38 protein-coding genes and 1 tRNA gene (2 of these 39 only partly in view) are annotated in these 57,671 nt (G+C 47.4%); 13 read left to right on the forward strand and 26 right to left on the reverse strand.

Annotation, left to right across the window (positions count from 1 at the left end; all coding sequences use genetic code 11):
• A protein-coding gene (locus tag IC229_RS13365) for a TonB-dependent receptor (RefSeq protein ID WP_223833986.1) crosses the window boundary here: on the forward strand, positions 1-1,855 show its 3' portion. Its footprint begins 1,283 nt before the window's first position; 1,855 of the gene's 3,138 nt are visible here — the last part of the coding sequence; the start codon falls outside the window, past its left edge; its stop codon occupies positions 1,853-1,855.
• A 168-nt stretch (positions 1,856-2,023) separates the two neighbouring features.
• Here the strand turns inward: IC229_RS13365 and IC229_RS13370 are convergent, their stop codons facing one another.
• From IC229_RS13370 to IC229_RS13395, 6 genes are all read right to left on the reverse strand, one after another.
• Positions 2,024-2,434, reverse strand: a complete 411-nt coding sequence (locus IC229_RS13370; protein WP_190887483.1) for a hypothetical protein — start codon at positions 2,432-2,434, stop codon at positions 2,024-2,026.
• A 73-nt stretch (positions 2,435-2,507) separates the two neighbouring features.
• On the reverse strand, positions 2,508-2,654 hold the full coding sequence (locus tag IC229_RS13375; RefSeq protein WP_190887484.1) for a hypothetical protein: 147 nt from the start codon (positions 2,652-2,654) through the stop codon (positions 2,508-2,510).
• A 131-nt stretch (positions 2,655-2,785) separates the two neighbouring features.
• Positions 2,786-5,437, reverse strand: a complete 2,652-nt coding sequence (locus IC229_RS13380) for a T9SS type A sorting domain-containing protein (RefSeq protein ID WP_190887485.1) — start codon at positions 5,435-5,437, stop codon at positions 2,786-2,788.
• Positions 5,438-5,569: 132 nt separating this feature from the next.
• On the reverse strand, positions 5,570-9,604 hold the full coding sequence (locus IC229_RS13385) for a hybrid sensor histidine kinase/response regulator transcription factor (protein WP_190887486.1): 4,035 nt from the start codon (positions 9,602-9,604) through the stop codon (positions 5,570-5,572).
• Positions 9,605-9,805: 201 nt separating this feature from the next.
• Positions 9,806-9,970, reverse strand: coding sequence for an integrase core domain-containing protein (locus IC229_RS36075; RefSeq protein ID WP_190887529.1), 165 nt, complete (start codon positions 9,968-9,970; stop codon positions 9,806-9,808).
• 34 nt (positions 9,971-10,004) lie between these two features.
• Positions 10,005-10,175: a hypothetical protein gene (locus IC229_RS13395; RefSeq protein ID WP_190887487.1), complete on the reverse strand. Its 171-nt coding sequence runs from the start codon at positions 10,173-10,175 to the stop codon at positions 10,005-10,007.
• 822 nt (positions 10,176-10,997) lie between these two features.
• On the opposite strand from IC229_RS13395, the gene IC229_RS13400 reads away from it, so the two are divergent.
• Together IC229_RS13400 and IC229_RS13405 are read left to right on the forward strand one after the other, a co-directional pair.
• Positions 10,998-14,204, forward strand: coding sequence for an SBBP repeat-containing protein (locus IC229_RS13400; RefSeq protein WP_190887488.1), 3,207 nt, complete (start codon positions 10,998-11,000; stop codon positions 14,202-14,204).
• A gap of 130 nt (positions 14,205-14,334) precedes the next feature.
• Positions 14,335-14,670, forward strand: coding sequence for a LytTR family transcriptional regulator DNA-binding domain-containing protein (locus IC229_RS13405; RefSeq protein WP_190887304.1), 336 nt, complete (start codon positions 14,335-14,337; stop codon positions 14,668-14,670).
• A 1,116-nt stretch (positions 14,671-15,786) separates the two neighbouring features.
• Here the strand turns inward: IC229_RS13405 and IC229_RS13410 are convergent.
• A complete protein-coding gene (locus IC229_RS13410; protein ID WP_190887489.1) occupies positions 15,787-21,513 on the reverse strand; it encodes a putative Ig domain-containing protein in 5,727 nt (1,908 codons plus the stop codon).
• 1,416 nt (positions 21,514-22,929) lie between these two features.
• Between IC229_RS13410 and tnpA the strand changes: the two genes are divergently transcribed.
• Positions 22,930-23,358, forward strand: a complete 429-nt coding sequence (gene tnpA, locus IC229_RS13415; RefSeq protein ID WP_190887490.1) for an IS200/IS605 family transposase — start codon at positions 22,930-22,932, stop codon at positions 23,356-23,358.
• A gap of 295 nt (positions 23,359-23,653) precedes the next feature.
• Positions 23,654-23,794, forward strand: coding sequence for a hypothetical protein (locus IC229_RS13420; protein WP_190887491.1), 141 nt, complete (start codon positions 23,654-23,656; stop codon positions 23,792-23,794).
• Between the two features lie 86 nt (positions 23,795-23,880).
• Here IC229_RS13420 and IC229_RS13425 read toward each other — a convergent pair whose 3' ends face one another.
• Both IC229_RS13425 and IC229_RS13430 read right to left on the reverse strand, forming a co-directional pair.
• Entirely contained in the window at positions 23,881-24,525 is a 645-nt protein-coding gene (locus IC229_RS13425; protein ID WP_190887492.1) for a response regulator, read from the reverse strand.
• A gap of 9 nt (positions 24,526-24,534) precedes the next feature.
• Positions 24,535-25,704: a sensor histidine kinase gene (locus tag IC229_RS13430; protein ID WP_190887493.1), complete on the reverse strand. Its 1,170-nt coding sequence runs from the start codon at positions 25,702-25,704 to the stop codon at positions 24,535-24,537.
• Between the two features lie 814 nt (positions 25,705-26,518).
• Between IC229_RS13430 and IC229_RS13435 the strand changes: the two genes are divergently transcribed.
• From IC229_RS13435 to IC229_RS13445, 4 genes are all read left to right on the forward strand, one after another.
• Positions 26,519-32,287, forward strand: a complete 5,769-nt coding sequence (locus IC229_RS13435; RefSeq protein ID WP_190887494.1) for a fibronectin type III domain-containing protein — start codon at positions 26,519-26,521, stop codon at positions 32,285-32,287.
• 87 nt (positions 32,288-32,374) lie between these two features.
• Positions 32,375-32,500 carry a hypothetical protein gene (locus tag IC229_RS35720; RefSeq protein ID WP_262893389.1) on the forward strand — a complete coding sequence of 42 codons (126 nt, stop codon included), beginning with the start codon at positions 32,375-32,377 and terminating at the stop codon, positions 32,498-32,500.
• A 9-nt stretch (positions 32,501-32,509) separates the two neighbouring features.
• On the forward strand, positions 32,510-34,537 hold the full coding sequence (locus tag IC229_RS13440; protein ID WP_190887495.1) for a hypothetical protein: 2,028 nt from the start codon (positions 32,510-32,512) through the stop codon (positions 34,535-34,537).
• 157 nt (positions 34,538-34,694) lie between these two features.
• Complete coding sequence (locus tag IC229_RS13445; RefSeq protein WP_223833979.1) at positions 34,695-36,896, forward strand: beta strand repeat-containing protein; 2,202 nt, start codon at positions 34,695-34,697, stop codon at positions 36,894-36,896.
• Between the two features lie 170 nt (positions 36,897-37,066).
• Here IC229_RS13445 and IC229_RS13450 read toward each other — a convergent pair.
• From IC229_RS13450 to IC229_RS13460, 3 genes are all read right to left on the reverse strand, one after another.
• Positions 37,067-37,138, reverse strand: a tRNA-Arg gene (locus IC229_RS13450).
• Positions 37,139-37,190: 52 nt separating this feature from the next.
• The gene (dnaJ, locus tag IC229_RS13455; RefSeq protein ID WP_190887496.1) at positions 37,191-38,351 is read right to left on the reverse strand and encodes a molecular chaperone DnaJ; all 1,161 of its coding nucleotides are present in this window, start codon (positions 38,349-38,351) and stop codon (positions 37,191-37,193) included.
• A 100-nt stretch (positions 38,352-38,451) separates the two neighbouring features.
• Entirely contained in the window at positions 38,452-39,063 is a 612-nt protein-coding gene (locus IC229_RS13460) for a nucleotide exchange factor GrpE (RefSeq protein WP_190887497.1), read from the reverse strand.
• 192 nt (positions 39,064-39,255) lie between these two features.
• Here IC229_RS13460 and queG point away from each other — a divergent pair, with 192 nt between their 5' ends.
• The gene (queG, locus tag IC229_RS13465) at positions 39,256-40,194 is read left to right on the forward strand and encodes a tRNA epoxyqueuosine(34) reductase QueG (protein WP_190887498.1); all 939 of its coding nucleotides are present in this window, start codon (positions 39,256-39,258) and stop codon (positions 40,192-40,194) included.
• Between the two features lie 70 nt (positions 40,195-40,264).
• Here queG and kynU read toward each other — a convergent pair whose 3' ends face one another.
• Positions 40,265-41,596: a kynureninase gene (kynU, locus tag IC229_RS13470; RefSeq protein WP_190887499.1), complete on the reverse strand. Its 1,332-nt coding sequence runs from the start codon at positions 41,594-41,596 to the stop codon at positions 40,265-40,267.
• A 29-nt stretch (positions 41,597-41,625) separates the two neighbouring features.
• Positions 41,626-42,333, reverse strand: a complete 708-nt coding sequence (locus IC229_RS13475; RefSeq protein ID WP_190887500.1) for a carboxylesterase family protein — start codon at positions 42,331-42,333, stop codon at positions 41,626-41,628.
• A gap of 106 nt (positions 42,334-42,439) precedes the next feature.
• Here IC229_RS13475 and IC229_RS13480 point away from each other — a divergent pair, with 106 nt between their 5' ends.
• Positions 42,440-42,790 carry a hypothetical protein gene (locus IC229_RS13480; protein WP_190887501.1) on the forward strand — a complete coding sequence of 117 codons (351 nt, stop codon included), beginning with the start codon at positions 42,440-42,442 and terminating at the stop codon, positions 42,788-42,790.
• Positions 42,791-42,866: 76 nt separating this feature from the next.
• Here IC229_RS13480 and IC229_RS13485 read toward each other — a convergent pair whose 3' ends face one another.
• The 8 genes from IC229_RS13485 to IC229_RS13520 all read right to left on the reverse strand — a co-directional run bounded on the left by IC229_RS13485 (position 42,867) and on the right by IC229_RS13520 (position 50,579).
• A complete protein-coding gene (locus IC229_RS13485) occupies positions 42,867-43,232 on the reverse strand; it encodes a heavy-metal-associated domain-containing protein (RefSeq protein ID WP_190887502.1) in 366 nt (121 codons plus the stop codon).
• 63 nt (positions 43,233-43,295) lie between these two features.
• Positions 43,296-44,780 (reverse strand): hypothetical protein, encoded by a 1,485-nt coding sequence (locus IC229_RS13490; protein ID WP_190887503.1) that lies wholly within the window; start codon positions 44,778-44,780, stop codon positions 43,296-43,298.
• 79 nt (positions 44,781-44,859) lie between these two features.
• Positions 44,860-45,267 (reverse strand): four-helix bundle copper-binding protein, encoded by a 408-nt coding sequence (locus IC229_RS13495; RefSeq protein ID WP_394355938.1) that lies wholly within the window; start codon positions 45,265-45,267, stop codon positions 44,860-44,862.
• A 45-nt stretch (positions 45,268-45,312) separates the two neighbouring features.
• Complete coding sequence (locus IC229_RS13500) at positions 45,313-46,431, reverse strand: glycosyltransferase family 61 protein (RefSeq protein ID WP_190887504.1); 1,119 nt, start codon at positions 46,429-46,431, stop codon at positions 45,313-45,315.
• Positions 46,432-46,500: 69 nt separating this feature from the next.
• Positions 46,501-47,079, reverse strand: a complete 579-nt coding sequence (locus tag IC229_RS13505; protein ID WP_190887505.1) for a helix-turn-helix domain-containing protein — start codon at positions 47,077-47,079, stop codon at positions 46,501-46,503.
• 9 nt (positions 47,080-47,088) lie between these two features.
• Positions 47,089-49,371 (reverse strand): TonB-dependent receptor, encoded by a 2,283-nt coding sequence (locus IC229_RS13510; RefSeq protein ID WP_190887506.1) that lies wholly within the window; start codon positions 49,369-49,371, stop codon positions 47,089-47,091.
• Between the two features lie 73 nt (positions 49,372-49,444).
• Positions 49,445-49,894: an HYC_CC_PP family protein gene (locus tag IC229_RS13515; RefSeq protein WP_190887507.1), complete on the reverse strand. Its 450-nt coding sequence runs from the start codon at positions 49,892-49,894 to the stop codon at positions 49,445-49,447.
• A 166-nt stretch (positions 49,895-50,060) separates the two neighbouring features.
• A complete protein-coding gene (locus IC229_RS13520; protein ID WP_190887508.1) occupies positions 50,061-50,579 on the reverse strand; it encodes a DUF4494 domain-containing protein in 519 nt (172 codons plus the stop codon).
• A gap of 271 nt (positions 50,580-50,850) precedes the next feature.
• Between IC229_RS13520 and IC229_RS13525 the strand changes: the two genes are divergently transcribed.
• Positions 50,851-52,230 carry an alpha/beta hydrolase family protein gene (locus IC229_RS13525; RefSeq protein ID WP_190887509.1) on the forward strand — a complete coding sequence of 460 codons (1,380 nt, stop codon included), beginning with the start codon at positions 50,851-50,853 and terminating at the stop codon, positions 52,228-52,230.
• 177 nt (positions 52,231-52,407) lie between these two features.
• Here the strand turns inward: IC229_RS13525 and IC229_RS13530 are convergent, their stop codons facing one another.
• The 4 genes from IC229_RS13530 to IC229_RS13545 form a co-directional block, all read right to left on the reverse strand.
• On the reverse strand, positions 52,408-54,447 hold the full coding sequence (locus IC229_RS13530; protein ID WP_223833989.1) for a M3 family metallopeptidase: 2,040 nt from the start codon (positions 54,445-54,447) through the stop codon (positions 52,408-52,410).
• Positions 54,448-54,710: 263 nt separating this feature from the next.
• Entirely contained in the window at positions 54,711-55,175 is a 465-nt protein-coding gene (locus IC229_RS13535) for a hypothetical protein (protein ID WP_190887511.1), read from the reverse strand.
• A gap of 210 nt (positions 55,176-55,385) precedes the next feature.
• Positions 55,386-56,657 (reverse strand): dicarboxylate/amino acid:cation symporter, encoded by a 1,272-nt coding sequence (locus tag IC229_RS13540; RefSeq protein WP_190887512.1) that lies wholly within the window; start codon positions 56,655-56,657, stop codon positions 55,386-55,388.
• Between the two features lie 85 nt (positions 56,658-56,742).
• Positions 56,743-57,264, reverse strand: coding sequence for an acyl-CoA thioesterase (locus IC229_RS13545; RefSeq protein WP_190887513.1), 522 nt, complete (start codon positions 57,262-57,264; stop codon positions 56,743-56,745).
• Between the two features lie 183 nt (positions 57,265-57,447).
• Between IC229_RS13545 and IC229_RS13550 the strand changes: the two genes are divergently transcribed.
• A protein-coding gene (locus IC229_RS13550) for a DUF2147 domain-containing protein (RefSeq protein ID WP_190887514.1) crosses the window boundary here: on the forward strand, positions 57,448-57,671 show its start. Its footprint extends 226 nt past the window's final position; 224 of the gene's 450 nt are visible here — the first part of the coding sequence; the start codon lies at positions 57,448-57,450; its stop codon lies off the right edge, out of view.

The following is a 57,671-nucleotide window of genomic DNA, read 5'->3' on the forward strand; positions in this document are numbered from 1 at the left end:
CATCGTCGAAAACGTTACGTCGACGGTTGACGGAACAACTCGCTCAACCAATATTCAGATGGGTGGCCACCGGTTTGCGCAGGAAGGTTTCGACAATAACGTACTACAACTGGTTAACAATCTGTATTATAACACCGATAAAGTTCAGTACACGTTTGGCGTTGACCTGATGTACACACGGGCGCACTCGGTCTATGGCAGCGAGGTGAACGGTCGGTTCCATTACACGGTTGATGCTGCCGCCAACATGACAGCGCTCGATAAATTCAATGCGCTGCAACCGTATCGGTATTACCGTGAGGTGCCGCTGGTCGATGATCCGAGCGTAGTGGGTAATACGTGGAACGCCGGTTTGTATGGCCAGATGAGCACCAAACTGGCGCGGGGTCTGGAAATGATCGCCGGTCTGCGGTTCGATTACGCGCACTATCCGTCTACCTCGCTGAATCAGGTGGTAGTTGATGAGTTGAAACTACGTACCGACAACAAACTAAAATCGTTCATCGTGCAGCCTCGTCTGCAATTTACCTGGGACGTAAATGAGCGGCATACCGATTACGTCCGCTTTGGTGCAGGTGTTTTCGCTTCTGACATAAATAATTACGTCATTATCAACAACCTGACGTTCGATGGTAAGCACCTCGCTACGGTCGATGTACGCGCCCCAAACATCCCGACGCCCGATTTTGCTGCGTATCGCTCGAACTACGCCAGCATTCCGTCGTTAGCTGCTTTCCAGCTTCCAACGATCAACATGACTGGAGCCGATGCGCGCGTGCCGGTTCTGTACAAAGCGAACCTGTCGTATAACCGCTACCTGACCGATAAGTTGAAAGTGGGTATTGCGGGGTATATGTCGCTGGGGCGGAATAATTACATGTACGTAGACCGCAACATGGCTACGGAACCGTATTTCCGTCTGGCGAACGAAGATAACCGGGGTGTTTACGTACCATTGGCCTCCATGCCCACCAACGGCGCGGGCGACTGGCTACAGGGACGTATCAGTCAGAAACTGGGCCGCGTACTGGAACTGAACAGCGAAGGGAAAGTGAATCAGTTTGCAGTGGTGGCCGATGCTACGTATCAATATTTTAAAGACGGCGAATTTTCGGTCAGCTACACCTGGAACGATACACGCGACAATACGTCGTTCAATGGGAACGTAGCAAACTCCGCTACGTTATCGCTACCCGTGAAAGATGACCCACGAAATCTGTCTAAAATGACATATTCGGATAACCAGTTCCGGCATAAAATCGTCTTTTATGGTACGTTGCCCACTTTCTATGGCATTACGGTTGGGGTTCGTTATTCCGGTATTGGCGGCACAAGGTATTCGTTGTTGTCCGGCGCCAACAGCAACGCCGACTTCGTGGCGGGCAACAACGACCTCGCTTTCATTTTCGACCGTAACAGCGAAAATACGCCGTCGAACGTAAAAAGTGGTTTACAGGCCATTCTGGATAACCCCAATGCCAGCCAGAGCATTAAGGATTATATCACTACGTATTCGGGCAAAATGGCGGAACGGAACGGAGGTGTCAATGGCTTCTATGGTGTTTTCGATGTTCGGGCCAGCAAGCGGTTCAGGATTCATAAAACGCATACTATTGACATCTCAGCCGACGTATTTAACTTCGCTAACCTACTGAATAAGAGTTGGGGAGCTAATCAATCGTTGGGAACGCAGGCGCTCTATGCACTCGGTATCCCTGCATCGGGTTCTACACCAGCAGTTGCCGGTTTCGACAAAGCCAACCAGCGATTTGTGTACCGGGTCAATACGGCTGGTGTTGTTACCCCTTCCGGCGACCCATACCAGCTTCAGTTAGGAGCCCGCTACAGTTTCTAGTAGGCAGTAGCTCCGTCAATCTTCTTTTCGACCTTTTCTTTTCACATAGTTAAAAATTCAGCCTGAGCTTTCGGGCTGAGTTTTTTATAAGTGTATTCAGGACGTTGAACCTATCTACGTTACACTTGACCAATGTATCGGGATGTATGAGCGTGTTCAAATTTTTGCTTATCGACTGCCTTCGATTATTGTTACTACACCGCTGCTTGAAACCGTTAACGTAATAGACGCTTTCGTGGCTGAACCAATTTTTGTGACTCGGGCGGCTTCGCTAAATATGTCCACGTTATCGACCGTACCGTACAAATAAGCCGTTCCCGCCTGACTGGCCGTTGTTGCCGTTCCCTGTTTAGTAACAAACTGCATACTGGAGGAATTGGTAGACTGACGAATGAAAGCAATGGTAGCAGACGATTGCCCGTTCGACGGAAATGTCGTTACAGTGGTACCTTGTTTTATACTCGTTACGTTGTAAAGGCCATCAATCGTTGCTGCTAAATCGGGATTGGGCTCACCACTTTTCTTGCAACCACCTACCGTAACGATGATCAGAATGAACCCGTAAAGCCATGTTTTCATAAACTATGCTATCTTCTTGTATTTAAGAAACTTACAAGAATCAAGCCAATGTACCTCCGGTCATTCCATCCAATCAGATCCAATCCTGATTACCTACGAATTCGACGGGCAAGACAAATTTGAATCGATGCGGACGTAATAAATACGTAGCAGAAAACACCTTATCGCTCCACTGGCACACATCGTTGATACGTAGTCGGTGAAGCGCCAGGGCAGTCAAGTATAAAATGTCTTCATAGTGTTCTGTTGGTTAAGCGCTTAAAAAGAAATACCCCTTATTTCGGTACTGTATACCCTGCAACTATGCCTGTCGATTGGACAGCTTAGTTGCAGGGTATCAACTAGTTGTACTTATTGCTTAATCAGCTTAACCGTCTTACTTTGCTTATTCGTAGTTACCTGTAGTAGATATAATCCGGGAGATTTGCCTAATTGGATTATCTGCCGTTCATTAATTGCGTCAGACTTTATTAGTTGACTGTCAAAAACTCTACCCTGATTATCAAGTACTTGTAAATTAAACGATTTGCCATCGACGCCACGAACTTCTATCTCAATCGATTCAGCCGTATTCGGATTCCCAAATACCCTGATCGATAAGTTTTGTTCAGATAGGGTTTCCAGACCTATTCTGGCATTTGTTGTCAAACTAGTATTGCAGTGTTCACCAAATGAAAATACATAATCAACTGTTTTACCACTTTGTGTTGCCTGAATTGTAATCGGTTTAGGATCATTTCTTAAATCAGCTTCCACAATACCAGTAGTGCTGGCGGGTGAGGAACGTAGCACGCCGGGTATTGAATACGTAATGGGAGTGCCGTCTCCGCCCGCGCTCTGAAGACTAATAAAGCCTGTCTGACAATCGTAAAGGGGCTGTAGCAGAGTTAACTTGCCATCAACTGGCAGTGCATCAATACAATGGTGTCTGAAATCAAAAACATAGCTTACCGTTGATTTTCCCTGCGTTGCCCGAATAGTAATAGGCTTAGGATCGGCCCGGAGTTCAGCCTCTACAATACCGGTAGTGCTCGTAGGTGAGGAACGTAATACACCGGGTACCGAATACGTAACCGGGGTGCCGTTTCCACCATGATATTGAAAGGTAATTTCGCCAGTTTGACAGTTGTATAAAGGCTCCACCAACGTGAGCGGAGTTGCGGGGGCCGGCTCACGCAAGCCTGAAACTCGCTGTTTATTTAGGTATAGACAGATACTGGTAACAAATTCCCAGCTATCATCAATGTGTAGTATATTTGGTTTATTGACTATAAATTCATTTCCATTTTGATCTTTATAAGGAAGTGCCCTGGTCATTACGTCTAAATTCGCTGCGACCTGACTGCTCAGTGCATTATTTGCCTGAGTTGCCATGGCTCTTATACTTCTGGCCAGCCCTAACGCTGATCCTACAGCATCCCCCCCGCCTTGTTGAGTTAACGTCCAGGATAATAGAAATAAATTCTGCGAATAGTTGCCTAGATTAGCTAATTTACCAAGCTGATCAGCAGCCATGGTAGATAAATCGTTCTTATTGGAATAACTGTCAAACTTGGATATATTATTCTGCGAGTAAAATCCCTGGTTGGCAGCCGCTGCTGATGGATTATTCACATCATACCAGGTTTGGGTCTCAAACCGAATAATTAATTTACCCGTATTACTTCCTGCGAAAATGTCCTTCAGCGTAACATTACCCGTAAAAAGATTTGGCAGTGAAACGAATTTGGAAGCATCAATACGTTGCCTGATTACTGACCTCAGACGATCAAATTGTCCGTCATCCGTGCATAAGCTGCCAAAGTTCAAAATGACTAACTCCTTGTGGTTGCTCAGAAAATTATTGATACCAGTCAGCACGTCGGGCAAATTATCGGATGTAGCGCCAACCTCTAAATTATATTTATTAATTGCTGATTTGTAGGCATCTTTATCCGAGATAAGTTTTAGAACATTACTAGTACCTAAATCTGTTGCTACGTTTGCTAAAAACGCAGTTAAGTCTTCAATGGCTTTGAGTGCCTCGTTTTTGTCATTAACTGTAAGGTTAGGAAAGCAGTATTTGCTACCATTTAAATGAGCAAACGGGAAGTCTATTGGATTCTGAGCAAAATCTTTTGCTAAAACGCGGCAGTCAAAATAACGTACACCTGCATTGAGTTGCCCAACAATATCCAGGCTCTGGGTCTGTGTGTTTGCAGAAACCCCTCCATAAGAGGTACCGATTTTATACATGCCTGCATCATGCGAACCCGGAACAACGATTTGCGATAATGTCTTATCGGAATTAATCAATCCGGAATTGTTCATCCAGTCAGCCCACGGTTCATCTTTCAATAAATGAAAAACGCCTTTTCCCCAGTCAGACTGACTACCAAATTCATTTAAAACCCTGGATTTGGACAAATTGCCAACCCCACTGGAACTCTCTAATTCGATATGTGATCTTGGTTCAAAAAAAAGATTAAGCAGCCCAACAGAAGGTGAGATAACTGCTTTGAATTTGAAAATTTTGTTGAATGAGCCATTTAAGCTACTAACATTAACCTGGAACCCGGCATCCTTACATTTAAGATTGTTGACTTCGTAATGAAAAACCGGACTTGGCTGCATGGGAGATAGCGTAAAAGTCACAGACGGTTTTTTAGCACCATTTCTTTCCGCAAAACAGTCATCGGAGGAGCCAATACTCACTGTAACGATCTCGTCCGTTTCGTTAAGCAATTGAAACTGAACCCCGATACTTAATGCGAACGGATTGTAAACTGTTTTGTGATCAGGTTCATTTGTTGCGAAAAGTGTACTATGAATTAATAGAAGACTTACTAAAGCTGTGAAAAAGCGAAAGTGTAGAATACTGAGTAACCCACCTGTGGAAAGTGCATTAGGTTGCCCTATACCGATTTGCTTTACTGGCTTGCCAAAGAGTAACCATATTGGCGAGAAACTCCAATAAAAGGCGTCAATCTTGTTAATTCCTAGCTGATAAAGGTTCGTTTTCATAATTCAGAAGTTTGTTTTGATAACAATAAGTAACCGATCACAAACTTCTGTAAACCCTTTAAGAGAGTATATAAGCTACGTATCAGATTATATAACGCTCGTATCAAACTACAGATAAACAGCTAAAATCAGCTAATTCCAGGGCTCCTGGTTGGCGTATGCGCGGGGAGTTAAGCCGTACAGTTCATGAAAACACTTAGTGAAATAGGCAGAGCTATCAAAACCCACCATATAGGCAGTCTGCGAGTTGTTATACCCCTGGCGTAATAACTGTGCTGCTTTCTTTAGCCGATAATTACGAATAACATCACTGATCGGCAAACCTGTTAAGGCTTTCAATTTACGGTGCAAACTCATGCGACTCATGCCAATCTCAGGTAGTATTTCCTCAACACCAAACGAGGTGTCATCTAATTTTTTATCGATCAGAGCATAAAGTTTATCCAGGAACGTATCGTTCAGACCGGACTCTGAAACGTCTTCAGGCTGATGAAGTTTCGTCAAATTAGCCTTCAGCCGATCACGCAACTTCCGCCGGTTCTCCAGCATATTATGCACCCGTTGCTGCAATTCCGGTACGTGAAACGGTTTGTTCATGTAATCGTCCGCGCCTAACTCCAGCCCTGTCATCCGACTTTCTATGGCAGATTTTGCCGTTAACAAGAGAACAGGAACATGACTGGTACGTTGGTCATCTTTAACCAGCTTACAAAGCGTGTAGCCATCCATTTCGGGCATCAGTACGTCGCTGATGATTAAGTCTGGAATGAGTTGAAGGGCCTGCTCATAGCCTGCTTTCCCATTCGACGCTCTGTGGACACGGTACATCGATGGCAAGCTGTCGATAATAAATTCAGCCAGTTCAGTGTTATCTTCTACCAATAATAAAGTGGGTATTTCATCATCATCGATTTCAGTTGTAGCAGTACGTTCATCGTGTAACGAACTGACGGATATTGGAGACGTAGCATCAGTTTCTTTTGCAACTGATCGATAAGGCAGGTCAATCCGAAACGTAGTGCCGCTACGTCCTGAAGATTCATCTGTTTCACTGGTAACCTGCAATTTCCCCTGCTGAAAATCGACCAGTTCTTTAACCAGTGCCAGACCAATACCTGTACCTTCCTGCTGCCGTGTACTGGAATCGTCTACCTGATAAAATCGGTCAAAAATATGAGGGAGCTTATCAGCGGGGATGCCCATACCCGTATCGCTCACCGCCAATTGAATGGAATTGTCCGTCGGGGAGTTAAGTAATACGTCTACACGACCGCCATCGGGAGTAAATTTGAGTGCATTCGATACGAGATTATACACAATTCGTTCCAGCTTACTACTATCAAACCAATATTGACCAGACGTAGTAGAGCGATACGTTAGTTCAATTGATTTCGACTCAGCCTGCCCGCAAAACGACTGCACGATCTCATCCACAAACGTACTGATATTTCCCAGCGATTCATTGGCAGACATTGCCCCCGATTCCATTTTGGTAAGATCGAGGAGTTGATTGATAAGCTGCAGCAATTGATTGGCGTTTCGATGAATTGCAGAAAGTCGCCGATTATCACCTTCATCACGAATCTGGCGCATCATCTGTTCAGCTGGCGCCATAATTAAGGTGAGTGGTGTCCGAAATTCGTGCGTAATGTTGGAGAAGAAGCGGGTTTTCATCTCATCCACTTTCCGAAGCTGGGTGGCTTCCTGCTCCTGCATTGCCATGGTTTGCCGTAACTTCAATCGGTTCGTATAGGAACGTAACAGACCATACCCAATGCCCAACAGCGTTAGTGTATACATTCCATACGCCCACCATGTTGCCCAAAATGGTGGGCGTATGATGATACGTAACATACGAATATACGGACTCCAGCTTCCTGATGTATTCGAAGCATTCAATTTGAGGGTATAACTTCCGGGACTCAGGTTGGTGTAGAATGCATCGGGACGTTCCGTCTCAATCCATTTTTTTTCAAGTCCGTCGAGCCAGTGTCGATAACGGTTTTTTCCGGGTTTGTTGAATTGCATGACCGCAAAATCTACCGCCAGAAAATTCTGATCATGCGGCAAACGCAGTTCGGTTAAACCCTGAACCGCCGAACTCTGTGATGACGTATCACGTGTATTTTGCGAAGTACGTAGCGGCTGATTATTGACTTTGATATTGGTTATGAACACTTTAGGAGCAAACTTATCGGTTTTGATTTGATCAGGATAAAAGGCCGTTATACCTTCTACCCCGCCCAAAATGATTCGATCATCCGGCAAATGAACCACATGAAACCGATTAAATTCATTAGCCAGCAGCCCATCATCGGTCGAAAAATTCAACACTTTAAATGTTCGCGTATCCAGTCGGCTAATTCCTTTGTTGGTGCTCAGCCATAGATAACCAAGCTTGTCAGACGTAGCAGAGTATACTACGTTATTGGGTAATCCATTATCGATGGTGATCCGCTTTGACTGATACGTTCGTTTATCGAACATACATAAGCCGTTCCCGAATGTACCGATCCAGAGCCGATTCGGATTCATCGAATCTCCTGATAACCAATACAATGAATTACTGCTTATGGATTTAGGATTGGTAGGCTTATGCCTGAAAGATTGAATCTGACCACTTGTCCGGTCAAGGCGAAGAAAACCTTCTAAGTCAGTAGCCAACCAAATAGCCTGATCGTCCACAACAATCTGTAAACCAATCACATTGGATGGCAATTTGAATGCAAATGTGAATTCTTTCCACTGCCGACTCACAGTATCGATATAATACGGCTGTCCATTATCCAGCGTCCAGATTATTCCTTTAGGATCAGTAGCTAATGGAAGCAAAAACCGATGATTATCAGGCGTTTTTTTGGGTAACAGCCGAACAATCTGCGTTTTCTTTCGGGTATTTAGATCGTATTGATAAAAAACCGGTTCAGTATTATTAACCCAGAGTTTCCCCTGCTTATCTACTGTATACCGGAAATTATAAGCGAACGAGTGAAAAAAGATCCGGGGCGTTTCGTTCCGCGGAATATTCAGCCAACGCATGAACACATCAGCCGGAAACGGATGCTGATAAACAGCCGTTTCGAATGGATAGGCACGGAGATCGTATTTTCGAATGCCATAACCGTTTGTTCCCAGCCAGAGTACATCAGACCGATCAATAAAGAGGCTGATTGGCCGCCATTCGCCCGTAAAACGCGCTATTGTTTGCAGATTACCTTGCGGTGTGAATCGATACAACTCACTATCGTGAGCCAAATACAGATTACCCCGACTATCCTCCACAAATGACATATTGTGGTATTCGTTCACAAATTGGGGCAATTGAAGCAGCCGAACTTTGTTTTTTTGAGGATTTAAAAAGGTAACAAAATTGAGCAGGGAGCCGATAACTAATTGACTGTCTGACAATACAAATAGTCGTTGAACTCTTTTATTTGGCTCGTTTGTATCGTGTTTTGCTGGCGGAAATGGATATGACTTGAATTGCCCTGTTCGCTCAGAGAAGCGATCTAAACCGACGCCAGTACCTGCCCAAATAGTTCCGTTATGATCTTCAACAATGTCCTGAATCGAATTGTGGTTATATAATTGCCGAGGTTCACCCTTCCAAAAGAAACGACGAATCCGATCGGTTCGGATGTCATAGCAGACCAGGCCTGAATTATTAAAAAATGATATCCATAACCGATCCTGATGGTCGACGCATAATCGGGCAATGGTACCCATTTGCTCAGGATGATGGAATTTCTTTTTAGGCCAAACATTGATAAATGTTTCACTGACAGGATCGAATCGATCAATGTCTCCCCTTACTGAAACGACCCATATAAATCCCCGATGATCTAAGAATAGGCTATTTACCGCCGAAAATATCAGGGAAGGCCTTCCATCGGCTGAGGGCTGAAAGATTTTAAAGCGCTGTCCATCGTACCGGCATAATCCATCACGAGTCCCCATCCAGATAAACCCCTGACGGTCCTGCAAAATGGCAGCTATATACCCCTGCGGCAGACCGTCTTTACTTGTTAATTGTTCGGGTTGCGATAATCGGTAGCCCTGGGCATACAAAAGCGCCCCCTGTAAGACCAGGATTACGGTTAAAAGCAGCCAATTCTTTTGTCTACGCTTTTTATGCGTTGAATAGATTGTAGGTGTACTGGCATCCATTTTTAATGAATGGTTACAGAATCAGCTAGTTACGAAAGAATGTCTTGATAAAAAGATTATCTACATTCTCAATTTTACTTTGACTTATGGATATGATCGTGTGGGCCATTTAAACTGGTGCATAAATTGTACCGAGCTTTTTCAGAGCTAGTATAAGCTTCCCTGAAATTGTAGCCTTACCCAAATTAGGACAGCAAGCATTTAGACTTTCTTAACTTCCCTTTGCCTGGCATCGGTTGCTGGTGCCAAGCCGCCCAGTGACTGATGGGGATGAAAATGGTTGTATTGGTCCATCCACTCGTCTGATAGAATCCGAACTTGTTCAAGAGATAAGGTTGTTCGCTGTGCACCACTGCCGAAATGTATCCGCTATACATTCAGGGCCGTTATCCACTCGAATCTACTTGGGTAGAGGACGCTGCAGAGCAATATCGCTCAAAACATCGACTACTTTCTGAGCTGGCAACGAAAAATCAGCATCAGCGGCTACCACTTCTCGACTACAGTCGTCAATAATGGTTAGCACTCGAATCTTTCGCTTACGGGTCAGAATATCAGCCACAAAATCCATGCCGCTACGGCGGACCGTTCCAACAGTAGTTGATCGTTTCTGGGGCCTGTAAAGGTTGCTTCACGCGGGCTGGTAAGCGTCGCCTATGCCGTAGCTGAACAGGTAGTAAAAGACGGTATTATCCCGGCCAAGATGGACGCTAAACTGCTGGAGAAAATTGAGGAGTTGACCCTGGATAGTATTCAACAACAAAAGCGCATTAACCAGTTAGAAAAGTTATTAAAACAGGTGTTGGAGAACAAATAACCAGGATCAGCTATTATGAAAGAAGCCCTACCGTAACTGGTAGGGCTTTTATGTTGTACCCTGAACGTAATAGCAACCTGATTTCTATTGGTAGGAATAACGCTTACTGAATCACTGATAACTTGTGGATTAACTGGTGCATAAATTCGTAGCTATTCTGCACTAATGCCGGAATGCATTGCTCAGTCTGCGCTTTGATTTGCTCTCTAATATCAGAACCACGCGCGATAGACAACAGCCAGACTGGATAGGTATGAGCAGCCAAACGGGTATCCAATCCCTGGTTTTTCTCCTTTTTTACTCAGCAAATCCCCTTTTGGGAGAATTCTTATAGACTTTGGGAGGAATTTTATAGCCCTTCCTGATTCGAGAACAAATCTTTGTGTTCGTAGCACTTGGTTGTCAACCACAGCCTGAGCAGCTACTGTATTGCGCGGGATGAAGACTTGTTTTTCGGCTAAAACCAAGTCTTCCAACGCATTCTTGTTTGTAAGATCTTATCATTAATGTTTTATGAAACAGCTCAACTCTCTGCGGATCCTCTCCTCCTTTCTCGCAGTTAGGCACACATTAACGGTGGCATGGTCATTCCGCCAGTTGCTCTTTTTAGTCTGGTTTTTAATGGGTGGTGGACTGTCCCCAGACACTCAGGCACAGAACTTCGAATGGGCAAAAGGTCTGGGTGGTACCAGTTATGATGAAGGTCACTCGGTGGCGGTTGATAAGCAGGGTAACGTTTATACGACTGGCTATTTTACGGGTATAGCGGATTTTGATCCCGGGCCGGGGGTATTCAACCTTACCTCAGCGGGTAGTAATGACATCTTTGTCTGTAAGCTAAGCTCCAGTGGCAACTTGATATGGGTTAAACAACTTGGCGGCAGCTCGGATGATCAAGGAAGATCGATTAAGGTCGATGGAGGAGGTAATCTCTATATTACTGGCTATTTTAACGGTACCGCCGACTTTGATCCTGGACCGGGAGTGAGCAATTTAATCTCGGCAGGCGGTAGTGACTTATTTGTCAGCAAACTTGACCTATTAGGGAATTGGGTATGGTCTAAAAGAATGGGCGGTAGCAGTAATGATTTTGGTAGTGTGGTAGCAATCGATGGGCAGGGTAATGTCATTTCTACCGGTTCTTTCAGTGGGACAGCGGATTTTGATCCTAACTCAGGAACTTTCAACCTAATTTCAGCCGGTATTACCGACATATTTGTCAGCAAACTTGATGCATCGGGTAACTTTGTCTGGGCCAAAAGAATGGGAGGGGAGAGTGACGATGTTGGCCATTCCGTGACAGTCGACGGAGCAGGAAATGTCTTCACAACTGGCTATTTTAACGGTACCGCCGATTTTGACCCCGGACCAGGGGTATTCAACTTGATATCGGTTCAGGGGACCTATGACAGCTTTGTCAGCAAGCTTGACGCATCAGGAACTTTTGTTTGGGTTCAACAACTGGGTACCGGTGGAAGCGAGACTGGCTACTCCATAATTGTCGATGGATTAGGTAACATCTATTCGACCGGTTCTTTCAGTGATACGGCGGATTTTGATCCTGGATCGGGGGTGGCTAACTTAACGACGGCGGGTCTTAGCAGTTTATATGTGAGTAAACTTGATGCATCTGGTGCCTATGTCTGGGCCAAAGCCATCAATAGTACAGTTGAAGCGTACGGTTTCTCGATCGCAGTGGACGGGTTAGGGGATGTTTATACGACTGGTAGCTTTTTGGGTACGGCGGATTTTGACCCTGGACCAGGCGTATACAACTTAAGCTCAGTTGGAGTGTATGACAGCTTTGTGAGTAAGATCGACGCATCAGGTGCCTTCGTGTGGGCGCAAGCCATAGGCAGCACTACTTCGGATGGAGGCAACTCAGTAGCCGTAGATAATTCAGGTAATGTTTATACTACCGGTTCTTTCCGTGGGCCGGCGGATTTTGATACAGGACCAGGCATAGCTAACCTAAACGTGGCAGGAATTGTCGACGCTTTTGTATATAAGTTAAGCCAACTCCAAGTAACCCTATCGCCTAATTCAGCCTGCCTGGGTGCCCCTGTAGCTTTGTCAGTAGTAACATCAGGCGGTACCGCTCCCTACTCTTACACCTGGGTAGCCCCGGTGGGAACCACGCTCTCGGCTACCCACTCATCCGTTGTTTCTGCAACGCTCACCCTCTCTGGCGTACAAACTTTTACGATCTTGGTAGCTGGATCAGATGGTCCAGTCAGTACGTCTACAGTGGACTTAACCGTCAATGCGGCTCCTGTTGTCACACTTACGGCGAATCCTTCTACCACGCTCACCTGTCCCCAGACTAGTGTGACCCTAACAGCTAGTGGCGGCTCATCCTATGTATTCAGTGGGCCTGGCGAATCCATGCTGGGTGTTGTCAGCCAGAATGCTACGTCCGGCACGGCCGTGGTCAATGTTGCAGGTACTTACTCGGTCACGGTCACTACGTCAAGTGGCTGTACCAGTAGTACCACCCTTGCCGTGCAACAGAATACGACGCCCCCATTAGTGAGTATCAATCCTAATAGTGCTACGTTAAACTGCACTACGTCCTCGGTAAGCTTGGCAGCGGTTGGGAGTGGAACGTATCAGTGGAATACAGGCGATACTACGTCGATCGTCAGTGCTACGTCGGCAGGTATATATTCGGTGACGTTGACTGCTACCAATGGTTGTTCGTCTACTGTCAGTGCCAGCGTTACGTATCAGAACTGTGCGCCTACGCTGACTAACGCCATTCCGCCCCAGTCCGCTACGTTGGCTGACGCCTTTAGCTACACCATCCCGGCCACTACGTTCACCGATGCCGAAACCCCTCATAGTCTCACGCTGTCGTTGATGGGGCTGCCTGCTGGGCTGAGTTTCGTTCCGCCCAACACCATTACGGGTACGCCTTCTACTACAGTAGGCTCACCCTTTAGTGTGACGGTAACGGCTACAGACCCCGGAGGTTTGTCGGCCAGTACCAGCTTTAGTCTGACGGTGCAGCCCCGCAGCTTTGCCATCACTGGAGTGACCATGCTGGACTGTAATCACATCAGCTACTTCGAACGGCGCATCAACTTCACGGTCAGTTTTGAAGCCACCAACGGTCAGCCTATCAGCCTCTCGGTGGTCAATGAGGCCAGGACTGTCACCATCCATGAGCCCTATCAGTTAACCGTGTACACCGACAATCCGGTGATTGTGTTCAAAGCTAGTCAGCAGGGTACACCGGGTGAAGCTACCTTTAGTTACAACTGGCTGGCTTTTTGTGCCAACGGCAATCCCAGGGTAGAAAATGCAATCCCTCCTCAGTCAGCGACGGTAGGCCAGGCGTTTAGCTATACGATTCCGGCCAACACCTTCACCGATGCCGAGACACCGAATAGTCTTACACTTTCGGTGGTGGGTCTACCAGCGGGATTAAGTTTTGTGGCTCCTAATACGATCACGGGCATAGCTTCGGCTTCGGCCAGTGCCTTCTCCAGTGTGACGGTGGTGGCCACTGATCCGTTCAGTGGGACGGTATCGACCTTTCTGCCCTTGAGTGTAGTGAATCCAGGCGGTTGCGGGAGTATGTTTACTCTAAAGGCAGGCGATTGGAATGATGCCAGTGTATGGTCTTGTGGCCGGGTGCCCTTGCTAACTGACGTAGTAACGCTGAATCATGCGGTGAGTCTACCGCCTACCTATCAGGCGCAGGCTTTGCGGGTGATCTACGGTGCCACCGGTCGACTTTTGTTTGGAGCTAGCAGTCGGTTAAGGCTGGGAGCTAATTAACCTCTGCAATACGTGTACTGTAGCATACAAATCAAACCTAGTTGTCGTGCGACTACAGTACATGGCCAACCCATACTGTCTCAGTAAGCCTTAACACCAATAGTTACGTTCCAGTAGCTCTACTTTGCTGATGAAGTCAACTCCTCACTTAAAAGCCCACCGCCCCGATAGTCAGCCCCAGGTAAGCTGGCTGCTGGCCGAAGGGAACTATACCCATGTGTATGTTCACAATGGTAGTTACTCCCTGTCGGCCATCACCCTGGGCAAAGTCTGCCAACGCTATCCGTATCTGGTGCGGTTGAGCCAGCAGTTGGCTGTTGATCCTGGTCTGATTGTAAGCTGGCACCGGCCCGGGTCCAAACAGTTGGTGGTAGAGCTGGCAGGCTGTGGTAGTCCACAGATGGTGGTGGTTCCCCGTCGTCGCATCCGTGAGGTGAGACAGCTCTTACGCCACCTTCAAGTCTAGTGTCACGCCTTCCAACCCTACTAGCAGGAAGTATACCTTTATCTAGAATTAACAGACAAGGATCGTATTGACGGATTGGAACGACTTATGAAGCAGCTTCTGGAGAAGAAATAAACTACTTTTTGACCATCCCATTACGGCCCAGCTAACCACTGGGTCTTCTTTTTGCGAGCTTGTCCATACGTCCATTTCCCTAAGTATAATTGGTGAACGGACAGCAGGGATGATAGGTATTGAGAGAGGTTATGGATTTCTCGGTCATGAAGAAAGCCAGCTAAAGGTTTCCTGGAAATGTACCAAATGGTTATCTCCGTCACAGGTAAAAATAGCCCATTATCTGAGTAAGCTGAAAGTTCTTCCGTTATAGAAACAACCCGCTTCTACTGATGCTTTGATCAGCGATGCTGAGTTGCTTCCGTCACGGAAATAGTCAGCTTCTACAGTCGGCTAAATTGTTGATGCTAGGTTTGCCATCGCCACAGATGAAACTAGTCCATTTCCTGAGTAAGCAGTATTGGGTTGCTTCCGTCACAGATATAACAATGGAACCAGGGGTTCTCCTGCACCGGTGTAACAAGCTATCAATAACCCTGGAGTAAGCTGTGTTGGCTTTCTGCTATGCTGGAGAAAATATAATTACTAAATATTGGCCCCTAAGTGGCCTAGAGTGTGTATGATATGGTGACCGATTCACCTATTTGTAGCTCATATAACTGTAGCGTACCCAGCAATCTACTTTTCCATAATCCATAAAGGCCCATACTGAATCGAACTCAATTGTTGCTACCCATTGTCCGTCCACCAGATTTACTAAGTGGTAATGGACGGTGGGCACCATTAGCTTAGCGTTTCTGATGGTTCTGGAAATACCATGATACCGAAACACCAATCAGACGTAGCGAATAACGCGAACCATACCCTGCTTATTTATTACATGCGCGTAACGGATGGAACGCTGTCAAAACAACCCCTCCCCTTCGTAAAACCAGTGACGTACGTTCTATTATTGCCTACTTTTTGAGCAAGACCACAGACTTTGCCAGCCACAAGGATCCATTAGAATTAACGACGCAAATAGTCAATTCCAAAGCTCTGTTCTAGTAAATGGCGCAGCGATTAATTTCCCCCCAACCTTAACCGACTACTGGCACCAAATATCAGTCGGCCAGTTGGCGAATAAATCACCCGCAAAGCCTGCGCCTGATAGGTAGGCGGTAGACTCACCGCATGATTCAGCGTTACTACGTCAGTTAGCAAGGGCACCCGGCCACAAGACCATACACTGGCATCATTCCAATCGCCTGCCTTTAGAGTAAACATACTCCCGCAACCGCCTGGATTCACCACGCTCAGCGGTAGAATCGTCGATACGAACCCACCAGCTGGATCGGTAGCCGTCACCGTCACACTGTAGAAAGCACTGGCCGAAGCCGACACGGTACCGGTGATGGTATTAAGAGCCACAAAACTTAATCCCGCTGGTAGACCCACCACCGACAGGGTGAGATTAGTAGGCGTTTCGGCATCGGTGAAGGTGTTGGCCGGAATCGTATAGCTAAACGCCTGGCCTACCGTCGCTGACTGAGGAGGGATTGCATTTTCTACCCTGGGATTGCCGTTGGCACAAAAAGCCAGCCAGTTGTAACTAAAGGTAGCTTCACCCGGTGTACCCTGCTGACGAGCCTTGAAGACAATCACCGGATTGTCGGTGTACACGGTTAACTGATAGGGCTCATGGATGGTGACAGTCCTGGCCTCATTGATTACCGAGAGACTAATGAGTTGGCCATTGGTGCCCTCGAAACTAACCGTGAAGTTGATGCGCCGTTCGAAGTAGCTGATGTGATTACAGTCCAGCATGGTCACCCCAGTGATGGCAAAGCTGCGGGGCTGCACCGTCAGACTAAAGCTGGTACTGGCCGACAAACCTCCGGGGTCTGTAGCCGTTACCGTCACACTAAAGGGTGAGCCTACTGTAGTAGAAGGCGTACCGGTGATGGTGTTGGGCGAAACGAAACTCAGTCCAGCGGGCAACCCTACCACTGACAGGGTGAGGCTGTTGGGGGTTTCGGCATCGGCAAAGGTGTTGGCCGGAATCGTATAGCTAAATGGATTACCCAAGACGGCCGATTGGGGCGGGATGCTGTTAGCTACTGTAGGCGCACAGTTCTGGTAGATCACAGCAGTAGTGGCCGTACTCGAGCAGCCATTGGCACCCGTTAACGTAACGGAGTATGTACCCGCTGAGGTAACACTGATGATTTGAGAGGTAGCCCCGGTGTTCCAGCGATAGCTGCCAGTACCATTGGCCGACAAGCTGACAGTGGGTGTGGTGCAGGTTAACGTAGCGCTTGTGGGGCTAATGCTGACTGAAGGCGGAGTCTGATCGACGCTCACACTGACAGTAGCGGTACTGGAACAACCATTAGAACCCGTTAACGTAACCGAGTAGGCATTAGCTGTGCTCACTGAAATAGAAGACGTAGTTGCCCCGTTGTTCCAACGTACTGAACCGTTCCCAATTGCCGTCAAACTCAGTACTGGACTGGTGCAGGTTAACGTAGCGCTTGTGGGGCTAATGCTGACCGAAGGTGGAGTCTGATCGGCAATCACGCTGGCCGTGGCGGTACTGGAGCATCCGTTAGCACCGGTCAGTGTAACCGAGTAAGCATTTGCTGTGCTCACCGAAATAGACGACGTAGTTGCCCCGTTACTCCAACGATACGTTCCATTCCCTACCGCTGATAAACTCGCCACTGGATTGGTACAGGTCAACGTAGCGGAGGATGGGCTGAGCGTTATGGAGGGCGGGGTTTGATCAGCGGTCACGTTGGCCGTGGCGGTGCTGGAACAACCATTGGCTCCCGTCAACGTAACCGAATACGTACCGGCTGCCGTCGTGCTGATCGTGGACGTAGTAGTGCCAGTACTCCAGCGATACGTTCCTGTACCCACTGCTGTCAAACTCACCGATGGTGTAGTGCAAGTCAACGTAGCACTGACGGGACTGATACTTACCAAAGGCGGAGTCTGGTCGACGCTCACGTTAGCAATGGCCGTACTCGAACAGCCGTTAGTCCCCGTTAACGAAACTGAATACGTGTTCGCCGTACTCACCGAAATAGACGACGTAGTGGCCCCTGTACTCCAACGATACGAGCCATTCCCTAACGCGGATAAACTCACCAATGGACTAGTACAGGTCAACGTAGCGCTGGATGGACTGATACTTACCAAAGGCGGAGTCTGATCAGCGCTCACGCTGACACTAGCCGTGCTCGAACAACCATTGGCTCCCGTTAACGTAACTGAATAAGCAGCTGCCGTACTCACTGAGATGGCCGAGGTAGTTTCGCCAGTACTCCAGCGATACGTGCCAGTGCCTACCGCACTCAAACTCACTGATGTCGCAGTGCAGGTTAGCGTAGCCGAGTTAGGATTGATGCTTAACGCAGGCACACCGTTATCCTGACTCACCTGAACGGAAGCAACAGTGCTACAGCCATTAGCGGCCGTTACCGTAACGGAAAAGAGGCCCGATGAACTAACAATCGCCGTGTTGCCTGACGAACCGCCCTGTTGTACAGCACTCACACTGAAAGCATAGCTGATAAAACCAGCCGTCGCCGTCAGGGTCACGTTCGTCTGGATGCAATTCAACGTACCACTAGAAGCCAGGGTGATGGAGGGTGCTGATGTGTCGGATTGTACGGTGGTGGTCTGGGTAGCCGTGCAGCCGTTGGCACTGGTGGCCGTTACCGAATACAAGCCACCCACGTTCACCACGGCTTGATTACTGGATTGACTTACCACCCCTGGTCCAGCGAAGCTATAGGTAGCACCGCCAGTAGCAGTAAGTGTAACACTGGTCTGGGCACAGCTCAACGTACCACTGGCAATGAGCGTTGCTGTCGGTACAGCCGTATCCGATTGGATCGTTGTCGTCTGAGTAGCGGTACATCCGTTGCCACTTGTGAGTGTTACCGAATACGCATTCGCCGTATTCACAGCGATCGTCTGACTGGTAGCGCCTGTACTCCACAGATAGGTACCTGTCCCATTAGCGGTTAATGTGGTACTCGGATTGGCGCAGGTCAACGTAGCGCTGGATGGAGTGATGCTCAGGGTGGGTACGTTAGTGTCTTCACTCACCTGAGCAGAAGCCGTTGCCGTACACCCGTTGCTACCTGTCAGGGTGACCGAGTAGGGACCTGCCGACGTAGCACTGATGGTTTGGGTGGTAGCCCCCGTACTCCACTGATACGTTCCACTGCCAATTGCACTTAAACTCACGGCTGGACTACTACAAGTCAACGTAGTACTCGCAGGGGTAATACTCAACTGAGGTACTGAATTGTCTTCACTCACCTGAGCCGATGTGGTGGCGGTACAGCCGTTAGTCCCCGTCAAGGTCACGGAGTACGTATCTGCCACGCTCACTGAAATAGTCGACGTAGCCGCTCCAGTACTCCAACTTATCGAACCCGCTCCTATCGCCGATAAACTAACCACCGGACTAGCGCAGGTGAGCGTCGCACTGGCAGGGAGAATGCTGAGAGTAGGCGGGTCATTATCCTGACTAACCTGGCTACTCGCCGTGCTGGAGCAGCCATTAGCCCCCGTTAACGTAACGGAGTAGGTATCTGCCGACGTAGCACTAATAGTTTGGGTGGTAGCTCCCGTGCTCCACCGATACGTCCCCGTTCCTACAGCGCTCAAACTTACACTCGGACTGGCGCAGGTCAACGTAGCACTGGTTGGAGTAATACTCAGGGTAGGGCTCGTGGTCAGGCTGCTCACCGTGGTGCTGGTCGTACTCACACAGCCACTGGCGCTGGCGACACTCACTGAATAGGTGTCCGAACTGCTCACTACGACGGTATTGGATGAACCGGGTGTGCCTATTACGCCATTGCTATTGGCAAAGGTATAGGAAGTACCGCCCGATGCCGTTAACGTCACCGAAGAGAGGGTACAACTGATAGGACCATTGTTTGTTAGCGAGGCAATAGGTATGTGTTCTACCAATACGCCGGTAGTAGCCGTAGTCGACTGGCCACTCTGGCTCACCGTAAGGGTAAAGCTTTGGGTACCTGCTTCGCTGGCCGTCACCGACTGACTCAATAAAGCGCTGCTGGCTGCACCTATAATTGGCGTGCCGCTACTACTGGCCAGCGTGAAACTGTACGTTCCTGTCACGTTCCCAATGGTGGCGGTCAACTCAACAGTGTTTCCCTGGCAGATTGATGCAGAATTGGAGGTGAAATCTGTGATTTTAGGAATAGGAACTGCCGGTTGGCTAATTGTATAGCTGCGGCTGGCAGTACAATTGTTAAAATCGGTAACACTAACCGTATAGGAACCCGCACGCAGCCCCGTGATCGTAGCCGTACCATCACCGATGGGGTTATCAGGTGTCCAGTTGTAGGTATACGGCGTTGTGCCACCGCTTACAGTTACAGAAGCAGAACCGTCGTTACCACCATAGGTGGTAACATCTGTCGATGACCCATCTAGGGTCAAGGCCGACGGTTGTGTAATCGTATAGCTACGAGTTGACGTAAAACCAGAAGGCGTCGCAGTGACGGTCAGCGAATAAACACCTGCACTTAAGTTTGATACAGTAGCCGTTCCGTCGCCGGTAGGGTTACCGGGTTCCCAACTATAGGTATAAGGTCCGGACTCTCCAGAGGGGGTTGCAGTAATACTGCCCGAACTAGTACCAAAGCAGAGAACGTCTACCTGCGAACTGTTTATAGTTAATTCATTACTATTCGTTACAGTGATGATAAAGCTTTTCTCATAGCTTAATCCACCGGAATCCGTCGCACGGACTCGGATGGAATAGCTGTTCTTCGTCTCGTAGTCAAAAATGGCCGAGGTACGTAGTGTATTGCCGGAAATATTGAATAATGCGTTGTTCTCAGAACCCATTCCGCTGACCAGCGAATAAGAATTGGTCTCGTTGGGGCCTGGATCAGTGGTAGTAAAACTGCCTATTGGCGTGTCGATGGCCGCATTTTCACTAACCGTAGTATTACCCAAAGTAATGTCAGTAGGGGCGGTATTGACATAATTGATACTGACCGAGAAGGTAACTCCTCGGATAGTAAAGGCATCGGTGGTCGCATTGAGATTGGTGTTCGTATAGCGGATGCAGTCATTGTTGAATATGGGACAGCAGCTACAATCGTTTTGCAGATTAAGTATATCCTGGTTGGCTGCGGCACAGTTGGAGCCAAAGTTCATATAAATTCTGCCCTGAGTAGGGGCTAATGTCGCACAAGCCCCATTTGGACCGTTATAAGTGACAAAACCCGTACCGCCACTAGGCACAATTATTTCAATTTGAGCATTAATCACATTGACAATGAACACTTTTTCATACGAGTAAGCCGGTGTTCCATTGTCGGTGGTACGCACCCGAATTGAATAACTGTTCTTCGATTCGTAGTCAAAAATGGCCGAAGTGCGCAGTGTGTTCCCTGAAATATTGAACAATGCGTTGTTAGTAGACCCTGTACCGCTTACCAGCGCATAAGAGAACGTTTGGTTCTGTTGGCCTATGCTCTGGTCAGTTGTGCTGAACGAGCCCACGGTGGTGTTGATGGCCTGATTTTCGACCACCGTTGTTCCGCTTAGACTAATATCGGTTGGGGGATAATTGGTTACAATTGTGGCGGTGTACGTAATCCCCCGGATGGTAAATTGATCAGTGGTCGCGGTTGTACTATTATTGACATAGCGGATGCAGTCGTTGTTGAATATGGGACAGCAGCTACAATCGCTTTGCAGATTAAGTATATCCTGGTTGGCTGCGGCACAGTTGGAGCCAAAGTTCATATAAATTCTGCCCTGAGTAGGGGCTAATGTCGCACAAGCCCCATTTGGACCGTTATAAGTGACAAAACCCGTACCGCCAGTTAAACAGGTAAAACTTACCTGAGCATGAACAGTTAAAGTGAGCCAGAAGCAGAGTCCGACTAAGCATAAACATTTAGTAAAGTTTGGCATAGGGAGGTTGGGGGATATGTTGGTTTGTAAAGCTCAAAAGGTAACTTAATATAAGTATAGCGGCTGTTGCAAAACTCCGCATTGTGGCTGTTCAGTCTGGTAAGCGAGTCAGATGCAGAGTAATTTCGCTACTCAATGGACTGTTTGACTTTCCTGAGCTGAACCCGATTCGACTTTTGCAACAGCCACTATAAGTATAAAACAAATATAGAAGCTGTTTAAACTTTAGCAATAATCCCCAAAACCATGTGAATTTTGAGGTGCGAACTTTCGATAAACTCAGTAATGGGGATCATCAGCAAAGCTATGATTGAAACATGGTTTTTACCACAGTTAACAGTCGGACAGCGGGGATTTGAAACAACAGTTCCAGGAAGAAATCAATGAGCTGAAAGCTCTCGTTAAGCAACTTCTGGAGAAGAAATAAACAGGACTTTCTAATCAACCCATCTCAGCCCAGCTAACCACTGGGTTTTATTTTTATTAGCTGATATGCTCAGATATTCTTGTCCGTCTGTCCGTTACCCTTAGTAGAACAAGTGGACGGGCACCAGGAGGTGATAGAGGTTCATAACTCCTGAATGAGTCGCAATGGGTTTCTTCTGTTACGGATATAACCAGTACTCCCTAACCCGAAATGTGCGGCACTTAGAGTTCTCCAGCACAGGTATAACCAGCACCCTTGAATAAGCTGAATTGGGATTCATCTGTGCCGGAGTACATACAATTATTCCCCATTCACACATTCTATACAAACTAACTTCCAAGTAGCTGAAGGAGGATTATCTGGTGCCTAGCTAGCAGCACGGGTAATGGGATATAGTAACCAGGTGCAGACTACTATTGTACCCGGTAATTCCAGAACCCATAGTAGACCACACTGAACTAAAGACTACCTGATATTATCCCCTATCCACTTGGTAACTGTTGTCCGTCCACCAGTATTCCTAAGGAGCGCGGACAGACGGACACTTAGGAATGCAGTATCTCTGATGGTTCTGGATCTACTTAAAATCACGGCACACCAATCAGTTGTAGCGAATAACGCGACCCACATACCCAGTAGATTGGCAATATATGCTTGTCAGATGAAACCTGGTCAAAAATACCCCCGCCATTTATAAAACCAGTGACGTACCCGCCCCCTCAATGAAACACGACTTTATTCAGGAGCTATTTAATTTACACATTTTGGGATGGGTGAAATCCCACGCCTTAAGGCGGGAACTTTAGTAGCTTTATGGGATGGATTATCGCACGGGCTCCCATAGTCGCTATGAGTTAAAAATTCACTTGGTCTGGATTACCAAGTATCGGAAACGCATCCTGAAAGGAGACGTATCCATTCGGCTGCGGGAACTGATTCGGGAGATCTGCAAGGCCAACGAGGTGGTGATCGTAAAGGGTCACATTTCCTCAGACCACGTGCATTTGTTGCTGAGCTATCCGCCCACGATCTCGGTGAGCAAGCTAGTTCAGTATCTAAAAGGGAAAAGATCCCGCAAGCTATTGAGCGAATATGATTCGCTAAGTAAGGCGTTTTGGGGTCAGCATTTATGGGCACGAGGCTACTTTGCGGCCAGTGTTGGGACAGTGACTGATGAAGTCGTAAAGGAGTATATCGACAAGCAGGATGTATCCCCATCAGATGATGACTTTAAGATTAGCGACTGACTTTAGAGGGCTTTAGCCCTACCCTAAATCTATCGGCTTGAGCCGATAGTTGTTTAATTCAAGTGGCTTGGAAAAGTCGAAGTCATATCGTTCTCCTGATAGTCAATGAGCCACATCAGAAAGCGCAGGTCATGTTGCGTGATAATGAGAGGTATAAAGCCATCAAAGTGAAACGTACCCACTTCTACGTTAAGCCAGCCAGTGACGCCTTTACATTAGTATGCTTGCAGGCGGTTGGGCATTTGATCAAAGCCTAGTTCAAGCAGAAGATCGTGTGTGATCATACTTCAACGTTTTGTGGCATAAGATCGTAGTTATTCTGAACAAATGCCTGATTGCACTGCTCGATTTGTTCTTTGATGTGTGTATGGGACTTTCCATCGGTGCTGAAGAGTTGTTGAAGGGCTTTGAACAACTGGTCAAATGCTACGCTTAATAACCTCTGTGTAAACTGGTGAGCTTTATGCGTTAAGAACTTCCCAATTCTCTCTGCAAAATAAAGTAGTATCCTGAGAAAGAGAATTATAGCCCGTTACGGCTCGCAAACTCAATGAGTTCAGCTACGTTGCCAATGCCGAGCTTGTAATAGATGTTTCTACGATGAGTTTTCACCGTAAACAGACTTAGGTTTAACTTGTCGGCGATTTCTTCACTGGTCAGACCCTCTCGAACGAGACGGATCATTTCTAGCTCACGGAAAGTCAGATTCGCACGCAGGGCAAAATCATCCTTAAAGGGACTGATAGAGGGAGAAAGTTGTTTCACCAACCGAGGATCATAGTACTTTCGACCGGCAATTACTGCACGTATTCCCTCCAGCAGTTCAGCTGTCGTAGAATCTTTGAGCATATATCCATGAAATCCTGCCTTAAGCGCTTCCTCAAATAATTTAGGCTGATTGTACATAGTTAGAATAACAACCTTTAGGTTAGGCTGACTGCTCATAAGTTGCATGCCGATTTCAAGACCACTACGTCCCTGAATATTCAGATCAAGCAGAACCAGTTCAGGAGTATGTTTTTGTACCGCAAAAAGAATGTCTTTCTCTTCGAAAACCTGACCACATACGACTAAATCAGGCTGAGTGCTTAACAACACCCTGATGCCATCATTGAAGAGTTGATGGTCATCAATGAGAAGAATCTTTGCCAGAATAATCTCAATCATGTTCACTTATCAATATGGAATATCCAGAATAACCAGCGTGCCCCCTTTGTTCCACTCCCAGCGTAAGCTTGCCCCCATGTACTCTGCTCGTAATCTACTGCTCTTCATCCCAATTCCGATGCCGGTTTGCTCTTTTTTTTCTGAATCGTTTTGTGTTCCGTCGTCTTCGACAGTAATGCTTAGATAGGAGTCGAAATAAATGAGCTGTACGGATGCCTGACTCGCGTGTGCGTGTTTATTGATATTTTCAATCAATTCCGAGACGATCCGATACGCATTCAATTCTGAATCTAAGGATAAATTCCGTACGTTTCCAGCCACCCCGAAACTGAAGCGTGTTGGCTGTAGAGGTTGGTTTTGGACAAGTTCCTCCAGTGCATTTTTCATGCCGATACGGGCAAACTCAGGGGGCATCAGGTTATGCGCAATTCGTCGAAGATCGGTATTACTTTTTCGCATCAACGCTTGCAGGCTATTGAAATCCTGTGCGAGGTCTGCTTCTATGAAATGATTTTGGAGATCGTTGAAGCGTCGCTGAGTGGTAGCCAGTGTTCCTCCAAGATCATCGTGTAGGTCAGCTGCTATCCGATGGCGTTCGGCTTCCTGAGTTTGAATGATTCGCGCATTTGCCTCTTTGCGTTCTTGAGCTAATTGAAGATTGGCTTCGGCTCGCCGTTTTTTAAATTGTAACGAAAAGAGAAATAGAGCTAACGCGCTAATAATCAGCAATAAGGTGCTAGTGATAAACAGAGTCCAGTTCCGCTGAGTTTGCCCTTCCTGGCGCCGAATTTTAGTTTCAATGCGTCTTTGGTGCATTTTAATTAAAGAATCTATAAACGGTTCTTGAAACAGATCAATCTTTTTGCTTTTATAAAAGTCTTTCTCATAGTCTGCAATTGTTTTATATAGAGCTTGCCGATAAAACTGGCTTTTTTCACGTAAAGAATCAATTAGCGTGTTGGCCCTAAATTGGTTCCGTTCAAGTTTCTGAATTCTAGTGTTGAGTTCATGAGACAAATAATGGAGACTATCCTGATGGTCTTTCGACACTTTGTAATGGTTTCCCCATTTATCTAATGCCTTAAATCTTACTGTATCGTTCCGTGATGTCCTGGGTTGAGTGCTTAGCTGTTGAAAGCGTTGTTTTGCAGGGTGCGATAAGCTATCGGTATTATTCACAGCTGTCTGGCGATTGGTTGTAGGATTTAACAAATCTTGAGCACGTAAAGCTGGCAGTGAACTAGTTAATAGGCTAACTAGCAAGATATGTTTGCAGTATTTCCTGAAATATGGGTATACCATACCATTATTAATTGGGCGTGAATAAGTTGAACTTTTGATCATCGTAAACGCATTTCGGATACTTCGCTTATCTCTGCAAATGAATTGCTTTCCACGAAGCTAAAAAATACCTCTTTAGTAGTATGGCGCATGGAAAATGGGCCCCATACTTTTGTCAGGCTGTTGAGTCACTTCAGATACACCAACTTACAATGTCTTTTATTCACACCGTTTTTATCCGATTTATAGTTGTTCCGTTAGCGGTTTTACTACGTTTTTGTACCAAATCGGGAAGCGATCTAAGTTCCAGCCCTCCACAACAACTTGTGTTTATTTACTCTTCTACCCCATATATCTCTTCAGCATTACCTGACTAACGCAGAGGAATTCCAGGTATAGGATAGCTGAGGATAAAGCAAATGCTACCGTTAAATCACTTCACGGATTATCCATTCGAAAACTCATTTCAGGTTATTGAAACATCTACTTACATATGATATATTTGTGAGATTAGCCTCTTTGAATCAAGTAGTTAAACTTCATTTATCAACCAATCTAATACAGCAATATGAGGCTACTGTTTACGTACTTACTCCTACTGCCTTTTGTAGGGTGGGCGCGGAAAATCCTTAGTTGAGGCTGATAATATGGCCAAAGCGGCTGAGAAAGCCGATACCTGTTTTGTTTGCGCTATATCAACCACACCGTACTTATGAAACATTTCTTCGTTCTGTTGCTGATTCTACTCCCTTTTGTAACCCTTGCCCAAACCTCCACTACGCTCACCTGTGGCACCCCCTCCCCAGATCCTGTAGCATATACCAAACTTTTAGCGAAACAAGACGAAGCCTTTCAGAAAATGAAAGCAGCCCGGGTGACTGCTGGCATTACCTATATCGCCATTTGCCCACATATTATTCGGCGAAGCGACGGGACGGGTGGCGTTACCTTGGCCCGGATTACGGACATGGTCGAACGTACCAACCGACTATACGCCCCGATGGGTGTGCAGTTCTACCTGGTTGGCAACAGTCCCCCATTCTATTCACAACCTGAATTTATAAATGATGATGACTTATATACCGCCTATACAACAGCTAAATTTAACCGCTTTGATGGCCATGATGTGAACTACGCCATCAATATGTATTTTGTCAATCAGGTTTCACTTGCGGAAGGCGAGCAACCATATGCGGGACGCTATCCGTGGCTTGATAAGATTGAACTAGATGATATCCGCTCAACACGCATTATCATTGTTGGCACTCAACCACAGGATCACTTAGCTACTAATACTGTCCCTCATGAGTTAGGTCATTTTTTTAGTTTGCTGCATACCTTTTACCGTGAATTTGGCCCGGAAAAGGTTACCCGCGGCAGTGGCGCCAACTGTGCTACGACTGGTGACCGTCTTTGTAGTACCGAAGCGGATCCATACGGACTTGAAGGCGCCAGTATTGGGCTTAATGGACAAAACTGTGACATTTATACAGGGACCCTCCGGGATGCTGACGGGGCGTTATACACTCCGCCCATCCGAAACCTAATGTCCTACTATTTGGCGCGCTCCTGTGGCCACCAACTCACGGGTGAACAGTACAACCGGATGCAGGCCAACCTGGCTTTCCGTCAGCAAAACCATCGCACCTATTCCCTTTTTAAGAATCATCCTCAAACGTATATCCAGCATGTTCCGCAAGCGGTATTCACCGCCAACAGTGGAGTGCAACTCACCTGGTCGCCCATATTTTCTTCCCCGATGGGTTACATCATTGAACGATCCATATCGCCCACAACAGGGTTTACCTCTATTGGCAGTGTAGGACCTAGTGATACAACCTTTGTGGATAAGAGCGTATCATTCAAAACTACCTATTATTACCGGGTTTATCTCTCGAATTCCAGTAACCCTTACGAAGCTCACATTATTAGCATCACTACTCCCGCCTGTCGGCCTACGTTCACAAATGGCTGCTCAAATGCGGGCATTGGACCAATATTGATTAACAATACCGATTTGAGTCAGGGCTATGACTGCTCGGCAGGTTATAGCCAAACATCGGCATTATCGGTTTCGGTTGTCGCAGGTGAGGTAACCAATATTTTTGGTGAATATTTAGGTTCCAACCCTTCACAAGGAGTCAGCATGTGGGCTGACTTGAATCGTAATGGCGAATTTGAAGCCAACGAACGAATCTATCAGAGCAGCTATGCAGGTAATTCAAGTTTCTTTAACGGCACGTTCATTATTCCAGCCACGGTTGGCTGGGGCACATTCATTGAACCAAACGTTACCTTGGGCGCTGGTCCGATGCGCATTCGGATTATTAACAGTGTCAATCAGGTTCCAGCCAATCCGTGTGGTACGTACAGCGCTGGCGAAACCGAAGATTACCTTATAACCGTGTTGCCTCCTGCCCCAACGAGTCCGCGGTCAGTCAATGTTTTACACAACCAGGCGTACCTGAGCTGGGACTGGCCAAATCCGGAGTCGGCATTGGGTTACGAAATCTCCTACCGCAAAGTGGGCAGTTCTGCCTGGAATATCGCTTTCAGAAGTCCGCTCACGGACCTGGAGCGACTGACTAAATATGAATGGCGCGTTCGTTCCATGCACAGTACCGCTTATAGCCCCGTTGCCAGTTTTTCAACCGTTTGTCCGGTACCGGCTCTAACCCGGACCTATCTGGTTGGAGCCACAGCGGCTACCATCAACTGGTTAGAAACAGACCCTAATAGTACCTATGAAGTACAATGGCAGGGGCAGGGCACTTCGGTCTGGAACACAACGACCGTTTCGGGCAATAGCCAAGGAAATATCTATCTCAGTCTGGGAAACCTGACCCCATTAACTACCTACAACTGGCGCGTTCGGCGAATCTGTACCCCAACGAACGCATCGGCTTTTTCTGACCCTATTAGCTTTACGACCCAGTGTGAAGTCCCCATCGACCCTTTTACCGGCAATGTTTCTGCATCAACGGCCTCGGTGCAATGGCGTCCTTTTCCTGATACCCCCGGTTATGAAGTTCGCTGGCGTATCAATGGCAGCTCGGGCGTCTGGACATCCTCGGGAGGGCTCACCTCATTTGGCTATACAATCACGGCCCTGAGTCCCAACACGACCTACGAATGGCAGGTCCGCACGCTTTGTGGAGCAGGCAGCACCTCCGACTGGTCTTCCTCGACCCTCTTTTTTATCAGTTGCCAGGCTCCCACCGCCCTTAGCAGTGGGAATCTCAGTCCCACGTCGATCGCCCTAAGCTGGAGCGGAGCCACAGGTGGCGACACCCGCTACGAACTCCGGTACCGGGTCAATGGCAGCACAGGGGCCTATACAACCATCAGTAACCTAACCAGTACCACTACCTCCCTAACCGGATTAGTCAACAATACAACGTATGAGTGGGGGGTTCGAATATTGTGCAGTGGGGGGCTGAGTTCGTCATTTGTGGTGGGCCAACCGTTTCAAACGGCTGACTGTCCACCTGTAACCTTTTCTCCAAGTAATAATACCCTTCATGAAACCTATCGATCTATAACACTTCTGTGGAATAAAGGAAGTGTTGGCGGGCAGTTCGAAATTCGCTATCGTCCGGCTACGACCTCCACTTGGCAGAGTGTCACACTAGCTGGTAATCAATATAATACTTCAGAATCCTATTCCCTTCGCGGTTTAACTCCTAATACCAATTACGAATGGCAGGTTAGGCGGTTATGCAGCAGTAATAGCCAATCGTCGTACACCGCTCTGAGTACCTTCAGGACAAGGTGTGGTATACCTCAATTTCAGAATGTTGATTTCGTTTCATCGACTTCAGCTCATGTGCGATGGCATGATACGAATAATATAATAGATTCGCTATTGCGGTACGACTTGCAATACCAACCAGCATCTGGAGGAGTATTAACATCACTGGGTAACTTTAGTAGTGTTACAGCTGTACTTAATAATTTGCAGAATAACACCACTTACGAATGGCGTATCCGAACCAACTGCGGCAATGGTGATGTATCAGACTATAGTTCGAATCAGTTTACAACCCGCTGTGCTGATCCCAGCAGCCTGAATGGGGGCTCTTCCAGCGGCACACTGGCGAGCGTAAGTTGGTATGGCCTCAGCGACGGGCAAATCCGCTATGAAGTTCGCTACCGGGTGGCAGGCAGCTCAGGCGCTTATATGACGCTGAGTAGCCTGACCGCCACCTATACCTCCCTGACTGGTCTGACACCCAATACCACCTACGAGTGGAGCGTACGAACCCGCTGCACCGACGGGCAAAGCTCGACATTCGTGGTAGGCAGCCCATTCCAGACAGGTAGCTGCCCCTCGGTTAGCTATCCATATAGCAATGTCTTAACCAGCACGAAAGCCCAGATAGGCTGGACGGTTCCGTTCAACGAAAACCTGACCTACGATATTCGCTGGCGTATACAGAACACAGCTACCTGGACATCAACCACGATCACCTCAGCCAGTAGCTACACTTTATCGGCTCTATTACCAAACTCCGTCTACGAGTGGCAGGTTAGAGCTATATGTCCGGGAGGTGTGCCGTCCGCTTATTCTGGCTCACAGACATTCCAGACGAAGGCCGCCTGTACGCAGCCTGCCAGTGTAACGGCGTATAACATCAGTTACACCCGGGCTGATTTCTTCATAAACAGTACAAATCCATTATATAGTAGCCGCGAAATGCGCTGGCGAGCCGTGGGCGCTTCCGATTGGAACATGACCGTCATTGATGGGGCCTATTTTTCGCTAACCGGCCTGTCAGCAAATACGTCCTATGAGTATCAGCTACGCGAACTATGTAATCAGCCTGATGACTGGTCGCCCAATAGTGATTTGCTTACCCTCAGGACCGCAAATTGCACCCCACCAGCATTACTGACGGTGTTTAGTGCCCAACAAACTACCGCTGTACTGAGCTGGTCGGGCTCAGGTACCTCCTACAACCTGGCCTATCGGATAAAGGGGCCTGCCGTTGACCCCGGCGAGCCATCGCCCAACAGTTGGACGATAATTGCAGTTGAATCAACGTCTTATTCCCTGAGTGGTTTGACGGCTAACACGGAATATGAATGGCAGGTACAAGCCGCGTGCGATGTGATACTAAATTCAGCCTATTCGTCCCCATCATCCTTTACAACGGATGGTTCCTGCCCACGTCCTACTAATCTGATAGCCGATAACCTATCTCCATTTTCTGCCCGACTTCAATGGTCAGGTAATTCGGGAGAACAGTATGAAGTGCGCTGGCGAACGCTGGGCGGCACTAATTGGACCGGCTTACCTATTCAGACTACACGGATAGCGTCACTAACGGGTCTCAATTCGGCACAGGCCTACGAATGGCAGGTTCGCACTCTTTGTTCAGGCGGTGCCCAATCCAGCTATACCAATGCCATGTCATTCACGACCCTGGCTTGTAGTGCACCAACCAATTTAGGGACATCATTTCTGGGCCGTAATACAGTTTATATTTATTGGACGGGTTCAGGGTATAATAGTGTCAACTATGAAGTTCAGTGGAAGCCCGTTACCGCTACCACTGGCTGGCAAAGCGCAACCGTAGGAACCGGGGGCTTTTCGCAGTCTTCTTTTAGCTATTCGCTAACGGGGCTGACTCAGAACACGACCTATCAGTGGCAGGTAAGGCAATGGTGTACAGCTAGCAGCACATCAGGATTTAGTAGTAGTACGTTCACCACCTCGGATGCCTGTCCCATACCGATTAACCTAAATACGTCATCGAACACCAACTCTGCTCAATTCTTCTGGACGATGGGTGACGCCGGTTCATTAGCTGACCTACGGTGGCGGCCTCAGGGGAGTGCCACCTGGACATTAGTGCCTAATCTTACTACACCATCCTATTCCCTGACTGGGCTAACCGCTGGCACCGCTTACCAGTGGCAGGTCCGAACTATTTGCGACGACGGCAGCACATCAGCCTACTCGGCCCCCACGGTCTTTACAACAGTGGCCTGCCTGACACCCAGTATATCATCTGTTTACTCAGGCACCACAACGGCCACGGCGTATCTGAGTATTAACGTGTCACCCGCTACGGTTGAGCTTCGTTGGCGCCCCCAGGGAAGTACATCGGCGTATAGTAGTCTGACGACTACAGGATCCTATGTCTACTCACTATCTGGTTTAAGTGGGGCCACGACTTATGAACTCCAGGTTCAACGAATCTGTACACCGGGCAGCCCATCGGGTTATTCCAGTACCGCCACGTTTACAACACAGGCAGGCTGTTCTAATACCCTCTACACGGTTAAAGCAGGGGCATGGAATGACGCCACAATTTGGTCGTGTGGTCAGGTACCGACCAGCAGAAATTCGGTTGATATCCGGCATGTGGTGAGTTTGCCCGCTAGCTATCAGGCACAGGCGTTGCGGGTGAGCTACAGTGCCACAGGACGATTGGTGTTTGGGGTCAGCAGCAGGTTAAGGCTGGGAGGGAATTAAAATCAATAACAGTTTATATTTCAAAGCCGGGTCTTCTGATTCGGCTTTGTTCATTTTATAAAAGGTTCGGTATCCCAAAACTATTACGTGTGTGATGAGACAGTAGGTCCAACCGACCCTGAAAACCCAACACCACCCATCACAACGCCAGAAAACATCGATCCAGGCGATACGTCGGGCGAAACCGATCAGGACATTTTCGAAACACCTTAATAACTACCCATGAGAAAGATTCTGAATTTTCTAACTGTATACCTGCTCGTATTGGCGAGTGTTTTACCGGCTCCTGCTCAGGTTCGCTACAAAGCGGCAAAACGGGCGGATGGCAGTCAGGTCATTTACAAAGAACATCCGCCGAATTCGGGCGTATTCAGTACAACGGTCAGCGTCCTTCCCTCCGATGCTGCCAGAGCCCGGGTAGCGGGTAGGGTGCTCCTTCCATATGCGCTGGAAGGACAGCGCCAGTACAATCCCGATCAGTTTGGTCTGGGCAATAACAAGTATTTCTCAGAGACATTCAAGTTCAGTGTCGACTTCAACATGGGGAACCTGACAGTAGCTCAACGGAAACGACAGGGAATGAATTTCTTCAATGTGTGGTCGATGATTGGCGATCCCAGCTCACCAAGTGCCGAGAAGTACTCAGTGCCCAACACGGAGGGCTTTTATTACATGACCGAAAGTGCCCTTCATGGTGCATATGAAGGCGCTAGGTATTTTGAAAGTAATCTCGAAGTGGTTGAAGCCTACCTGATCAATAGCATTCCCTCGCTAGGTGTTCCCGGTTCCGACCCCTACGCCGGAACGGTGGCCTTTAACATTGAATCGTCCAATGACTGGAAGGCTGCAAACTATGGCAATGGTGGACACTGGCCCCCGGCTGATGGAAATAAACCGATTCGACTCGAATCGCCCACCGCTAAATCCATGTTAGGCGGAAACGCTACGGTTTCGCTGTCGACCCTTTTGGGGAATCCTGGTGCGATGGAAATTGAGGGGGGTGTCAGGCGATCAAACCGACTGTGCATCATGTTCGCTATTGCCCGGCAGAAAGGGGCAACAAACCTCAAGATTTACTACGGCTCATCTAATAAGCAGGGGTATCCCAAAACATCCGATGCCACGGATTACGGTCAGTTTTTAGGGCAGTATAACGCTGACCCAAGCTTAATACCTGGCTTTATAAATGATGGCTCAAATCGCGTTGTATTGAATGGGCACACCTACAAGCTTCAGGGCAACCAGTGGGATCTGGAAGATCACATGCTGGGGTATTTCTATCCAGGGCGTTTTGATATATCCAAAAAGGATTGGTGTGAAATCTGGGGCAACTTCGGCGTAACTGACTGTAGTGGTTATAATCAGAAGTCAGCACCCCAGAACTACCCCTATTTGTGGTCGAAAACAAAACCTGTCCATTACGTAGCCGAAGAGAAGGGCTACTATCAGGCGTGCCGGATCAAGATGAAGCAAAATCAGGGCAAGTACCGGGGGATTTTGCGCATGATCGAGACGTTCTACGAGCCTGATATTGCGGCCTATATTGACGGGGTTGGAGTGCCTACCCGTGCGCCATTCAGTCAGCTATTTGGCACCTTACCCTTCAACAATGACACGCCAAAGGTTTGGTTCCAGCCGGTAAGGACCTACACCATCTATTGCGTAGGACGGTTCTTTGCGGGGAATGACCCAGGCTGGGGGCTTCATGTATTTATCTCCAACGAATATGCCCATGGCGATCTGAACAGCCATGAATTCAGGGCGTATAACCACGAGCTCCACCCCTACACGACGCTGTTTCAGGCCCGGGCGGATATGCAGCCGTATGAAGTGTTTTTCAACGGCTCGACGCTGGTTGAAGACCCGGAGGTGCAGATTGGGGGGTCAGGAAATTTTGAAGCCTATACGGGTCTGGTCGCCTACAATAATGCAGAAGGTTCGTCCAGTAGTGCTGGCCAGAAACCCTGCTACATGCTCCGCTACAAAGACATGGGCACCTATTGGCGGGTGCTGATTCTGGGTGGTTATAATCAGGACTGGACAGCTGAACATACGGATGTGGTCCGAGCCCCCAACGGCTTGTTAAACGGCAATTCGTTCGAAATAAAATTACGGGGACCGGGAGCGCAGATTTATGATTTTTACGTCAAGAAAACGGATAACAATCAGCGCTACAAAGCAACGCCGACGGCTCAGACGCTTTGGGAGAAAGCGGGGTATAGTGGTCGGGTAGGTTCGGCGCAGAATTAATGAGAAGTAGTTATCAGATTCGTAAAAAGCCCCTTCCAGCCGGTTGGGGCTTTTTTGTTGCCGTATAGTAATATCAGATCATAAGTCATAAATGGAAGTTGCTTCGGGATTAATCACCATCTACCTTTAATTATATTTTAACCTCATCCGTTTACATATGAAACGTCTTTACATTTCTTTTTTCATTTCCTGGCTGGCTACTACCCCTCTGCTAGCTCAAACGAATTACCTGGAACGTACCCCAAACTCAGTAGCACCCGGTACCAATAATGCGATTGTCGGCCCATTAACAGGAAATAATACCATGACTGGCTCGTACAATGCATTATTTGGTGGCTATGCCGGAAACTTTCTGACAACAGGCTCCTATAATTCGTTTATAGGCCATAATTCGGGGTTAAATACTACTTCGGGGATTTATAATTCATTTGTTGGCTACTATGCGGGCGTAGTCAACACCGAGGGTTCTTATAACACGTTTATGGGAAGTTCGGCGGGTAACTTTAATACCATAGGGGGTGGTAACACCTTTATCGGATTTGAGTCTGGCTATTCTAATAATATAGGCTATTCCAATTCCTTTCTGGGTTATCAGACAGGCAAACAAAATACGTCCGGCTATTATAATTCATTTATAGGATATTTGGCTGGCCAAAAAAACACAACGGGCAAGTATAATTCGTTCATGGGCAGTTTTGCAGGGAATGAAAATACTGGGGGAGAATACAATTCTTTTATTGGTTATAGCGCAGGCAAGAATACCACCACGGGCGGCTTTAATGTCATGATGGGGTCATTTGCGGGGAACAGTAATACCACGGGTGAATACAATGTAGTAGTAGGACCTTTTGCGGGCAGTAATGCTACAGCAGGGGCTTATAATGTAATCGTAGGGGCTAGTGCAGGTAGTAGTAGTAACATAGGATCGGATAATGTCTTTATAGGTAATCGCTCGGGTCAATTTACCACTGGTTCATTTAATACAATGGTTGGTACTGGTTCAGGTAGTAATAACGAGAATACAGGCATTCGAAATTCGTTTTTTGGCACTGGAACTGGTAGTAATAACTCTACAGGGGATTTTAATTCGTTTTTTGGTAACGGGGCTGGTCAGAGCAACAGCACTGGTGATAATAATTCATTTATGGGGAGTTATTCAGGTGGCTTTAATACTTCTGGTAATAATAATGTATTTATGGGCATGTCTGCCGGTTCCTCCAATAAAACAGGTAGCAACAATTCAATCACAGGGGCCTATGCGGGCAGGAACAACACCACCGGCAGCAACAACACGTTTATCGGTTTTGAAGCTGGTTTTAGTAACTCCACCGCTGATGCCAACGTCTTTCTTGGCTACCGAACGGGTTATAGTAACACCACCGGCATCGCCAACCTGTTCATGGGCCAACTCGCGGGCTACAGCAGCAACGGCAGCTACAACCTGTTCATTGGCAACTCGTCGGGCCAGCAAACGACCTCGGGTGGAGGCAACACCTTCATTGGCAACGGCTCTGGCTATGGCAACATCACCGGACATAACAATACCTACATTGGCAATGGGGCTGGCTTCACCGGTAATGGGGCAGGCCAGAGCAACACCTTCATTGGCCAGAATGCAGGGGTATCACCGGGAGCTGTGGTGAATAACTCGACGGCCATTGGGGTGGCTGCCCAGGTATCGGCCGACAATTCGATTATTCTAGGTGTTCCCAACCCACTCTGGAAAGTGGGCATCGGCAACACCGCTCCCCAAAACAAGCTGGAGATCACCCACGGCACTTCTGGGCAGTCGGGTCTGCGGTTCACCAACCTGAAAAGCTCGAACTCCGCTTCGTTGACCAACCAAACCAAGGTACTGTCCGTTAATGAAAATGGGGATGTGATCCTTGTAAGTACAAGCAGTTCGACTCGGGAGGGCGTTAGTGAATCGCTCTGGCAGCGGAAAGGTTCATTTCTGCAAAGTACCCAGAACGATGCGGTTGTTATTGGCAATAACGTAGCCCGCACCCCATCGGGTTACAAGCTGTTTGTGGAGGAAGGTATTCTGACTGAGAAAGTGAAGGTAGCGGTTAAGAATACAAGTGACTGGAGTGACTACGTATTCAAGCCTAACTATTCACTGAAACCCCTTTCTGAAGTAGAGCAATACATCCAGAAGCATGAGCACCTGCCAGGCGTACCTTCTGCCAAGGAAGTGGTTGAAAAAGGTGTTGATGTAGCGAAAATGGACGCTAAGTTGCTTGAGAAGATTGAAGAGTTGACGCTTTACAGTATTGAGCAGGAAAAGAAGGCCAAGAAGCAGGAAGAACGTATCGATCAGTTGGAGCAACTGGTCAAACAACTGCTGGAGAAGAAATAATTGATTGACACTCGTTCGGAAAGGCCATGCTAATTAGCGTGGCCTTTTTTATTGGTCCACCCCTACCACAAATTCACTTATTGAGAATGTTGTTTCAGTTCTGTTACAGTCGTTAAATAAAAAACCTACTATAATCAATTGATTAATAGTAGGTTATACGACTCATTAAGTGGCCCTGCAGGGACTCGAACCCCGACGAACGGTTCCGAAGACCGTCATGCTATCCATTACACCACAAGGCCATAATTACCTAACCGTTTCAACGAAATATCTTGAGTAAATTTGTTCGAATATTTATCCATGAAAAAAGTCCTTCATTTTGTCGAAGAATCCTTTTTCATTTTTGTTTGGTTTGGGTTGAAAGTTAGGTGAATGACGTAACTTTTCCAACAAAGCCCGCTCTTCCGACGAAAGTGCCTTGGGCGTCCAGACGTTTACATGTACCAATTCGTCACCACGACCGTACCCGTTTAACTCCTTAATACCTTTTCCTTTTAGACGTAGTATTTTACCACTTTGCGTACCGGGTTCCAGGGTGATACGTGCCTTACCATCGATGGTAGGAACTTCAACGCTCATGCCGATGGCGGCATCCACAAAGTTGACGTAGAGGTCAAATACTACGTTGTTACCATCGCGTTTGAGTTCGGTGTCTTCTTCCTCTTCAATCACAATAAGCAGGTCGCCAGCTACACCTCCTCGCGGTGGTACGTTCCCTTTGCCGCCTACCGACAATTGAATTCCTTCGGCGACACCCGCCGGAATTTTGATTGGTATTACGTCTTCCTGCAACACACGACCTTCGCCAAAACAAGCTTCACAACGGTCGGTTACCAGTTTTCCTTCGCCATTACAGGTCGGACACGTACTGGTCGATACCATCTGACCTAACATGGTATTCACCACCTTACGGGTTTGGCCGGTTCCGTTACAGGTCGAGCAGGTTTGCACGGCGGTCCCATTTTTGGAGCCGTTACCTCCGCAGGTGTTACACGTTACGTGCCGCTTAACTTTAATTTTTTTCTCAACGCCATTGGCAACTTCCTGGAGATTGAGTTTCAGTTTGATACGTAGATCAGATCCTCTCCGGACACGCTGACGGCCTCCGCCCCCATTAGCGCCCCGGAAGAAACTTCCAAAGGGTGAATCATCGCCAAATACGTCGCCAAACTGACTGAAAATATCATCCATGGTCGGACCACCAGCACCATAGCCGCCAGCCGCTCCACTCATGCCTGCGTGCCCGAACTGATCGTACCGAGCTTTTTTCTGCGGGTCGTTCAATACGTCGTAGGCCTCGGCCGCTTCCTTAAATTTTTCCTCAGCGGTGGGGTCATTGGGGTTTTTATCGGGGTGGTACTTGATAGCCATCTTCCGATAGGCCTTCTTCAAATCCTCCGCCGATACGTTCTTGTCAACCCCTAAAATTTCGTAATAATCGCGCTTCGTTGCCATATATTAAAAGTGCGAAAGAGTGAATGAGCGAAAGACCGGGCCGCCGGATGATATTCACCGCTCCGGCGGCCCGGTCTTTCGCTCATTCACTCTTTCGCAATTAACTGCCTACTATCACTTTTGCAAACCGGATAACTTTATCATTCAGGTAATAGCCTTTTTCGATTTCTTCGATGACTTTACCTTTCATATCCTCGCTAGGTGCTGGAAATTGGGTAACCGACTCATGCAGGTCGGCGTTGAACGACTCTCCTTTTGAGGTCATTGGCTTGAGGCCCTTGTTTTCCAGCGTTTTGAAAAATTTGTTGTAAATCAACGTAATACCTTCTTTCACCGCCGTTATGTCGTCAGTAGTATCGATTGACTGCATAGCCCTTTCGAAATCGTCAACTACCGGAATCAGTGCCTGTAACAAGCCTTCGTTGGCGTTGCTGATCAGGTCTAATTTTTCCTTCGCTGTACGTCGGCGAAAATTCTCAAAATCAGCGTATAAACGGAGATATTTATCTTTCAGTTCGGCTAATTCACTACCAACTTTTTTCGTATCGGCTGGAGCTGTTTCAGTATCAGCTACTACGTCATCCGTTACCTCAACATCAGCCATTTCTTCAGGCTCTCCGCCGTTGATGTTGATGGCGTCGTCGGTTGTCAGGTTGTCAGGTTGTTGCGTATCGGCAGACGCTTGTTCGTCCAAAATGTCTTTATTTTCCATTGATGAGCTTCTATTTCGCTTCCAGAAATTCATATGCAAAGATGGGCAAAAGACCGGCCAAAACCGCATTTCCTGACAAGTTGACACTATTTTAACCTGGATTTAGTTGATTTATGGATTTAAAACGATTTCCAGGATTTAAAAAATGGCTTTAGTCGTTTCAGTGGATAAAGAAGATATCCTTCATCCCTCGTGCACGCGCCTGCTCACCACTATACTCAACTTATTAAGGCTAAAGCCACTGAAATTGGTTTTGACTTTTGTGGTGTGGCTAAAGCTGATTTTCTGGAGGAAGAAGCGCCCCTACTGGAAAACTGGCTCAAAAACGGTATGCACGGCCAGATGAACTATATGGCCAATCACTTCGATAAACGGCTCGATCCACGGCTATTGGTCGATGATGCAAAATCAGTAATTACGGTGCTACTGAATTATTATCCTGAGGAAAAACTGCCGGAACGTAACGATGATCTAAAAATCTCTAAATACGCTTACGGAGCTGATTATCACTTTGTCATTAAAGACAAACTGAAAGAATTATTAGCTTTCATCCATGATGAGATTGGCGAAGTTGGGGGCCGGGCCTTTGTCGATTCAGCACCGGTTATGGATAAAGCCTGGGCGAAACGGGCTGGACTGGGTTGGGTAGGAAAACATACAAATCTGATCAACCGCGATATCGGGTCCTTCTTTTTCATCGGTGAACTGATTCTCGACCTTGAACTGGAGCCCGACGGACCTATCACCGATTACTGTGGGACGTGTACGCGCTGCATCGACGCCTGCCCAACCGACGCCATTGTGGCTCCATACGTAGTGGATGGTAGTAAATGCATTTCCTATTTTACAATTGAATTGAAAGAAGCGATCCCGGAAGATGTTCGGGGGAAGTTCGACAACTGGATTTTTGGCTGCGATATCTGCCAGGACGTCTGCCCCTGGAACCGATTTGCCCGTCCCCATCAGACAGCCGATTTCATTCCTAATCCCGAACTCACTACGTTCACAAAAAACGATTGGCTCGAAATAACTGAAGATGTTTTTCGGGAGATTTTTCGCCGGTCGGCGGTGAAACGTACCAAACTGGAAGGGTTAAAGCGGAATATCGCTTTTGTCAATTCTGCTACGTAGTAATGTGGTAGAATTGTGCCGTTATAGTGTTGTTTAGGTAAAGAAACTACTGCGCTTTAACTTTATATACTTACTTCGTTTTTCCAAAAGCCTCATGACAAATCTGACCCAGTCGCCAGACTTCCTCGAACGTATTGTATAAGGGTGTAGGAGCCAGTCGAATGCAATCGGGTTCGCGCCAGTCGCCGATAATACCCTGCTCGGTGAGGTAATTAAACAACGATTTTCCGTTTTTTCGGACCAGTAACGACAGCTGACAGCCACGTTGGTTGGGGTCGTAGGGCGTGAGAATTTGAATATCCGAAAAGGGAGTTAATACGTATTCCAGAAAGCCGGTTAGCTGTTCACTTTTCTGACGTAGTGCGGTAATACCCGCTTCTGCTGTGATGGAAAGTGCCGCGCGATGCAGGGCTAAAGACAGAATAGTAGGCGTACTTACCTGCCAGCCGTCGGCACCGGGCGCGGGTAAAAAACCGGGTGTCATGGCAAATCGCTCGTCTTCTCGATATCCCCACCAGCCCGCTAGTCTGGGAAGATTTTGAGTATGGTGTTTTTCATGAATATACACGCCCGATACAGCACCCGGGCCACTATTCAGATACTTGTATGAACACCACGTAGCAAAATCGACACCCCAATCGTGGAGACGTAGTGGTACGTTGCCAATCGCATGAGCCAGGTCAAACCCAACCGGAACACAATGTTGTTGAGCTGTTTGAGCAATGGCGGCCATGTTATAAACCTGACCTGTATAATAATTCAGGCCACTCATCCAGATCAGTGCCAGCGAATCTGCATGCTCAGCAATGGCGTGCTGAATATCTGTCGTATGAATAAGCCCTAACGACGACTCGTCAGTACGTGGAGCTACTTCAATCAGTACGTCCGCTGGCTTTAAACCACGGTGTTTGATGTGCGTTTCCAACGCGTATTGATCTGACGGAAAATCGCCTTTGATTGTCAGAATTTTATATTTTTTCGCCGGTTTAGCCGAATCCACGCCGGGCGAATCCACACCAGGCCGGTAAAATGACGCCAGCAGCAGATGCAGGTTGATAGTCAGCGCATTCATCGGGCAAACCTCTGAAGGCTTCCCTCCTACTATGTCGGCCAGCGCATCTTTACACGTAGCGTGGTAACGTAACCACGGCTCATCGGCAGCTTCTGACGCTGGACTTTTCGACCGGTCAAACCAACCTTCTACGCCCATATTTTGCCACGTAGCAAGTTCCTGTTCCAATACTACCCGTGCTATTTTCGGCTGTAGTCCCAACGAATTTCCGCAGAAATATATCATCGGTTTCCCTTCGCGTTGGGGGATATGAAACCGGTCGCGAAAGGAACGTAGCGGATCAGTCTGATCGAGGTGTTGGGCAAAGGCAAGCGAGTTTTCGTACGTCATGGCTGGCTGAAAATTAGTTAATCGCTATCTCACCGATGTTGTTTTAGCAGCCACTCATAAATCGACTTGTTTTCGTAGAGATACTGAATACCATGTCCATCCTGTTCCAGGCGGGTAAATGTTACCTGATTTCCACATTCTGCCAGACGTTTTACGAGCTGTTCGGTTTCAGAAATGGGTATTACGTTATCGGCTGCGCCGTGAAACGTCCAGACAGGTAGCTTTTTGATTCGGCAGATTTGCGTCGAATCGTCACAACCGCCACAGAGGGGCACGATGGCTGCAAACGTATCAGGGTATTCAACGGCGGTTTGCCAGGTACCGTAGCCACCCATACTAATCCCCGTCAGATAAATGCGTTGGGTATCAATGCGATAGTTGGTTTTCAGTTCATCAAGCAAAGGTTCAAGCCAGTTATCGGTCGACCAGGATTTCCCATCCGGGCACTGGGGCGACGCGATAATAAATTCAAACGTTTGCCCTTTTTCGACCACTTGTGGTAAGCCATACCTTTTTAATTTATTCAGGTCCTGCCCCCGATGTGAGCTTCCGTGCAGGTAAATCACCAACGGATAGTCTGTCGATTGAGAAGCATATTTTTCAGGTACGTAAAGTAGATATTTGTACTTTTCTTTGTTCTTATTCGTCGTCTGTGCGGGTGATTGAGTGACAACTAGTAACAACCCCAGCAATAAACACGCTGCAAGTTTCAGTAATCTCAGTTTTGGCCAGTTCATTGACAAAGAAAGGTATTTCCAACCAAATAATAGTTTGTAGAATCGTCTGGCAGTAACACAACGAGTGATTTCGCTTCTGGTAAATCACCAACAAAATATATTGATTATGAAGGTCTTCACTACGTTATTAGCGCTACTTATGTTCTCGCTACGTGCGTACGGGCAGGAAAAGAAGGCTCCGAATACCTTTCCAACGTATCAGCAGATAAAGCCAGCTTCCAAAGAAATCATTGATTACGCTCCAGCACAGGGCAAGTCGTTTACTACGTTACAATCAGATCTGTTCAATTATCCGGAAAATAGTGTTACGTATGTGCTGAACGCCCAGCCAACCAAAGACAAAAAATACGTGAAAGATATCCTAAAACGGAAGGATATTGAGATTGAGACTATACTAATTGAACGTCCAGACGCAGATGGAAAGCGACGTATCATCATCAATTTTTCACCACGTTAGCCAGTACTACGTATACACAGAACAGCCCGGAACCAACTGATTCCGGGCTGTTCTGTGTATAGGCAATAGCTATCGATTATTGGTGGTTTGAGCCACCATCTTTCTTGCAGCAGCTAGGCAATTTGTTATAGCCAGCTTCATCAGCTACCAACTCATCGGCATCGTAGCCTGTTTTGCTGATGTTGGCTTTCAATTTCGTTACGTCGGTTTTAGCCGGGTTGTATTTAATGGTCACCACTTTGGATTTAACGTCCAGCGTAGCTTCTTTGACTCCTTTTTCAAAGCCCAGATTTCGTTCGATACGGGCTTTGCACATCCCACAGACGGCCGACGTTTTAATTTTTACTTCTTTGTCTTTATCATCATTAAAGGATGACGTAGCAAAAGCATTACTGAGCAGTACAAGTGTGGTTAAACCGGTCAGGAATAGGTTACGTAGCATGACGGTAACTGGTTAATTGTGAACTGATAACGTAAATTTATTCTAAATGGTGCAACTTCTTTTCTACATTTTCTCCATTCGTCCATGTCCCATCCGATGCATACTGCGCATCGTCATCAGGCTTGGCGTCAGTCGTAGGTAAACCTCGCCCGATAATGGCATTTTCCCGTACAATGATACCAGCAGTTTGTCAGGTACACTGCCCGTAAATTGAGCACCCAACACAAGATCAGTATTGTGAGCCTGGGCAATCCGATAGTTCATACCGAGGGTTATGTTGTTGATAATCAGCGCTGCGTTAGCAGGTATTCCACCGAAGCCCGGATCTATAATCGCTAACTCGTTTGGCGTCTTTCCAACGTTTTCAAATCGACTATAAACAGCCAGTTTGTTCCATTGCAGGCTGCTTTCGGCCAGAAATGAATTCTCTCCTTCGCCATCGTGACTATTACGTCCCCACACAAAAGCCGACGTAACGTAGCGGTTCGGTCCTACCGCTTTACTATGCAAAACCGATGCCGTAGTACGTGTTACGTTCTCATGGGCGTGTAAATCTTCCGGACTTTTGATAAATCCCTGCGAAAATTGCACGGCCAGCGAAGGCGAGGGATTTATCGAAAGCCGATACGAATAACTGTCGAATCGAGGTTTGTCGAAATTATATCGGTTTTCGTCCGGTTCGCGCCCCGTGAAAGAAGAAGCCTCTACCTTAGCCCATTTGTAACGAAAACCCACCGTAGCTACGCCAAACAGGATATGGGTTGCATCCTGCCAATGGTGTCCCAACGGCGCAGCTGGCATATTGAAAGCCGAAATCCGATGCATAAACGCTGGCGGACCAAGGGCCGGTTCGCCCGGATAACCTACGTAGCCATACACATCAACGTCCCTGCTGAACGCATGATTATAACTCACCGACAACTCAGACAGAAAATCGTGGGGGTGTTGTTTATCAATTAGCGGCTGCCCTTTATAGCTTTCGCCCGTCTGAAACAGCAACGGATAGCCACCATTACCAACGGTCAGCGGGTCGAGCGATAGCATGGCACGTACCTGAAACAATCCACGCTGGCCTACTTTCCGTTGCGCCATGCCCATTACCCAATTCGGAGCGCCAAACTGCTGACCATACCCTCGTTTATCTGGATTAATTCCGTTCTGGCGGGTATAGCGCAGAAATACGGCGTAATGCAGCATGAAACTCCAGCCTTTCTGTTTCGAGTGATTCATGTAGGCATACATGGGCGTGTTGTCTGGATGCCACGACGTACCGGAACCGTTACGATTCATTGGCAAATACCGCGATAAACTGTGGGTCATACCCATGCTGGTATCCATCGTCAGGCCATAGTTCAGCCTAGCTCCTGCCCCATTTTCACCCATCATCTCCCCAATTTCGTGATGCATCGAATGATGCATGGATGATACTGAATCGGCTTTCGATTTAGCGACCTTTTTTTGGGGTGAAGTTTTTGGCTCATGGTGCTGATGCTGGCCCCGGGATATGCTCCCAAGTCCAAGCAACAACACGAATAAGATTCTGTTCATTAGCTTGTTACGTTAATGGCTAATGTTTAATGAAGAATGGGTTGGTTATCGTAACGCTTGCATTGTCCATTACTCATTATTATGCACTGGCCGACATTGACCGGCATTCTTCTGCGCACTTGCGGCAAGCTTCAGCACAAGCCTTACAGTGTGCATGATGATCGGCGTGTTTATCACATTCGTCGGCGCAGGCTTCGCATACTTCGGCACAGAGTACCATAAAATCGCGGGAGAATTCAGAACCTCTTGCATCCAGTCGTCCGCAGAGCGAACAGAAATCGACGCAGTCGCGACAGAGCTTAATACAGGCCGTCATGTCGTGGCCTTTTCCATCTTTATCGCCCATTTCCAGACAGGCTGTCAGGCAACGTTCGCAGGCTTCAACACACGAAAAACAGGTGTCTACGTGGGCGTGGGCGTGATTCATCGATTCCATATAAGGTTGAGTTTTACTGACCACCGTTGGTCTAGCAAAATAACCACGCATAGCCGATAGAGTTTTTACATAATTCCCGGCGAGGTTTATAAGATGCTAATCGAAGCTGGGCAGCGGCAGAAATGTCTGTTCCAGAATTTTTTCAATATCAGCGATTGACACGAAAATGTCTTCCTCGACATCATGATGGACTTGCCCAAATTGAATCACATGGTGATAGGCCGTATAGTTAATGCCCATCAACTGAGAGAGGTAGAAAAAATGGTCGACGATGTATTTCGACGAGAACAACTCAAACAGATGCGTACCGGGTTCACACCAGATGATGTTGGTGAACGAAGCGCCGTGGGGACCGATAATATAGGAGGCATTTTTATATATGCTCACCTGTTCGGCCACTGTTCGGGGTCTGTCATCAATTATCTGAAAATCATACTTTTTCAGCAGTTTGATGAGTGCATCCTCATTAGCAATCCGCCGACGCCCCGACCGGCTGACATAGATGCGATTGCGCTGCGTTTGGGTAATATTGAGTTTTCCTTCGACCTGTTTTTTCAACGCCATAATGTCGTCAGGATGGGGATAAAACCAATGCCCACTGTTGCCCATCAGGCATTGTTCAAATTGAATCTCCGTCCGACGGCTGTCGAAAATACGGTCAGGAGTGAAGCCGATTAATTCCAGAAAATCGCGCTCGTAAGCCGTTTTAAAATGCGGGTAAGACACCACCGCTTCGGCAAAATCCGCCCCCATCGCTTCTTTGATGCGGCACAATTTGGCCGCTACCAGAATCACAAAATCATAATAGCCACCCAATATGACGCCATCCAGATGATGCGTAAACGGAACAATTACGGACGTTCGCTGCACCTGATCCCGTTTGGGGGGCGTAAGAAAATTTTTTACCAGGTGATAATTGTCGAAATCAACGCACAATAGATGTCTGTCGAACAACACCCCTCCATAAGCCAGTTGCCGGATGGTTTGCGATGGCCCCGTACAACGCCAGACATACGCCGGGAACGTAGTGGCGTTTTGCCGCTGGAACATGCGCGTTGGCGTCACTGACTGGTTGAATACGTTCGGCAGAAAAACATCTATCGGTGGGCTTAGCCTGATTAAATAAGGTTCCAGAAAAGCATCGGTCTGCGGCTTATTCAGCAACGTAACACCGAAGACACGTAACAGCCGATAGAAAATCTTTCGTAGTGACATAGGAATTAACTGAATGTCAACTCAATACGTATCGATTATAATACGTTAACACCACCAATAGACAGGCGTTCAGTTTCCCTTTATATCATCCAGGCCCAGCCGCTGAACGTTTGTCAGTTTGCGGAACTGTCCGGGTGTATAGCCGGTCACCTGCCTGAACTGATTCGACAGATGCTGTACACTGCTGTAACTCAAACGCCAGGCTATTTCGCTGAGCGCCAGTTCATCGTAGCGCAGCCATTCTTTCACCTTTTCAATCTTCAGCGCAATGATGTATTTCTCCAGCGTATGCCCTTCACTGGCCGAAAACAGGCTGCTCAGATATGAATATTCATAGCCCAGCTTCCGCTCCAGAAAGGTTGAATAGTTTTCGGAAGAAAGCCGCTCGCCTTTGAGGTGTTGTACCTCGTTGATGAGCAAAATTTTGATGTGCTCCACCAGCGACTGCTTCTTATCGGCAACCAAATCGAACCCGTTTTCCTGAAGTGTTCGTTGCACCTTTTCTGTTGACAGATTTTCGGGCCATTTGGTCACGTTTACCACGCCTAAATCCACTTTCTCCAGGGTAAGTCCCAATTTTTCAAGTTCTTCGCGCACCACACGTCGGCAGCGATCACACACCATATTCCGGATGAGGAGGGTTGTCATACGTAGTAATCAGTTTTGTGGTTTGAAACGAAAACCTGCATACACCATCCGGCCCGTTATAGGCCCCCACACCTGCGCGCCCGCATCGAACCGGGCGCTAAATGGATCGCTGGCCGCCACAATCGGGTTAGTCTGCCGGAAACCGGTCAGGTTTTCGCCACCCAGATACACTTCCCAGCCGCTGCGGAAAGCCCGACTCACCTGTGCGTTTAGATTGTAAAAGCTGGGGGCTATCTCGGTGGGCATCGCCTGATACGTTGTATGTACGTAGCCCTCACGCATGTACGGAATTCGCCTTGGTCCATTCCATTGCAACGTAGCATCGATTTTCCATTTGTCGTACGGCAATGCATATGCCGCATTCACTAAAACCCGGTCGCGGCTGATCATCATGCGGGGCAGCAGCCGTTGTTCCCCAAAAGGTCCGCCCATACTTTGCTGCACGTCGAACAAACGGTAAGCAGCTTTTATTTCCACTCGTTTGGCCGGCTGTACGTTCAACTCCGCCTGAAAACTGTTGGCAAACGAGCGTCCCTTTATTCCGGTTTCATTCAGGTTATAGAAGAAAAGCTCACCAGGGTGCTCAATATCGACGATGAGTTGATTCTGAAAATCGGTACGATAGTAATCCACTACTAAGGACGCTTTCTTCCCCAACAAATTAAAGTCGTTGGTAAGACTGAGTCCGTAATTCCAGGATGACTCAAATTGCACCGGTTTTGTCAGTACCACAAACCGCGAACTAACCAGATAACCGAAGTTTTCGGCAAATGGATTAGCGGCCCGAAACCCTCGCCCCGCCGATGCGCGTAACGTCATATTCTGACTCAGGTTGTATTTGAGGTGCGCTCTGGGTGTGAACTGGGCGCCAAAAAGGTTATGAAAATCAACCCGCCCACCGAGCACCAGCGTCAGTTTTTCGGGGTAAGTGTATGTATATTCCACAAACGCTCCCGGCACCGACTCCGTCCGAAGCAGTTTTATGGTACGATACAATTCGTTGTAATCGTCGAGCAGATAACTCAGCCCGGCTTTAAAACTATTGTTCGTATTGCCGATAATACTCTGGTAAATCAGATTGGCGTAGAACGTCTGCTGGCGACCATTATAGGGCGCAAAACCGAAGTTGGCAGTTTGGTCATGGTGCACGCCGTTCACGACAAAGGCTAATCCTTTGTACGGTTTTTCAGGGTATAGTTTTGCGATTTTCGAGAAAAATTCCAGCCGTTTCGTTACGTTCCCAAACTGATACCGCAAGTTTCCTAACCGACTGAGTTGACCACCGTCGCGATCCTCATACAAAGCCTTTACGCCCACCTGCGCCATGACCCGCTCACTGCTGTATTTATAGCGGTTAACAGCGTTAACCTGCGTATAAAGCGGCAAATCGCGGAATCCGTCGTTGTTCTGATCCAGTTCCGAACGTAACGTACTGGCGTGTCCAAGCAGGCCAACGCTCCATTTTTTACCCAGTGGTTTCGACCAGTTGGCGTTGCCTTCGACCCGACCGAAACTATTGACGTAGCCATTCAGAAACAGCTTGTCCGTTGCATCGGATTTCTGAAGCTCTACGTTCATCTGGCCACTCATCGACTCGTACCCGTTCACCACCGACCCGGCCCCTTTGCCCACATCGATGCTTGTAATCCAGGTGCCGGGTATGTAGCTCAAACCGAACGTAGTGGCCAGCCCCCGAATGGTCGGAATGTTTTCGACGTTGGTTTGTACGTACTGACCACCCAAGCCCAGAAACTGAATTTGTTTGGCCCCCGTTACGGCATCACTAAATGATACGCTGACGGATGCATTTGTTTCGAAACTTTCGGAGAGGTTGCAGCAGGCGGCTTTTGCCAGCGTTCGTTGTGTAATAAATTCAGTATGAATGGGATTAATCTGATCAATTTTGCCTGGTGAGCCTGAAACCGTGACCTCCTGTAGAGTTCGTTCGGCACGTAGTGTTAGCGTAAGTTCGGTAGCAGAAGGAGCAACAGTCACTGTATCAGACTGGAAGCCAACATAGCTGACAACTAACTGACGTACCGTAGGATGAAATGGCACCCGAAATCGGCCATCGGCCCCGGTTATGCCCCCCGATCGGGTACCGAGCCACAGCACTGTAGCCCCTACCAGCGGCACCCGTTTGTTTTTGACTAGTTCGGCCACACTCCCCCGAACGTTACGTATCACTGTACGTAACGTATCAGGCTGACTGGTAGCTGTTTTTATTGAATCGGATTGCGCCCAGGCTGGTAGCATAGCTGTCAGGGCAATCCATAAGAGAAAATAACGCATGTGTTCGTTGATTTTGTAAAAGATAGTTTACGCTCGTGAATAAATCACCAGCAAATCCCTCAAAATCAACGTATCAAATTAGAAGACACTGTACAAGCGTCAGAATATCGCGCCCGCAAAGTAATAAGGGTGGAGAGAAAATAGCGGCTGAAACCAGCGTTTCCGCAAATATCCAGTCGATTACCCAGGCTAGTAACGTAACAATCCCTGTAGCAACCGGCTCACTAACGGCCTTGATGCATTTGGCCGCTAATTGACTCAGCGACGACGATACGTCTACGTTTTCGTAATACTGATTATCCTGACAACACTCGTCTCGCTGAATTGTGGTCTGATCTGTCGGTATCGTTTTCTTATGCGTAGCGCATGATTTAGGCGGTTTTACGTCGGAGAAGGCAACCACCATCGTTTTTTTCTTGCCCCGCATCTGGCACGAATGTTCAATCAGCCCGAAGCCAGTACTGCTGAGCAGTACCACTACGGCCATCACTACGTTGAACACCTGGAACAGAGTACGTTTCATAGGAGCAAATATCCGCAATTCAGGAGGCTCGATGCAAGGAAACCCAACCCAACGGCCCGAATTATGTAAAGCGTACTAGTGAATAATGTAAAAATGGGAAATGAGGCACGAAAAATTCAGTTGCAATTTTCGTACCTCAATTCCCATTTTGCTGCAGGACTATTTATTAAATCGCTTCCGGTTCGGGACTTACCAGTTCACTGAGGGGGCGCAGATTGCGGGAAGATTCTTCCGAATACGGAAAAATGTCCAGAATTTTCGTGATGTTTACGTCGGTGATTTCGAACGGGTCGAGGGCAGTTCTGAGGCTTTGCTCAACGCGCTCGTAGGCTTGTTTTGCATTTTCGGCATTCACGAGCATCATGCTCGGTGTTTTCTTTTGTTTGCCGGTACGTTCATCCTCGGTAATGTAAAGCGCTTTTACTTTAAACCAGGTTTCGCCACCGTCTTCATTATGAAATACATCGGCCAGCTTCATGCGGTTGATGTTCGTAATCTCAAAATCAGGCGTGTTGGCCGCAATTTCCTGATACAGGCGGGTTTCAGCGTCGGTATAACTAACGGCATCCACCAGATAGGCTTCCGTTACCGTCTTTTGCTTGATAAATTCTTCATTACGGCTGCCGACATTCGAATCGTCAATGGGCTGCTGATAGCGGATTTTTCCGAGAAACCAGTTTGGCATTTTTATGAATTTTGATACAAAACAAGAACAAAAATAGGGGGGTAAAAGTGCCGAAAAATACACTCAAAAACCAAGTTAGCCAGGCGTATTCGAACGCAATTATTGACTGGTTATCGAATAATTCCTGAACCTGTTCACCTACAACTGATTGGCCAAATAAAGCCTGTACCATTATCCATCAATCTTTGCTACGTAGCAATAACTGTAATGAACTTATTGTACTATTGTGCTACTACGTGCTCAGCCGACTTTGAAAAACATAACAACTAGTATGAGAAATATACTTCTGCTTTTACTTATTTCTTTAACAACCTTTTCGGCTCATGGCCAGCCTATCGCCGGACAATGGTTTGGGGCTTTACGCATTCCGGGAAATCAACAGTTACGTCTCGTTTTTAATATTTCGAAAACCGACAACAGCTATTCAGCCACCATGGATAGCCCCGACCAGGGCGCAAAAGGGATTCCTGCTACGTCGACAACCTTTGAGAATCCAAAGCTGACAATTACCTTAAAAAACCTCTCCATCGACTATACCGGCGAACTCAAAGGCGACAGTATAGTCGGTACGTTCAAACAGGGTGGTTTTTCGCTACCCTTGACCCTATCGAAGAAAGAAATCGAGAAGAAAGCGGCCATTCGCCCGCAGGAACCAGCCAAGCCTTATCCGTATCATTCTGAAGACGTTACGTTCGAGAATCCAACAGCAAACATTACCCTGGCCGGTACGTTGACGCTTCCTAAAAAGGAGGGAAATTTTCCGGCGGTGGTACTTATAACGGGCAGTGGTCCGCAAAACCGAAATGAAGAATTACTCGATCATAAACCGTTTCTGGTGCTGGCCGATTATTTGACCCGAAATGGAATCGCCGTGCTACGTTATGATGACCGGGGCGTAGCGGATTCGAAAGGTAATTTTCAAATGGCTACGTCGGCCGATTTTGCCACGGACGTATTAGCCGCCGTTACGTTCCTGAAAGGGCGAAAAGAAATTAACCCAAAACACATCGGCCTGATTGGGCACAGTGAAGGCGGCCTGATTGCTCCAATGGTGGCTCAACAATCGAAAGACGTCGGTTTTCTTGTACTGCTGGCCGGAACGGGCATTCCCGGCGACCAACTCTTATTGAAACAACAGGAACTCATCGGCAAAGCATCGGGTGTTAGTGACTCGGCATTACAGAAAATCCTTGCGGACAACAAAGTAGCCTATAACATCATCACTCAATCGACCAATACGGACTCACTGAAACGCACCTTAACCAACTACCTGAAAAAAGTCATGCCTGATACGTCGGCAGGGTCGGACGAACATATCAAAGCGCAGGTAGCCCAGCTCGCAAGTCCGTGGTTGCAGTATTTTATGCGATATGATCCGGCTGTTACGTTAACGAAGGTGAAAATCCCGGTACTAGCTTTAAATGGTGCCAACGATTTGCAGGTTCCAGCCGAGCTCAATCTTACGGCCATACGTAATGCGCTAGCCAAAGCAGGCAACAAGCACGTAACAACCAAGGTATTACCCGGTCTGAATCATTTATTTCAGGAAAGTAAGACAGGATTACCAGCCGAATACGGGAGTATAGAACAAACCTTTTCGCCGGTTGCCCTCGCCGAAATAGCCAACTGGATTCAACAGCAGACAAAGTAATCTACTTCACTATATTAGTCATTTTTGTCAGGCTGAGGCACGAAGCATCTTAGGGTTTCCTACTTAATACATTTGGACAGTTTAAGATGCTTCGTGCCTCAGCATGACAAAAACAGGCTCTATGTCAACAGTGGTTAAAAACAAATCGGGCGACTCAATTGAGTCGCCCGATTTGTTTTAGAGTATTAAACCGCTACGTCGCAGCATGGCTTTAGGTGATGGTTCACGCCCCCGGAATTTTTTGTAAAGTTCCATCGGCTTTTCGGTGCCGCCTTTTTCCAGTACGTTCTTACGGAAACTGTCAGCGGCTGCTTTGTTTTCCAGACCACCTTTTTCCTTGAAGAACTCAAACGCATCCGCATCAAGCACTTCGCTCCATTTGTAGCTGTAATATCCCGCCGAATAACCACCAGCAAAGATGTGCGAGAACGATGGGCTAACGGCTATGCCCTGAACCCGTGGAAACAGATTAGCAACTGAGTCAACTTTATTCTCTACGTCAGACACGCTTTCGCCGTTCGGCTTATTGCCGTGATAGTACATGTCAATCAGTCCTAAGCGCAGTTGACGCAGGTTGGCCATACCTGCCAGGAAGTTCTGGCTGGCCCGAATTTTTTCGATGAGCTCGTTCGGAATCACTTCACCCGTCTGATAATGTTTGGCGAACAGTTTTAAAGCTTCGGGATCGTAACACCAGTTTTCCATCACCTGCGAAGGCAGTTCTACAAAATCACGGGGAACGCTGGTTCCGCTCAGGCTTTCGTATTTTCCATTGGCCAGCATGCCGTGCAGCCCATGACCGAACTCGTGAAACAACGTAGTGACTTCGTAAAAAGTTAGTAATGAAGGCTTTGTATCAGTTGGACGGGTGAAATTACAAACGTTCACTACGTGTGGCCGAATGTTCTCGCCATGCTCGATTTTCTGGCCCTGTACGTTGTTCATCCAGGCACCACTACGTTTGCCGGGACGTGGGAAATAATCGCCGTAGAACACCGCCAGGAACTTCCCGTCTTTGTCGAATACGTCGAACGTTTTTACTTCGGGGTTGTAGACCGGAATGTCTTTACGCTCCTTGAACGTAACACCATACAGCTTGTTAGCAACGGTAAATACGCCGTTCAATACGTTCTCCAGTTTGAAATACGGCTTCAGCGTTTCATCGTCGAGATCGTATTTTTCTTTTTTAAGCTTTTCAGCGTAATAGCTGTTGTCCCAGACCTGCAATTTTTCATCGGTAAAACCGTGCCCTTTCGCGTAGGTGGTCAGTTCGAGCAGTTGGCGCTCGGCAGCCGGGCGTGCATACGTAACGAGTTCGTTCAGGAAACCCTGCACCTTATCTCGCGAACCGGCCATGCTTTCTTCAAGGATAAAATCGGCGTGGGTTTTATAGCCCAGCAGATTGGCCCGCTCATACCTCAGGTTCACCATCTTCTGGATAATGGCCGAGTTATCATTCTTATTTCCCTGAAAACCACGGCTATTGTAGGCCATGTACAATTTCTTCCGCAGATCGCGGTTGTCGGCATATTGCATGAATGGGCCGTAGCTGGGAGCTTGTAATGTAAAGGCCCAGCCTTCTTTTCCTTTTTGCTTGGCGGTGGATTTGGCCGCTTCACGCGCAAAATCGGGCAGACCCGCCAACTCTTTCTCATCCGTGATAACCATCACGAATTCATTGGTTTCGTTCAGTGCGTTCTCACCAAATTGCAGCGACAGTTGCGACAGTTCTTTATCGAGAGCACGTAACCGCTCTTTGCCTTTGGCATCCAGATTGGCACCGTTACGCGAAAACCGTTTATACGATTTTTCGAGCAGCATAGCGCTTTCCGGATCGAGTTTCAGGCTGCTACGTTGCTCGTATACCGCTTTAATTCGGGCAAATAGTTTTTCGTTTAAGGTAATGTCGTTTCGATACTCACTGAGCATGGGTGACGCTTCTTTCACAATTTTCTGAAGCTCCGGCGAGGTTTCAGCACTATTCAGATTGAACAGCACAGACGTAACCTTACCCAGCAAATCGCCGGCATCTTCCAGTGCGACAATGGTATTTTCGAACGTTGGTTTCGCCGGATTGTTGACGATGGCATCGATATCTTTACGACCCAGAGACAGTCCTTCGGTGAGAGCGGGCAAATAATCGGCGTTCTGGATTTTATCGAAGGGGGCCGTCTTGTGCGGTGTTACGTAGGGTACTAAAAAAGGATTCTGAGACATTTTAGGTTGCGAAGGCGAAGGCTGGGCCAGAGATGTTGTTGCAACGGCGGCCAGCAAAACGCCCATTTGCTTGATTCGTTGATGATTGAACATAGAGTTTTGCGAAATGAGTTTCCTCGAAAAGTACAAAAGAAAGACAACTTATACAATGCTTTGTTGCACAGACGGATATACAAAATGACGAATGGAAATGTGTTACGTTTGATTGCATAAAAAAACAGCCAGCCAATTGGCCAGCTGTTTTCACCACTCCCTTCTCTTGCTCAATAGCCATAAGGATTTCGGTCGTACCCACGTCCATTATCGTACCCTCGACCGTTGCCACGACCACGTCCGGCGGTACGTTCGTAAGGACGCATCCGTTCGATGACACGGTCGCGCTGATCCGGACGTAGTACGGCCATCATATCTAAAAATTCACGCTGACGAGCTTGCCGGAAGAAATCGCGCTGACGAGGATTGCGAGCGTCTAATCCCTGAGTTTGCTGATTAAATCGGTCGCGGACACGCCGGATTTCCCGCTCCTGCCGACGAGACAGATTCAATTCACGATCCCACCAGTCGAGGTGGCGATCGAACTGGTAATCGTCGTAATCATAATTGTAATTCTGCTGACCATAGCCCGGTTGTTGGGGATAATTATTGTCGGGATAGCCGTAACGTTGGGCCGATGCACCGGTGGCGAGCAGAACAACCAGCAGGGCGGTTGTCATCAGGAGCTTTTTCATGGTAGTAAAATTTTTCAGGTTGTATTTGTCCCTTTGAAAAACCTACCACGAAAAGGTTTAATTTTTTATTTAAATATTTCCAAAAACTCAAAAGCACATCCTAACCTTAAAAGAAATTGAAGGGAAGTTTTTGTCATTCTGACCGGGCCGCCGGAGCGGGAACAAAGAATGACAAAAAGCTACTCAAAATCACGAATCAGGTTCTGTTTATCAATACTTATACTCCGCCAGTTCGTTCTTATTCTGCTTTCGTAAAACCTGATTATATCGTTCGCGGTCGAACTCGTTTTCATTGTTGGCGATAAAAATCGTGGCGACGGTATTGCCAATAATGTTGGTGATGGAACGCGCTTCCGACATAAATCGGTCGACACCCAGCAGGAGAGCCAGCCCTTCCACCGGAATCACTTTGATGGCCGTTAACGTACTGGCCAATACAATAAAGCCACTACCTGTTACGCCAGCAGCCCCTTTCGAGGTAATCATCAGAATACCAATGATGGTCAACTCCTGGCCCAGCGTCAGGTCGACCCCAAAGACCTGCGCCAGAAAAACGGTGGCCATCACCAGATAAATGGTCGTCCCGTCAAGGTTAAACGAATAGCCCGCCGGAATCACTAGTCCAACTACCGAACGCGAACAGCCGAGCGTTTCCAGTTTGTCCATAATCTGGGGTAGCGCCGACTCCGACGACGACGTACCAAGCACAATCAACAACTCTTCCTTGATAAATTTCAGGACAGCCCACAGACTGATTTTGTAGTAACGTAGCAACAGGCCAAGCACGACAAAAATGAACAGAAACATGGTTGCATAGACCGTCCCCATGAGTTTTGCCAGCGGCAGCAACGTACTGAGGCCATACTTTCCAATCGTGAACGCCATCCCGCCAAAAGCACCCAGCGGAGCCAGTACCATCACTACGTTCAGAATATTGAAAAATACTTTTGAGATACGTTCAAAGGTCTGAATCAATGGCTTACCTGATTCTCCCATGCGCGTCAGCCCAATGCCGAACAGAATCGAGAATACCAGTACCTGCAAAATATCCCCCTCCGCAAATGCTTTTATAGCGTTACTCGGTACTATGTGCAGAAAAAATTCGGTCCAGTCCATTCCCGCCCCTTGTTCGGTGTATTTGCTGATGTCGCCCCCTTTCACGGCGTTGGTCTGCACACCATCACCGGGACGTATCACGTTCGCCAGTATCAGCCCAATGATAAGCGCGCCGGTTGTGACAATTTCGAAATATAGAAGCGCCTTCCCTCCCACTCTGCCCACTTTTTTCAAATCGCCCATATTACTGATTCCCAACACGATGGTCAGAAAAATAATGGGTGCAATGACCATTTTGATCAGGTTGATAAACAGCTCGCCCAGCGGCCTGAGTTTAGAAGCCGTCTCCGGAAAAAAATAACCAGTCAGAATACCTAACGTAATGGCAATCAGTACACGTACGGTCAGATTTTGGAAGATTTTCATAGAGTTAATGAAAATTGAAATACGTATTATGAATAATGATTGGATAGTTGATGCAAACACTTCATTATCCACTATTCATTCTGCATTATCCATTAGTTATGACCTGGTTTTTGATTTCGCGGATTCGGTCGTTGAAGTTAAGGTTTAGGAAATCTATATGCGGCACCAAAATGGTTTCCAGCAATCCTGTTACCTTTTCATCGTGCGGAATACGTTTACCAGTCACAATACTCACATATTTCGACGTAACCCATAGTACATTTTTCAAGTGGGTTTTCCCATCGTCGGTCATGATGTACTCGGTTACGGTCGTGTCATCATTAAAGTAAATCAGGCGCGATTTGATACGTACCCATTCGCTCACCAGCGCCGGTCGGACGTAGGCAATCTGATGTTGGTAAACAACCCAACTCGTTTTCAGCTCCCGAAATAACTGGCCAGGACTAAAATCATAGAGCTTAGCCACCTGATCTTCACGGGCGTTAAAATAATAATCGAAGTATTTGGCGTTATTGAGGTGTTGTAGTGGATCGCAGTCCTGGAAACGAATAATCATTCGTGATTCTGTTTCGGTTGGATAACTGCGGTTGGGGTCGCGTTTGAACATAAAATCTGAACCGGAATTTAGCTGATTTATGGATTTTCAGGATTTTGCGTTTAATCTATACATTTCAAAGTTTCAAAGAAGGAAACAAAATCCTAAAAATCCATAAATCAGCTAAATCCCGGTTCAGATTTTATTTACGTTTGTACATTAGAATGACTGATTTCTTTTAATTCCTAAACATTCATGAAAACAATTCGCTATGTATTGCCCGTGTTTGCGCTCCTCCTGTCGCTGACGGCTTTCGCTCCCAAGACCGACTCCGAAGCGGTAGTCGGCACCTGGCTCAATGGGACCAAAAAGGGGCATATTCAAATCTACAAACAAGGGGGTACGTATTTTGGAAAACTCATCTGGATCAGCGAACCTAATGACCCTGCCACCGGCAAACCCAAAACTGATAGCCGAAA

This window comes from Spirosoma profusum (assembly GCF_014699005.1).
GTDB lineage: Bacteria > Bacteroidota > Bacteroidia > Cytophagales > Spirosomataceae > Spirosoma > Spirosoma profusum.

Coding starts and splice junctions, on each gene's coding strand:
- IC229_RS13370 (WP_190887483.1), bottom strand. CDS start 2,434: ATGAAAACATGGCTTTACGGGTTCATTCTGATCATCGTTACGGTAGGT.
- IC229_RS13380 (WP_190887485.1), bottom strand. CDS start 5,437: ATGAAAACGAACCTTTATCAGCTAGGAATTAACAAGATTGACGCCTTT.
- IC229_RS13385 (WP_190887486.1), bottom strand. CDS start 9,604: ATGGATGCCAGTACACCTACAATCTATTCAACGCATAAAAAGCGTAGA.
- IC229_RS13395 (WP_190887487.1), bottom strand. CDS start 10,175: ATGGATTTTGTGGCTGATATTCTGACCCGTAAGCGAAAGATTCGAGTG.
- IC229_RS13405 (WP_190887304.1), top strand. CDS start 14,335: ATGAAGTCAACTCCTCACTTAAAAGCCCACCGCCCCGATAGTCAGCCC.
- IC229_RS13410 (WP_190887489.1), bottom strand. CDS start 21,513: ATGAACTTTGGCTCCAACTGTGCCGCAGCCAACCAGGATATACTTAAT.
- tnpA (WP_190887490.1), top strand. CDS start 22,930: ATGGATTATCGCACGGGCTCCCATAGTCGCTATGAGTTAAAAATTCAC.
- IC229_RS13425 (WP_190887492.1), bottom strand. CDS start 24,525: ATGATTGAGATTATTCTGGCAAAGATTCTTCTCATTGATGACCATCAA.
- IC229_RS13435 (WP_190887494.1), top strand. CDS start 26,519: ATGAAACATTTCTTCGTTCTGTTGCTGATTCTACTCCCTTTTGTAACC.
- IC229_RS13440 (WP_190887495.1), top strand. CDS start 32,510: ATGAGAAAGATTCTGAATTTTCTAACTGTATACCTGCTCGTATTGGCG.
- IC229_RS13445 (WP_223833979.1), top strand. CDS start 34,695: ATGAAACGTCTTTACATTTCTTTTTTCATTTCCTGGCTGGCTACTACC.
- dnaJ (WP_190887496.1), bottom strand. CDS start 38,351: ATGGCAACGAAGCGCGATTATTACGAAATTTTAGGGGTTGACAAGAAC.
- IC229_RS13460 (WP_190887497.1), bottom strand. CDS start 39,063: ATGGAAAATAAAGACATTTTGGACGAACAAGCGTCTGCCGATACGCAA.
- kynU (WP_190887499.1), bottom strand. CDS start 41,596: ATGACGTACGAAAACTCGCTTGCCTTTGCCCAACACCTCGATCAGACT.
- IC229_RS13475 (WP_190887500.1), bottom strand. CDS start 42,333: ATGAACTGGCCAAAACTGAGATTACTGAAACTTGCAGCGTGTTTATTG.
- IC229_RS13480 (WP_190887501.1), top strand. CDS start 42,440: ATGAAGGTCTTCACTACGTTATTAGCGCTACTTATGTTCTCGCTACGT.
- IC229_RS13485 (WP_190887502.1), bottom strand. CDS start 43,232: ATGCTACGTAACCTATTCCTGACCGGTTTAACCACACTTGTACTGCTC.
- IC229_RS13490 (WP_190887503.1), bottom strand. CDS start 44,780: ATGAACAGAATCTTATTCGTGTTGTTGCTTGGACTTGGGAGCATATCC.
- IC229_RS13495 (WP_394355938.1), bottom strand. CDS start 45,267: ATGCGTGGTTATTTTGCTAGACCAACGGTGGTCAGTAAAACTCAACCT.
- IC229_RS13500 (WP_190887504.1), bottom strand. CDS start 46,431: ATGTCACTACGAAAGATTTTCTATCGGCTGTTACGTGTCTTCGGTGTT.
- IC229_RS13505 (WP_190887505.1), bottom strand. CDS start 47,079: ATGACAACCCTCCTCATCCGGAATATGGTGTGTGATCGCTGCCGACGT.
- IC229_RS13510 (WP_190887506.1), bottom strand. CDS start 49,371: ATGCGTTATTTTCTCTTATGGATTGCCCTGACAGCTATGCTACCAGCC.
- IC229_RS13515 (WP_190887507.1), bottom strand. CDS start 49,894: ATGAAACGTACTCTGTTCCAGGTGTTCAACGTAGTGATGGCCGTAGTG.
- IC229_RS13520 (WP_190887508.1), bottom strand. CDS start 50,579: ATGCCAAACTGGTTTCTCGGAAAAATCCGCTATCAGCAGCCCATTGAC.
- IC229_RS13525 (WP_190887509.1), top strand. CDS start 50,851: ATGAGAAATATACTTCTGCTTTTACTTATTTCTTTAACAACCTTTTCG.
- IC229_RS13530 (WP_223833989.1), bottom strand. CDS start 54,447: ATGTCTCAGAATCCTTTTTTAGTACCCTACGTAACACCGCACAAGACG.
- IC229_RS13535 (WP_190887511.1), bottom strand. CDS start 55,175: ATGAAAAAGCTCCTGATGACAACCGCCCTGCTGGTTGTTCTGCTCGCC.
- IC229_RS13540 (WP_190887512.1), bottom strand. CDS start 56,657: ATGAAAATCTTCCAAAATCTGACCGTACGTGTACTGATTGCCATTACG.
- IC229_RS13545 (WP_190887513.1), bottom strand. CDS start 57,264: ATGTTCAAACGCGACCCCAACCGCAGTTATCCAACCGAAACAGAATCA.